General features: G+C 72.4%; 45 protein-coding genes (2 of these 45 only partly in view). 33 read left to right on the top strand and 12 right to left on the bottom strand.

The features are described 5' to 3' along the window. Positions 1-640 carry the 5' portion of a Bax inhibitor-1/YccA family protein gene (locus GJR97_RS10945; protein ID WP_154346506.1) on the bottom strand. The gene continues 170 nt to the left of window position 1, outside the view, so only the first 640 of its 810 coding nucleotides appear in the window; the start codon lies at positions 638-640; its stop codon lies beyond the left edge, outside the window. A 162-nt stretch (positions 641-802) separates the two neighbouring features. Here GJR97_RS10945 and GJR97_RS10940 point away from each other — a divergent pair, with 162 nt between their 5' ends. The 7 genes from GJR97_RS10940 (at position 803) to GJR97_RS10910 (ending at position 9,537) form a co-directional block, all read left to right on the top strand. Continuing rightward, positions 803-1,897: a glycerophosphodiester phosphodiesterase family protein gene (locus GJR97_RS10940; RefSeq protein WP_154346505.1), complete on the top strand. Its 1,095-nt coding sequence runs from the start codon at positions 803-805 to the stop codon at positions 1,895-1,897. 115 nt (positions 1,898-2,012) lie between these two features. After that, positions 2,013-3,542 carry a PI-PLC domain-containing protein gene (locus tag GJR97_RS10935; protein WP_154346504.1) on the top strand — a complete coding sequence of 510 codons (1,530 nt, stop codon included), beginning with the start codon at positions 2,013-2,015 and terminating at the stop codon, positions 3,540-3,542. Positions 3,543-3,621: 79 nt separating this feature from the next. After that, positions 3,622-6,135 (top strand): ATP-dependent helicase, encoded by a 2,514-nt coding sequence (locus GJR97_RS10930; RefSeq protein WP_154346503.1) that lies wholly within the window; start codon positions 3,622-3,624, stop codon positions 6,133-6,135. Continuing rightward, positions 6,132-6,698: an NUDIX hydrolase gene (locus GJR97_RS10925; protein WP_324613407.1), complete on the top strand. Its 567-nt coding sequence runs from the start codon at positions 6,132-6,134 to the stop codon at positions 6,696-6,698. Before GJR97_RS10930 ends, GJR97_RS10925 begins: the two co-directional genes overlap by 4 nt. A gap of 66 nt (positions 6,699-6,764) precedes the next feature. After that, positions 6,765-8,186 carry a ferredoxin reductase family protein gene (locus GJR97_RS10920; RefSeq protein ID WP_154346502.1) on the top strand — a complete coding sequence of 474 codons (1,422 nt, stop codon included), beginning with the start codon at positions 6,765-6,767 and terminating at the stop codon, positions 8,184-8,186. Continuing rightward, complete coding sequence (locus tag GJR97_RS10915; protein WP_324613406.1) at positions 8,183-8,731, top strand: FMN-binding protein; 549 nt, start codon at positions 8,183-8,185, stop codon at positions 8,729-8,731. The genes GJR97_RS10920 and GJR97_RS10915 overlap by 4 nt, the downstream gene beginning before the upstream one ends. Further along, positions 8,731-9,537 carry an FAD:protein FMN transferase gene (locus GJR97_RS10910; RefSeq protein WP_229276221.1) on the top strand — a complete coding sequence of 269 codons (807 nt, stop codon included), beginning with the start codon at positions 8,731-8,733 and terminating at the stop codon, positions 9,535-9,537. The genes GJR97_RS10915 and GJR97_RS10910 overlap by 1 nt, the downstream gene beginning before the upstream one ends. A gap of 182 nt (positions 9,538-9,719) precedes the next feature. On the opposite strand, the gene GJR97_RS10905 is transcribed toward GJR97_RS10910, so the two are convergent. Continuing rightward, positions 9,720-10,442, bottom strand: a complete 723-nt coding sequence (locus GJR97_RS10905) for a VIT1/CCC1 transporter family protein (RefSeq protein ID WP_154346500.1) — start codon at positions 10,440-10,442, stop codon at positions 9,720-9,722. A 262-nt stretch (positions 10,443-10,704) separates the two neighbouring features. Here GJR97_RS10905 and sucC point away from each other — a divergent pair, with 262 nt between their 5' ends. Next, positions 10,705-11,871, top strand: a complete 1,167-nt coding sequence (gene sucC, locus GJR97_RS10900) for an ADP-forming succinate--CoA ligase subunit beta (RefSeq protein WP_324613405.1) — start codon at positions 10,705-10,707, stop codon at positions 11,869-11,871. Between the two features lie 24 nt (positions 11,872-11,895). Further along, positions 11,896-12,804, top strand: a complete 909-nt coding sequence (sucD, locus tag GJR97_RS10895) for a succinate--CoA ligase subunit alpha (protein ID WP_154346498.1) — start codon at positions 11,896-11,898, stop codon at positions 12,802-12,804. A 104-nt stretch (positions 12,805-12,908) separates the two neighbouring features. Here sucD and GJR97_RS10890 read toward each other — a convergent pair whose 3' ends face one another. Both GJR97_RS10890 and GJR97_RS10885 read right to left on the bottom strand, forming a co-directional pair. Beyond that, positions 12,909-14,285 (bottom strand): prealbumin-like fold domain-containing protein, encoded by a 1,377-nt coding sequence (locus GJR97_RS10890; RefSeq protein WP_154346497.1) that lies wholly within the window; start codon positions 14,283-14,285, stop codon positions 12,909-12,911. A 295-nt stretch (positions 14,286-14,580) separates the two neighbouring features. After that, the gene (locus GJR97_RS10885) at positions 14,581-17,265 is read right to left on the bottom strand and encodes a prealbumin-like fold domain-containing protein (RefSeq protein WP_154346496.1); all 2,685 of its coding nucleotides are present in this window, start codon (positions 17,263-17,265) and stop codon (positions 14,581-14,583) included. Between the two features lie 241 nt (positions 17,266-17,506). Here GJR97_RS10885 and GJR97_RS10880 point away from each other — a divergent pair, with 241 nt between their 5' ends. The 9 genes from GJR97_RS10880 to GJR97_RS10840 all read left to right on the top strand — a co-directional run bounded on the left by GJR97_RS10880 (position 17,507) and on the right by GJR97_RS10840 (position 30,023). Beyond that, a complete protein-coding gene (locus GJR97_RS10880) occupies positions 17,507-18,061 on the top strand; it encodes a hypothetical protein (protein WP_195760675.1) in 555 nt (184 codons plus the stop codon). 102 nt (positions 18,062-18,163) lie between these two features. Continuing rightward, positions 18,164-19,561, top strand: a complete 1,398-nt coding sequence (locus GJR97_RS10875) for a hypothetical protein (RefSeq protein WP_154346495.1) — start codon at positions 18,164-18,166, stop codon at positions 19,559-19,561. A 98-nt stretch (positions 19,562-19,659) separates the two neighbouring features. After that, the gene (locus GJR97_RS10870) at positions 19,660-20,997 is read left to right on the top strand and encodes a cell division protein PerM (protein ID WP_154346494.1); all 1,338 of its coding nucleotides are present in this window, start codon (positions 19,660-19,662) and stop codon (positions 20,995-20,997) included. 89 nt (positions 20,998-21,086) lie between these two features. Beyond that, complete coding sequence (gene purN, locus GJR97_RS10865; protein WP_324613404.1) at positions 21,087-21,680, top strand: phosphoribosylglycinamide formyltransferase; 594 nt, start codon at positions 21,087-21,089, stop codon at positions 21,678-21,680. Beyond that, positions 21,677-23,287 carry a bifunctional phosphoribosylaminoimidazolecarboxamide formyltransferase/IMP cyclohydrolase gene (gene purH / locus GJR97_RS10860; RefSeq protein WP_154346492.1) on the top strand — a complete coding sequence of 537 codons (1,611 nt, stop codon included), beginning with the start codon at positions 21,677-21,679 and terminating at the stop codon, positions 23,285-23,287. The genes purN and purH overlap by 4 nt, the downstream gene beginning before the upstream one ends. 121 nt (positions 23,288-23,408) lie before the next feature. Beyond that, entirely contained in the window at positions 23,409-24,506 is a 1,098-nt protein-coding gene (locus GJR97_RS10855) for a Glu/Leu/Phe/Val dehydrogenase dimerization domain-containing protein (RefSeq protein ID WP_154346491.1), read from the top strand. Between the two features lie 154 nt (positions 24,507-24,660). After that, positions 24,661-25,917: a dimethylargininase gene (gene ddaH / locus GJR97_RS18790; protein ID WP_154346490.1), complete on the top strand. Its 1,257-nt coding sequence runs from the start codon at positions 24,661-24,663 to the stop codon at positions 25,915-25,917. 342 nt (positions 25,918-26,259) lie between these two features. Continuing rightward, a complete protein-coding gene (locus tag GJR97_RS10845; protein ID WP_154346489.1) occupies positions 26,260-28,218 on the top strand; it encodes an ABC transporter ATP-binding protein in 1,959 nt (652 codons plus the stop codon). Continuing rightward, positions 28,215-30,023 carry an ABC transporter ATP-binding protein gene (locus tag GJR97_RS10840; RefSeq protein WP_154346488.1) on the top strand — a complete coding sequence of 603 codons (1,809 nt, stop codon included), beginning with the start codon at positions 28,215-28,217 and terminating at the stop codon, positions 30,021-30,023. The genes GJR97_RS10845 and GJR97_RS10840 overlap by 4 nt, the downstream gene beginning before the upstream one ends. Positions 30,024-30,167: 144 nt before the next feature. Here GJR97_RS10840 and GJR97_RS10835 read toward each other — a convergent pair whose 3' ends face one another. Beyond that, positions 30,168-33,815 carry a DUF3376 domain-containing protein gene (locus tag GJR97_RS10835; protein ID WP_195760674.1) on the bottom strand — a complete coding sequence of 1,216 codons (3,648 nt, stop codon included), beginning with the start codon at positions 33,813-33,815 and terminating at the stop codon, positions 30,168-30,170. A gap of 218 nt (positions 33,816-34,033) precedes the next feature. Here GJR97_RS10835 and GJR97_RS10830 point away from each other — a divergent pair, with 218 nt between their 5' ends. Both GJR97_RS10830 and GJR97_RS18785 read left to right on the top strand, forming a co-directional pair. Continuing rightward, positions 34,034-34,705 (top strand): response regulator transcription factor, encoded by a 672-nt coding sequence (locus GJR97_RS10830; protein WP_154346486.1) that lies wholly within the window; start codon positions 34,034-34,036, stop codon positions 34,703-34,705. Positions 34,706-34,757: 52 nt separating this feature from the next. Continuing rightward, positions 34,758-36,629, top strand: a complete 1,872-nt coding sequence (locus GJR97_RS18785) for a sensor histidine kinase (RefSeq protein ID WP_154346485.1) — start codon at positions 34,758-34,760, stop codon at positions 36,627-36,629. Between the two features lie 68 nt (positions 36,630-36,697). Here GJR97_RS18785 and GJR97_RS10820 read toward each other — a convergent pair whose 3' ends face one another. Beyond that, a complete protein-coding gene (locus tag GJR97_RS10820) occupies positions 36,698-37,012 on the bottom strand; it encodes an MGMT family protein (protein WP_154346484.1) in 315 nt (104 codons plus the stop codon). 34 nt (positions 37,013-37,046) lie between these two features. Then, on the bottom strand, positions 37,047-37,505 hold the full coding sequence (locus GJR97_RS10815; RefSeq protein WP_154346483.1) for a GNAT family N-acetyltransferase: 459 nt from the start codon (positions 37,503-37,505) through the stop codon (positions 37,047-37,049). A gap of 250 nt (positions 37,506-37,755) precedes the next feature. Between GJR97_RS10815 and GJR97_RS10810 the strand changes: the two genes are divergently transcribed. Next, positions 37,756-38,973: an NADP-dependent isocitrate dehydrogenase gene (locus tag GJR97_RS10810; RefSeq protein ID WP_154346482.1), complete on the top strand. Its 1,218-nt coding sequence runs from the start codon at positions 37,756-37,758 to the stop codon at positions 38,971-38,973. 194 nt (positions 38,974-39,167) lie between these two features. Continuing rightward, positions 39,168-41,069 carry a heavy metal translocating P-type ATPase gene (locus tag GJR97_RS10805; protein ID WP_154346481.1) on the top strand — a complete coding sequence of 634 codons (1,902 nt, stop codon included), beginning with the start codon at positions 39,168-39,170 and terminating at the stop codon, positions 41,067-41,069. Between the two features lie 50 nt (positions 41,070-41,119). On the opposite strand, the gene GJR97_RS10800 is transcribed toward GJR97_RS10805, so the two are convergent. Continuing rightward, on the bottom strand, positions 41,120-41,764 hold the full coding sequence (locus GJR97_RS10800) for a response regulator transcription factor (RefSeq protein WP_324613403.1): 645 nt from the start codon (positions 41,762-41,764) through the stop codon (positions 41,120-41,122). Beyond that, complete coding sequence (locus tag GJR97_RS10795) at positions 41,761-43,506, bottom strand: sensor histidine kinase (protein WP_154346480.1); 1,746 nt, start codon at positions 43,504-43,506, stop codon at positions 41,761-41,763. The genes GJR97_RS10800 and GJR97_RS10795 overlap by 4 nt, the downstream gene beginning before the upstream one ends. Positions 43,507-43,707: 201 nt before the next feature. Here GJR97_RS10795 and GJR97_RS10790 point away from each other — a divergent pair, with 201 nt between their 5' ends. The 8 genes from GJR97_RS10790 (at position 43,708) to nagB (ending at position 52,411) form a co-directional block, all read left to right on the top strand. After that, positions 43,708-44,316 carry a hypothetical protein gene (locus GJR97_RS10790; protein ID WP_154346479.1) on the top strand — a complete coding sequence of 203 codons (609 nt, stop codon included), beginning with the start codon at positions 43,708-43,710 and terminating at the stop codon, positions 44,314-44,316. Between the two features lie 233 nt (positions 44,317-44,549). Continuing rightward, positions 44,550-45,743: an ROK family transcriptional regulator gene (locus GJR97_RS10785; RefSeq protein ID WP_407643598.1), complete on the top strand. Its 1,194-nt coding sequence runs from the start codon at positions 44,550-44,552 to the stop codon at positions 45,741-45,743. 70 nt (positions 45,744-45,813) lie between these two features. Then, a complete protein-coding gene (locus GJR97_RS10780) occupies positions 45,814-47,079 on the top strand; it encodes an extracellular solute-binding protein (protein ID WP_154346478.1) in 1,266 nt (421 codons plus the stop codon). 161 nt (positions 47,080-47,240) lie between these two features. Next, positions 47,241-48,239, top strand: coding sequence for a carbohydrate ABC transporter permease (locus GJR97_RS10775; RefSeq protein ID WP_154346477.1), 999 nt, complete (start codon positions 47,241-47,243; stop codon positions 48,237-48,239). Further along, positions 48,236-49,153, top strand: a complete 918-nt coding sequence (locus tag GJR97_RS10770; protein ID WP_324613402.1) for a carbohydrate ABC transporter permease — start codon at positions 48,236-48,238, stop codon at positions 49,151-49,153. Before GJR97_RS10775 ends, GJR97_RS10770 begins: the two co-directional genes overlap by 4 nt. Then, the gene (locus tag GJR97_RS10765; protein WP_154346476.1) at positions 49,150-50,706 is read left to right on the top strand and encodes a glycoside hydrolase family 3 protein; all 1,557 of its coding nucleotides are present in this window, start codon (positions 49,150-49,152) and stop codon (positions 50,704-50,706) included. Before GJR97_RS10770 ends, GJR97_RS10765 begins: the two co-directional genes overlap by 4 nt. Beyond that, positions 50,703-51,641 carry an ROK family protein gene (locus GJR97_RS10760; protein ID WP_195760706.1) on the top strand — a complete coding sequence of 313 codons (939 nt, stop codon included), beginning with the start codon at positions 50,703-50,705 and terminating at the stop codon, positions 51,639-51,641. Before GJR97_RS10765 ends, GJR97_RS10760 begins: the two co-directional genes overlap by 4 nt. Beyond that, on the top strand, positions 51,626-52,411 hold the full coding sequence (nagB, locus tag GJR97_RS10755; protein WP_154346475.1) for a glucosamine-6-phosphate deaminase: 786 nt from the start codon (positions 51,626-51,628) through the stop codon (positions 52,409-52,411). The genes GJR97_RS10760 and nagB overlap by 16 nt, the downstream gene beginning before the upstream one ends. Positions 52,412-52,439: 28 nt before the next feature. Here nagB and GJR97_RS10750 read toward each other — a convergent pair whose 3' ends face one another. Further along, positions 52,440-53,033 carry a TetR/AcrR family transcriptional regulator gene (locus tag GJR97_RS10750; RefSeq protein ID WP_154346474.1) on the bottom strand — a complete coding sequence of 198 codons (594 nt, stop codon included), beginning with the start codon at positions 53,031-53,033 and terminating at the stop codon, positions 52,440-52,442. Between the two features lie 84 nt (positions 53,034-53,117). Between GJR97_RS10750 and GJR97_RS10745 the strand changes: the two genes are divergently transcribed. Together GJR97_RS10745 and GJR97_RS18255 are read left to right on the top strand one after the other, a co-directional pair. Beyond that, a complete protein-coding gene (locus GJR97_RS10745; RefSeq protein ID WP_154346473.1) occupies positions 53,118-54,350 on the top strand; it encodes a hypothetical protein in 1,233 nt (410 codons plus the stop codon). A gap of 94 nt (positions 54,351-54,444) precedes the next feature. Further along, positions 54,445-54,810, top strand: coding sequence for a YrdB family protein (locus GJR97_RS18255; protein ID WP_324613401.1), 366 nt, complete (start codon positions 54,445-54,447; stop codon positions 54,808-54,810). A 51-nt stretch (positions 54,811-54,861) separates the two neighbouring features. On the opposite strand, the gene purU is transcribed toward GJR97_RS18255, so the two are convergent. Continuing rightward, on the bottom strand, positions 54,862-55,740 hold the full coding sequence (gene purU, locus GJR97_RS10735) for a formyltetrahydrofolate deformylase (protein ID WP_129235836.1): 879 nt from the start codon (positions 55,738-55,740) through the stop codon (positions 54,862-54,864). Between the two features lie 143 nt (positions 55,741-55,883). Here purU and GJR97_RS10730 point away from each other — a divergent pair, with 143 nt between their 5' ends. Further along, positions 55,884-57,149 carry an MFS transporter gene (locus tag GJR97_RS10730; RefSeq protein WP_229276220.1) on the top strand — a complete coding sequence of 422 codons (1,266 nt, stop codon included), beginning with the start codon at positions 55,884-55,886 and terminating at the stop codon, positions 57,147-57,149. 22 nt (positions 57,150-57,171) lie between these two features. Here the strand turns inward: GJR97_RS10730 and GJR97_RS10725 are convergent, their stop codons facing one another. Continuing rightward, a protein-coding gene (locus tag GJR97_RS10725; RefSeq protein ID WP_195760673.1) for a sigma-70 family RNA polymerase sigma factor crosses the window boundary here: on the bottom strand, positions 57,172-57,671 show its 3' portion. 997 nt of this gene lie beyond the right edge of the window; only the last 500 of its 1,497 coding nucleotides appear in the window; its start codon lies off the right edge, out of view; the stop codon is at positions 57,172-57,174.

Here is a 57,671-nt window from a genome sequence, read left to right as displayed (position 1 = left end):
CCAGCACGCCGATGATGAGACCGAGGGGGATGCCGGCGATCTCCATGCCGCGGACGCCCCACGGGTCGTCCGTCACGCCGAAGAGGATCAGCCCCATGTTCACGAGCGAGAACACGAGGTAGCCGACCATCGCGACGAGGAAGATCTTCGTCGCGCGCTTCGACGCCCGGATCTTGCCCGAGGCGAACAGCGCGAGCGTGACGCCGACGACCACGAGGGTCGCGATCACGGCCTGGGCGACGATGCCGCCGCCGTAGGCGAGCTCGTACCACGCGGAGATGCCTCCGACGAAGACGCCCTGGACGCCCGCGTACGCGAGGATCAGCGCGGGCGAGGGCTCCTTCTTGAAGATGTTGACGAGCGCGAGCACGAAGCCGATGATCCCGGCGCCGATCCAGAGGAACGGCACGGACTGCACCGTGAGCCAGCCGATCGCGGCGCCGACGAGCAGCACGCCGAAGGAGGCGGCCGACTTGGCGATCGAGTCCTCGATGGTCATGACGTCGCGGTCGGGGAGCGTCGCGGGCGTGTTGTACATGTCCTGCAGCTGCTGGGCGGACATGTCCTGTGCGACAGCCACCGCCCCCTGGCCGGAGGAGAACGCCTCATTGCGTGAGAAGGCGGGGTTGTTGAGAGCCATTGCTGTGGTTCCTCTGCTTTCGGCTTTCCGTCGTGTGGAGGGGAATCGTGCGGGACCGTCCGGTTCCGCTCTCCAAACCTACCGGTTCGAGCAGTGACAACGCCGTGAAATCCCCCGGCATTCCGGGGCGGATGGCCCTTCGGCCCTCGCTACGCTTGCCACATGCTGCGCGATCTCGCCGAGCGTCCGTTCGTGATCGGGCATCGCGGCGCGTCCGGGTACCGCCCGGAGCACACCGAGGCGGCGTACCTGATGGCGTTCGCGCTCGGCGCCGATGCGATCGAGCCCGACCTCGTGGCCACGCGCGACGGCGTGCTCGTGCTGCGTCATGAGAACGAGATCTCCGGAACGACCGATGTCGCCTCCCGCAGCGAGTTCGCGTCGCGTCGCACGACGCGCGAGGTGGACGGACGGGCCCTCACCGGATGGTTCACCGAGGACTTCACGTGGGCCGAGCTGGCGACGCTCCGTGCGACGGAGCGGCTCGGCGGCGTCCGGCCGCACAGCGCGAGCTTCGACGGGCGCTACCCGATCCTGCGCTTCCGCGACCTCCTGGGGCTGCTGGATGCCGCGACCGACGAGTCGCGGCGGATCATCAGGCTCGTGGCCGAGTTCAAGCACGCGACCCACTTCGCCGCCCTCGGCCTGCCGGTCGAGGAACTGTTCGCCGCGGAGCTGTCGGCGGCCGGCTGGGGGCGCGGCGACGATCGGCTCGTCTCGGAGTCGTTCGAACCCGGTCTGCTCGACCGGCTCGTCCTGGCGGGCGTGCGCGGCACCCGCGTGCTCCTCGTCGAGGACCGGGGCGCGCCGTTCGACCTGGTCGCGTCCGACGGATCGGCGGCGAAGCGCTACGACGCGTTCGTGAGCGAGCGCGGACTCCTCGAACTCGGCGGGATCGTGCACGGCGTCAGCGTCGGCAAGGGGCGCCTCGTGGGCGACCGGCCCGACCGGGCGAGCGCCACGGCGACGGATGCCGCGCCCGCGCGACGCGCGCGCCCGGACGCCGCACTGCGCGGGTCCGACCTCGTCGACGCCGCGCATGCGGCCGGGCTCGCGGTCTACACGTGGACCCTGCGTCCCGAGAACCGCTTCCTCGCGCCGGAATTCCGGCGGGGTGCGTCGCGCAGCGCGTGGGGCGACTGGCTCGGCGAGTTCACCCGGATCATGGACACGGGTGTCGACGGCGTCTTCGTCGACCACCCCGACCTCGGCCTCGAGGCGCGTCGCGCGTACTTCGAGTCCGAGTACCTTCCCTGACGCGCGCCTGCGGCGCGGTGAGGCTCGGGCCACCCGGACGGGGACCTTGCCGCGACCCCGGCCGGGTGGGAGCGTTGGGGTCGGATGCACCCACGAGCCGGTCCGAGGGGGTCCGATGACGGGGAACTCGAGACGGAGGACATCCGTCCTCGCCGCCGCCGCGATCGTCGTGGCGGTCGCGGCGATCACGCCGGCACCGGCCTACGCCTACGAGACGTCGGCGTACTCGCACGATGCGCACCCGAAGGCCCTCTCCGAGGACTGGATGGCGGACCTGCCGGACGACCTCCGGCTCTCCCAGCTCTCGATCCCCGGCACGCACGACTCCGGCGCCTCCAGGTTCGGCGGCGACATCACGTTCACGCAGAGCATGGGCTTCAGCGACCAGCTCGCCGCCGGCATCCGCGCCCTCGACATCCGCGTCGGCGAGAACGGCGTCTGCCCCCTCGACATCTTCCACGGCATCGACTGCCAGTTCACGCCCTACGGCGAGGTCATCGCCGACCTCGTGGAGTTCCTCGACGAGCATCCGAGCGAGACCATCGTGACCCGGGTCAAGAAGGAGCACGGGAACCCGTCGTTCGCCGACGTGAAGGCGCTCCTCGAGGGGCACTACTACGACGGCACCGACACCGACCCGGAACTCGGCGACCTGCGCGGGAAGATCGTGGTCTACGTCGAGGACTTCGACCCGATCGGCCCGTTCTCGTGGTCGGACGCGAACCTCGACATCGAGGACCACTACGAGCTGGCGACGGAGCGCGACCTCGGCGTGAAGTGGACCGACTACGTGGCGCCGCACCTGATCGAAGCCGATCGGGTCGCCGACGATCCGGCCGGCCGGATCTTCATCACCTTCACATCGGCCGCGGACGGCGGGTTCCCGTACTTCTACGCCAGCGGACACTCGTCGCCCGCGACGGGCGCAGACCAGCTGCTGACCGGCTGGACGCGAGGGCACATCGACTCGTGCAAGCACGATTCGAAGTGCCTGCGCGAGTACCCGAGCGTGAACTGCTTCCTCGGCACGTGCTCGGTCGAATTCGTCGGGCTGAACCAGCTGACGATGGACTTCGTGCGGACGACGATCCGCGAGCGGTCGGGCATCGTCTACAGCGACTTCCCGGGGCCGGGTCTCATCGAGGCGGTCATCTCACTGAACACGCCGGGCCGGAGCCTCCCGGCCGAGGGGTCGCCGCACGACGTCGTTCACGTGCTGCGGTCGGCGCTCGAACGAGACGAGCTCACGCCCCGCCAGGCGCGGCTCGCGGAGCGCGTCATCGCCGACCTCTGGGGTGCGGGGCACGGCAGCGGGGGATGGCAGGACCTCGCCGCGAAGTCCGCGGTGCTCCCGGCGCTGACGAGGCTGGCCGATGGGGTCGACGCCCTCGTCGCGCTCGATGCGGACGGAGTCGAGACGACGGCGTTGCAGGGCTGGCTCGCGGACGCCGCGGCCGACCTCGCGGTGCCGGCCGTCGCCGATGCCGGGTCGATGCTGACCGGGGCATCCGCAGCCCGGCGGATCGATGCGGCCGAGGCGCTGCTCGCGGAGGGCGACGCAGCGCGGGCATCCGGCCGGCCGGAGGCCGCCGTCGACGCGTACCTCGCTGCCGTCCGTGCCGTCGGGCCGACGACGCGGCGCTGAGCCGCGTCGATCGCCTCGGTCCGCACGGTCCCGGCGGCAGTGCCGGGCTGTCGGATGCCGCGCCTAGACTTGACGGGACATGACGCTGATCCTCGACCCCGACGACCCCACCGGCTGGCGCGAGGCGCCCGGCGCGGCCGACCGCGAGCGTGCCGACGAGCCGCGGAGCGCCGGCCACGCGGCATCCGATCGCCTGACCGCCGGGCTCAACCCGCAGCAGCGCGAAGCGGTCGAGTACCGCGGGCCGGCGCTGCTCATCGTCGCAGGTGCAGGGTCGGGCAAGACGCGCGTGCTGACCCACCGCATCGCCAGCCTCATCGACGGGCGCGAGGCGTGGCCGAGCCAGATCCTCGCGATCACGTTCACCAACAAGGCCGCGGCCGAGATGCGCGAGCGCGTCGAGGCGCTGCTCGGCGAGGCCGCGGGCGGCATGTGGATCTCGACGTTCCACTCGGCGTGCGTGCGGATCCTGCGGCGCGAGGCCGAGGCGATCGGGCTGAGCTCGACGTTCACGATCTACGACTCGGCCGACCAGCGCACCATCCTGAAGCGCATCATCAAGGAGCTCGACGCCGACACCCTCGGCTTCACGCCGGCGAGCGCGCAGGCGAAGATCTCCAAGCTCAAGAACGAGCTGAGCGACGTCGAGACGTACGCGCGGAACGTCAACACGAACGATCCGAACGACGTGATGTTCCTCGAGATCTTCCGCCAGTACACGCGGCGTCTGCGCGACGCGAGCGCGCTCGACTTCGACGACCTCATCAGCGAGACGGTCTACCTGTTCCGCGCCTTCCCGAAGGTCGCGGCGCTCTACCAGCGGCGCTTCCGCCACATCCTCGTCGACGAGTACCAGGACACGAACCACGCGCAGTACGCGCTGATCCGCGAGCTCACGAGGGCCGTCGAACCCGACGTCGTCGCCGAGCTCGACGAGCACGGCGTGCTGGTGCGGGGCCTGACGGATGCCACGGGCGCGATCCCCGGCGCATCCCTCACCGTCGTCGGCGACTCCGACCAGTCGATCTACGCCTTCCGCGGCGCCGACATCCGCAACATCGTCGAGTTCGAACGCGACTTCCCGGGCGCGAAGGTCGTGCTGCTCGAGCAGAACTACCGGTCGACGCAGAACATCCTGTCGGCTGCGAACGCCGTCATCTCGAACAACTTCGACCGCAAGGACAAGAAGCTCTGGACGGCCGACGGCGACGGCGAGAGGATCACCGGCTACACGGGGTACTCGGCGCACGACGAGGCGCAGTTCGTCGCCGACGAGATCGAGGCGCTGCACGGCGCCGGCGTCGCGTACCGCGACATCGCCGTGTTCTACCGGACCAACGCGCAGACGCGCGCGCTGGAGGAGATCTTCGTGCGCTCGGCGCTGCCGTACCGCGTCGTCGGCGGCACGAAGTTCTACGAGCGCGCCGAGATCAAGGACGCGATGGCCTACCTGATCGCCGTCGCGAACCCGCTCGACGAGCTCGCCATCCGTCGCATCCTGAACACGCCGAAGCGCGGGATCGGTCCCGCGACCGAGACCGCGATCGCGAGCTTCGCCGAGCAGAACGACCTGTCGTTCCGTCAGGCGATGCGCGCGGCGGACGGCCTGGGGCTGGGGCCGAAGGTCACGAAGGCGATCATCGACCTCGCGAAGCTGCTCGACGCGGCCGCTGCGATGCTGGTCCCCTCGCAGAAGGGCATCGACGAGGGCACGAACGAGGGCGCGTCGAAGGTGTCCGACGTGCTCGCGTTCCTCATCGAGGGATCGAAGCTCGTCGAGACGCTCCGGACGAGCCGCGATCCGCAGGACGAGACGCGGGCCGAGAACGTCGAGGAGCTGCTCGCGCAGACGAAGGACTTCGATCGCGAGAACCCCGGTGCGAGCCTCGTCGACTTCCTGACCCAGGTCTCGCTCGTCGCCGCCGCCGACGAGCTCGACGACGCGTCGGGCACCGTCTCGCTCATGACCCTGCACACCGCGAAGGGACTCGAGTACCACGCGGTCTTCCTCACGGGCATCGAGGAGGGGCTGCTGCCGCACCAGATGTCGGCCTCCGAGCCCGGCGGTCCTGCGGAGGAGCGGCGACTGTTCTACGTCGGCATCACCCGGGCGCGCAAGCGCCTGTACCTCTCGCTCGCGATGAGCCGCGCGCAGTTCGGCGAGGTCTCCGTCGCGATGCCGAGCCGCTACCTGCAGGAGATCCCCGACGAGCTCATCGACTGGAAGCAGTCGCCCGGCATGGCGACGAGTCGCGGCGGCACGCAGCCGCGGGCCCTGAACGCCCGTCGCGGCGGCTACGGCGGCGGTGCGGGCGGCGGTGCGTGGGGCACGCGCGACCGCGACCTCGAGCGGTTCAGCGTCACGAAGTCGGCCGCGCCCAAGACCGAGTGGGCGAACCGGGTGACCGGCACGGTGCGCGACAACGGCGACCTCACGCTCGAAGCGGGCGACCGCATCCGCCACACCGACTTCGGCGAGGGCACCGTCCGGCAGGTCACCGGCGAGGGCACCAAGCGCATCGCGCACGTCGCGTTCGACTCGGCCGGGCAGAAGAAGCTCCTCATCAAGATCGCACCGATCGAGAAGCTGTGACCTGGCCGATCCGCGCACAGCGCACCGTCTACGAGAACCCGTGGATCCGCGTCGTCGAGGACGACGTGCTTCGCCCCGACGGCAGCGAGGGCATCTACGGCGTGGTCGAGATGCGCAACGCCGCCGTGTTCGTCGTCGCGATGACCGACGCCGACGAGGTCCTGCTCGTGACCGTCGACCGGCATACCGTGGGTCGTTCGATCGAGGTGCCCGCGGGTGGGTCCGACGGGGAGGACCCGCTCGTCGCGGCGCGGCGCGAGCTGGCCGAGGAGACCGGGTTCGAGGCCGACGACTGGCGGGAGATCGGCGCGATGAACGCACTCAACGGCATCTGCCGGGCCCCCGAGTCCGTCTGGCTCGCGACCGGCCTGCGCCCCGCCGCCGCGCGAGCACACGGCGACCCGCACGGCCACGCGCACGGCCAGGTCGAGGAGGGCATCCACGAGGTGCGCGCGGTCCCGTGGGCCGAGGTCATGCGGATGGTCAGCGACGGTGAGATCGGCGACGGCGAGAGCGTCGCGGCGCTCATGTACGCCGCCCTCACGCTCGGTCGCGTGGCCTGACACGTTCCCAGCAAGCGCATAGGCACCCCATCGGCGGTCGATAGACCCCGGGCGCACCATCGGGACATGGCATTCCTCGTCCACGACGCTCGACACCTCGAGCGACCCGCGCGCCCGTTCGGCGGCGGTTCCGAGCGTTCACGTGCCGGGCGGCGGCTCTGGCGCGTCGACCTCCTGCAGGCGGCGGCCGTGGCATCCGTCGCCGTCGCGATCGCACTGTTCCTCGCCGAGGGCGGCATCACGCGCTTCGCCGACCCGGGTTCGGCGCTGACCTCGCTCGGCATCATCGCCGGGCTCGCCGCGACCGACCTCGTGCTCGTCATGCTCCTGCTCGCCGCCCGCGTGCCCCTCATCGAGCGCGCCGTCGGGCACGACGCCGCGATGGCGCTCCACAACAGGCTCGGCAAGCCGGTCCTCTCCCTGCTCCTCGCCCACGGGGTGCTGCTCCTCGCGGGGTACGCGATCGCCGACGGGGTCGACCTCGTCGCCGAGGCCGTCGCGATCTGGAACCTCCCCGACCTGCCGCTCGCGATCCTCGGATTCGGGCTGTTCCTCGCGGTGGTGGTGAGCTCGCTCGTCGCCGTGCGCCGGAAGCTCCGGTACGAGGTGTGGCACGTCATCCACCTGCTCGTCTACGTCGCGGTCCTCGCCGCACTGCCGCACCAGTTCAGCGTCGGCGGCCTGTTCGCCGTGGGCACCTGGCAGTGGGCGTACTGGCTCGTGATCACGTTCGGCACGTTCGCGGCCGTCGTCGGCTATCGAGTCGTCGCGCCGGTCGTCGCTTCGCTCAGGCACGGCCTCGTGGTCGAGCGCATCGACCCCGTCGGCGACCAGCGCGACGGCGTCGTGTCGGTCACCATGCGGGGCCGGCGGCTCGCCGCGCTCCGCGCGACCGGCGGCCAGTTCTTCATCTGGCGCTTCCTCGCCGCCGGCCAGTGGTGGCAGGCGCACCCGTACTCGCTCTCCGCGGCGCCGCGCGGCGACCGGCTCCGGATCACCGTGCGGGCGCTCGGCGACGGGTCGGCGAGCCTCGCCGGCATCCGCCCGGGCACGCGCGTCGCGCTCGAGGGGCCGTACGGCATCTTCAGCGAGGCATCCCGCAGCCGGCGTCGACTGACGCTCGTCGCCGCAGGCATCGGCGTGACGCCGATCCGGTCGCTGCTCGAGTCGGCGACGTTCCGGCCGGGCGAGGCGACCGTGGTGCTCCGCACGCAGGGGCCCGCCGAGGGCTGGCTCCTCGACGAGGTCCGCGACCTGTGCCATCGGCGCGGCGCGACGCTGATCACGGTGCCCGGAGGCCGCGGCCGTGGCTGGCTGACGCCGTCGGCGGAGCGCCAGGGGCTCGACCTGCCCGCGCTCGTGCCCGCGGTCGCCGACAGCGACCTCTACGTCTGCGGCCCGCGCGGATGGGCCGAGGGCGTCATCTCCGAGGCCCGCGCCGCGGGCCTGACCGACGAGCAGATCCATCACGAGAGGTTCGACTGGTGAGAACACGTGCACTCCTCCTCGCGTCGGCGGCGTCCGCCGCGGCGATCATCGGCGGCTGGCAGCTCGGCACCGCGGCGACCGACAGCCTGACGACCGCGGGCGGATCGACGACGACCGACGGATCCGCGGCGACCGACGGATCGACCGGCTCGTCGGCGACCGGGTCCACCGGGGACTCGGGGACATCCGGCTCGGATGCCTCGGCCGGGTCGTCCGCGACGGATGCCGCGGCATCCTCCGGCGCGGCGACCTCGACCTCGGGCGCGACCGACGGAACCTACGCGGGAACGACCGTCTCGACCCGCTTCGGCGACGCGCAGGTGCAGGTCACGATCTCGGGTGGCGCGATCACCGACGTGACGGCGCTGCAACTGCCCGACCACGACGGACGCTCGGTCCAGATCAGCAACCGCGCCGCGAGCGTCCTGCAGTCCGAGGTGCTGCAGGCGCAGTCGTCGTCGGTGTCGATGGTGAGCGGTGCGACGTACACGAGTTCGGCGTATCTGCAGTCGTTGCAGGCCGCGCTCGACGCGGCGGGGTTCTGATGTCGCGGGCGACGTCGCGCACCGCCGGCGCCGTGCTGCCGCCGGGGGTGTTCGAGGCGATGGGCACGGTGGTCAGCGTGCGCACGGGGTCCTCCGGTGCGCACGCGGATGCCGCGGCGGCCGCCGCCGCGGCGGTGTTCGCCCGGTGGGAGGCGCGGTGCAGCCTGTTCGACGCCGGGTCGGAGCTCAGCCGGGTCGGCCGCGGCGAGCTCGCCCTCGTCGACGCGAGCGCCGACGTCCGCGACGCCTACGCGCTCGCGCTGCGCTGGCGTGACGCGACCGACGGTGCGTTCACGCCGCATCGCGGCGACGGGCTGATCGACCTGAACGGCGTCGTCAAGGCGCTCGCCGTCGAGGAGGCGGGGGAGGCCCTCGACCACGCCGGGTTCGCGGGCTGGTCGATCGGCGCAGGCGGCGACGTCCTCGTCTCGACGACCTCGCCCGGCCCGGACGGGCCAGGCCGCCCCGTCGGCATCGTCGACCCGACCGACCGGTCCACCCTGCTCGCGCGCATCGACCTCGAGCCGCCGCACCGCCGAGCCGTCGCGACCTCCGGCAGCGTCGAGCGGGGCGACCACATCTGGACCATGCCCGGCGCGGGGCCGTCGCCCTTCCTGCAGGTGAGCGTCGCCGCGGCCGACCTGGTCACCGCCGACGTGCTCGCGACCGCGATCGTCGCGGGCGGGCGCGCCTCGCTCGACGACCTCGCGGACCGGCACGACGTCGACGTGCTCGCGGTGGCCCGTGACGGCGCACTCCTCGCCACCCCCGGCTGGCCGCGGCGCGCGACTCCCGCCGGAGCGTGACTCGGTCCGCGAGGTCGGCGGGCGTCGCGCCCATGCCGCCCAGCGGTCGAGGAGCCTCGTCGTAGCCGGAGGCGTGGAGCTCCTGCTCGCCGTGCAGCCGCGCATGCGCGAAGTCGGCGGTGTCGCAGCCGGGATAGCGCCAGCCCGGGATGCCGACCCGGGCCTCGGCCACGGTCGGCCGCCTAGACCGCCCCGCCCAGCAGGGCGCCGATCGCCCAGGTCACCGCGAGCGCGAGCGCGCCGCCGACGACGACCCGCGTGATCGCGCGCATGCGCGGCGCACCGCCGATCCACGCTGCCAGCCAGCCGGTGATCGCGAGCGCGATGACGACCGCGACGAAGGTCGTCGCGATGCGCCACTCCGGGGGCGGGAGCAGGATGGCGAGCATCGGGAGCACCGCGCCGATGAGGAACGACGCCGCGGACGCCCAGGCGGCGTGCCACGGGTTCACGACGTCGACCTCGGAGATGTGCAGCTCGGCCTCCAAGTGCGCCGCGAGCGCGTCGTGCTCGGTCAGCTCGCGGGCGACGAGGTCGGCCGTCTCGGCCGTCAGCCCCTTGGCGCGGTAGATCTCCGCGAGCTCGGCGAGCTCCTGCTCCGGCATGGTGGCGAGCTCGTCCTTCTCCTTCGCGATGAGCGCATGCTCGGTGTCGCGCTGGCTGGAGACCGACACGTACTCGCCGAGTCCCATCGAGATCGCGCCGGCGATCACCGAGGCGACGCCGGCGATGAGGATGGCGGCGACATCCGTCGTCGCGGCGGCGACGCCGACCACGAGCGCGGCGACCGAGACGATGCCGTCGTTCGCGCCGAGCACCCCCGCGCGCAGCCAGTTGAGCTTCTCGTGGACCTTCCCGTCGTGGGGATCGGTGCGGTGCACCGGTTCGGCCGTGGCATCCGTCATGCGGGCAGTCTCGCAAAGCGGAGAGTCGCTCGCCAGCATGGTGAGGCTCACCTGAGCCGCCGTGGCGCGGCAGTCGACGACACGGAACGCCGCAAGCGACGGCCGGGGACCGCGCGTTCGGCGGCCCGTCGCCGACGGAGTAGCATGGTCGCGGCTCGACTTATCTCGACATCGAGGTATCTTGACGTCGAGACTCTCACAGCCGGGCCTCTCACCCACCCATCCCTGCGCGCCATCCGCGCGGAACGATAGGAAGCAGAGCGTGGATCTTTACGAGTACCAGGCCAGAGACCTCTTCGAGAAGTACGGAGTGCCGGTGCTCCCGGGCATCGTCGCCGACACCCCCGAAGACGTGCGCGCCGCAGCGGAGAAGCTCGGCGGCGTCGTCGTCGTCAAGGCCCAGGTGAAGACCGGCGGCCGCGGCAAGGCGGGCGGCGTCAAGGTCGCCAAGAACGCCGACGAGGCCGAGGAGGCCGCGAAGGCGATCCTCGGACTCGACATCAAGGGCCACGTCGTCAAGCGGGTCATGGTCGCCGGCGGTGCGCGCATCGCGCAGGAGTTCTACTTCTCGGTGCTCCTCGACCGCGCCAACCGCTCCTACCTCTCGCTCACGAGCGTCGAGGGCGGCATGGAGATCGAGCAGCTCGCCGTCGAGAAGCCCGAGGCCCTCGCCCGCATCGAGGTCGACCCCGGCACCGGCATCAGCCCCGAGAAGGCCCGCGAGATCGCGATCGCCGCGAACTTCCCGGCCGAACTGGTCGACAAGGTCGCCGACGTCTTCGTCAAGCTCTACGACGTCTACACGGGTGAGGACGCGACGCTCGTCGAGGTCAACCCGCTCATCCTGTCGGAGGACGGCGACGTCATCGCCCTCGACGGCAAGGTCACGCTCGACGAGAACGCGGAGTTCCGCCACGCGGGCCACGCCCTCCTCGAGGACAAAGCCGCGGCAGACCCGCTCGAGGCCAAGGCGAAGGAGCTCGACCTCAACTACGTCAAGCTCGACGGCGAGGTCGGCATCATCGGCAACGGCGCGGGCCTGGTCATGTCGACGCTCGACGTCGTCGCGTACGCCGGCGAGAACCACGGCGGCGTGAAGCCCGCGAACTTCCTCGACATCGGCGGGGGCGCCTCGGCCGAGGTCATGGCCAACGGCCTCTCGATCATCCTCGGCGACGAGCAGGTGAAGTCGGTGTTCGTGAACGTCTTCGGCGGCATCACCGCCTGCGACCAGGTCGCCAAGGGCATCGTCGGTGCGCTCGCCGAGCTCGGCCACGAGGCGAACAAGCCGCTCGTCGTTCGACTCGACGGCAACAACGTGGCCGAGGGCCGTCGCATCCTCGAGGAGGCGGCGCACCCGCTCGTCACCCTCGCCGACAACATGGACCAGGGCGCCGACAAGGCCGCCGAGCTGGCGAACGCCGCGTAAGCGCAGAAGGACAGGATCACTGCAATGACGATCTTCCTGAACAAGGACAACAAGGTCATCGTCCAGGGCATCACCGGCGGCGAGGGCTCGAAGCACACCGCGCGCATGCTCGCGGCGGGCACCCAGGTGGTCGGCGGCGTGAACGCCCGCAAGGCCGGCACCACCGTGCTGCACAAGGACAAGGACGGCAACGACGTCGAGCTGCCCGTCTTCGCGTCGGTCACCGAGGCGATCGAGGCCACCGGTGCCGACGTCTCCATCGCGTTCGTGCCGCCGGCCTTCACGAAGGACGCGGTCGTCGAGGCCATCGACGCCGAGATCCCGCTCCTCGTCATCATCACCGAGGGCGTGCCGGTGCAGGACTCGGCCGAGTTCTGGGCCTACGCCAAGGACCAGGGCGGCAAGACCCGCATCATCGGGCCGAACTGCCCCGGCATCATCAGCCCCGGCGAGTCGCTCGTCGGCATCACCCCGGCGAACATCACCGGCAAGGGCCCGATCGGCCTGGTGTCGAAGTCGGGCACCCTGACCTACCAGATGATGTACGAGCTGCGCGACCTCGGCTTCTCGACCGCCATCGGCATCGGCGGCGACCCGATCATCGGCACGACGCACATCGACGCGCTCGCCGCGTTCGAGGCCGACCCCGAGACCAAGGCCATCGTCATGATCGGCGAGATCGGCGGCGACGCCGAGGAGCGCGCTGCCGACTTCATCAAGGCGAACGTGACGAAGCCGGTCGTCGGCTACGTCGCCGGCTTCACCGCCCCCGAGGGCAAGACGATGGGCCACGCGGGCGCCATCGTCTCTGGCTCGGCCGGCACCGCGCAGGCGAAGAAGGAGGCCCTCGAGGCCGCCGGCGTGAAGGTCGGCAAGACGCCGTCCGAGACCGCCCGCCTGCTGCGCGAGGTCTACGAGGCGCTGAGCGCGTAACCGTGCGGATACCGCGGCCGGGCGCTCGACGCCCGGCCGCGTTCCACGGGAGGGGCCCCGCCGGCGATGCCGGCGGGGCCCTTCGCGTCAGTCGCCTCCTCGGCTCACGGGTCGATCACGATGGTGCAGACGACCGTCCGCGGCTCGAGGTCGTTGATCGTGATGCTCGGGTCGTCCATCATGTCGCCCAGCGACACGGTGTCGGAGCCGGCCACGTCGCACGAGATGCTCGAGAACGTGCCGCCGTCCACCTGGGAGTCGACGCTCACGGTGAGGTTCGTGAGCGGGACGTTGGTGAACGTGACGGTCGGGTCGTCGTTGCAGTCGGTGTCCTGGACGACGGTGGCGGTCTGCGGGTTCGAGCTCGTCACCGCGTAGCCGCTCGGCACCGTCTCGGTGACCTCGTAGTCGCCCGAGTCGATCGCGGCGATGCAGGCGCGTCCGTTGTCGTCGGTGGTCACGACCTGGCCGCCCGCCGGCAGCGAGCCGCCGGTCACGGTGAAGTCCACGCCGGCCTGCGGGTGGTCGCCGGGACCGTCGGCCGCGTGCTTCGTCGTCTTCTCGATCACGAGCGCACCGCAGTTGTTGATGCCGGTGGGCACGGGCGCGATGTAGTCCTTCATCGCGGCAGTGAACGAGTCGGACGACCGGCTCTTCAGGTACGCGCTGCCGAACGCCACGCAGTCGTCGCCGACGATCGCGGAGAAGTTCACCGTGGCCTCGCCGAAGGTGCGCGCCGAGATGTCGCCCAGGCCGTCGGCCTCGGCGGCCGGGATCGGGCTGGTGTTGATCGATCCGGTCGCGTCGCCGGCTGCGGTCAGGCTCTCACGGACGCCCCAGCACGGGGTGCTGTTCGCCGCCTCGCAGAGCGACTTGTTCCCGGACGCGACCCACGTCGAGAGGAACAGTTCCGGGTTGGTGCCGCCGTTGGCGAGGTCGTACTGGATGAGCAGGTCGCCCGCGGTCCGCTGCGGCGTCACGCCGTTGCCGGAGTCGACTTCGGACTGGTTGAACTCGAAGTCCATGTTCGTGGTGCCGGTCGGGTCCTGAACTCGGTGCCAGAACAGGTGCAGGAAGTCGTCGCCCGCCGTCTCCTCGAGGTAGAGCCCGAAGTTCTTCAGGTCGGACTTGTTCGGCGGGATACTGCCCGTGACCGGCGACGGTACTGCCGTGTCCTCCTTGGAGCCCTGGCCGAACGAGTCGTCGCCGGTGCCGGATTCGGCATCCGCCTTGATGACGTAGCTCACCGACGCCCAGTCGTCCCATCCGCCGTTGTCGACCTTCAGGTTGGCGTCGGAGTCGATCTCGAAGTTGCTCCCGTCGAGGCTGATGATGCCCGCGGGGTTGACCGCCTGGGCGGGCCCGCCGATCATCACGGCGCCGACGAGGGCGAGGAAGCCGGCCCCTGCGGCGCCGCGCAGACACCGCCGCCGGAACGCGGCACGTTCTTCGGGCGTTCGGATTCGGGTTGTGTGGGGCATGATCGCCTCCGGTGTCGCAGTTTCGTCCGGTCCGGGCGGGCCGGACGGTCCTCTGCGGGCGGTGGGCGGACTCGGGTGATCCGCAACGGCGCGTCCGGCGTGGTGGGTAGGTGCTTCACCGGGCGTGCATCGCGCCGTAGGGGTCTCTCACGCCATTCCGCACGTTACTCGCGAGCGCGCGTGCCCGGAACCAGAAATGAGGAATACTCACTACCCCAGATCGGGGGTCGTGGCGAGGGTCCCGCCGGCGCTGCCGACGGGACCCTCGGGATCAGGTTCGAGCTGCCTCCTCAGCTCACGGGTCGATCACGATGGTGCACACGACCGTCCTCGGTTCGAGGTTGTTGATCGTGATGCTCGGGTCGTCGATCGCGTCCGCGATCGAGACCGAGTCGGAGCCGGCCACGTCGCACTCGATGCTCGAGTACGTGCCGCCGGGCACCTGCGAGTCCACGCTCACGGTGATGTTCGTGAGCGGGATGTTGGTGAACTGCTTCACCGCGCCCGCGTTGGTGTCGGAGCAGTCGTCGGCCGACGCCTCAGCGACGTTCGCCGTCTGCGTTCCCGGAACCGCCATCACGTAACCGCCGGGGATGGACTCCTCGACCGTGTAGTTGCCGACCAGGCCGCTCACGACGAGGCCGGTGTAGCAGGCCACGCCGTTCGCGTCGGTCGTGACGACCACGCCCCCGGCCGGGAGTTCGCCACCGGTGATGGTGAAGTCCACGCCCTCATGCGGGTGGTTCGCGCCGAGGCCGTCGGCCGCGTGCTTGCGGTCCTTGACGATCTTGATCGAGCCGAGCTCGCGGTCGTCGTGGAACGTGCAGGTCACGGTCTCGCCCGGGCTCAGCCCGATCGAGCTCACGTCCGACCCGTCGTCGCACGTCGCGCTGACCAGGTTCCAGAAGTCCGGAATCGTCTCAGCGACGTCGTACGTGCCGGGGTCGAGGTTGCCGAAGGTCTGCGAGTCCTTGCCCGCATCACCGGGTCCGGTCGTCGTGAGCGTGAAGGCCGACGGGGTCAGGGTGCCCGACGTGAAGTCGAACGCGCCGTTGCTGGTGTCGGTGATCTTCTCGATCACGATGGAGCCGAAGGCCCGGTTGGTGTAGGTGCACTCGAGCACGTCATCGGCGTCGTCGATGGCGAACGTGACCTCTGCCCCTGCGATCGACGGCACGACGCCGACGCTCGCGGTGCAGTCGAGGTCGAGCAACTCCCAGCCGCTCGGCAGCGAGTCCTCGGTGACCGTCAGGCCCGTGCCGAACAGCACGTTGAGGTACGTCGCCGTCTCACCGTTCTTCAGCGAGAAGGACGGGTCGACCGTGCCGTCGAGCGTCGAGAACGACGACGAGTAGCCGAACGAGGCATCCGAGGGATCCGGATCCGGCTGCGTGACCTTGTGGATGATCACGGTGCCGCCGGTCTGGTTGCCGTAGGTGCAGTCGAGCACGTCGCTGGCATCGTCGATGTCGAACGTCACCGTCGCGCCGACGATGTTCGGCGTGACACCCGAACTCGCGGAGCAGTCCAGGCTCTCGAACGACCATCCGGGCGGCAGCGAGTCCTCGGTGATCGTGTACCCGGTTCCGAGCAGCACGTCATCGTAGGTCTGGCTCTCGCCGTTGCCGAGGCTGAAGGACGGGTTCGATGCACCGCTCAGCGTCTCCAGGACCGTCGAGTACCCGAAGCTCGCATTGCTCGGATCCGGATCCGGATCCGTCACCTTCCGCACGATCACGGTTCCACCGGTCTCGTTGTAGTAGGTGCAGTCGAGGACGTCGGAGTTCGCGTCCAGGTCGAACGTGATCGTGCCCGTCGAGACATCGATCAGCGGAGTCACGCCCTCGCTCGCGTCGCAGTTGATCGAGTCGAGCTTCCAGCCCGCGGGCAGTGCCGCGAGGTCCTCGGTCACGGTGAGGCCGTTGCCGATGAACACCTGGCTGTAGTCCTGCGACTCGCCGTTCTTCAGGCTGAACGACGGGTTCGTCTCGGTGGGCGTCTCGAAGTTGCCCGTGGTGTACGAGAACGACGAGTCGCTCGGGTCCGGACTCGGGTCCGTCACCTTGCGGATGATCACCTGCGCGCAGCTGTCGATGCCCGTGTCGAGGGGCGCGATGAAGTCCTTCATCGCGGCCGTGAACGAGTCGGACGAGCGGCTCTTCAGGTAAGCGCTGCCGAACGTCACGCAGCCGTCGCCCACGATGGCCGAGAAGTCGACCGAGGCCTCACCGAAGGTGCGAGCGGAGATGTCGCCGAGCCCGTCGGTGTCAGCTGCTGGGATCGCGGAGGTGTTGATCGAGCCGGTCGCATCACCCGCGGCCGACAGGTTCACGCGCGTGCCCCAGCACGGGGTGCTGTTGGCGGCCTCGCACTGCGACTTCGGTCCGCTGGCGACCCACCGGGAAAGGAAGAGCTCGGGGTTGGTGCCGCCGTTGGCGAGGTCGTACTGGATGAGCAGGTCGCCGTCGGTGCGGACCGGGGTGACGCCGTTGGCCGAGATCACGTCGGACTGGTTGAACTCGAAGTCCATGTTCGTCGTGCCGGTCGGGTCCTGGACGCGGTGCCAGAACATGTGCAGGAAGTCCCCGCCGGGCGTCTCCTCCAGGTACGTGCCGAACGTCTTCAAGTCGGACTTGTTCGGCGGGATGCTGCCGGTGACCGGCGAGGGCACCTCGGTGTCCTCCTTGGACCCCTGGCCGAACGAGTCGTCGCCGGTGCCGCTCTCGGCGTCGGCCTGGCGGGCCTCGACCACGTTGTCCCAGTCGAGGCCGGGCACGTCGTCGACCACCAGGTTCGCATCGGTGTCGATCTCGAACTCGCTGCCAACCAGGCTCACCTCGGGGTGCGCCGCCTGCGCGGGTCCAGCGATGAGGGCCGTGCTCGTCAGGGCGACGAAGCCGACGCCCGCGGCGATTCGAAGACATCGCCGCCGGAACGTGATCCGCTCCTCGGGCGTTCGGATTCGGGTTGTGTGGGGCATCATCGCCTCCGGTGTCGCAGGCTTCATCCGGTCCGGGCGGGCCGGACGTCTCCGCTGCGGGCGGTGGGCGGACTCGGGCGTCCGTCTTCGGCGCGTCCGGCAAGGTGGGTAGGTGCTTCGCCGGGCGTGCATCGCGCCGTAGGGGTCTCTCACGCCATTCCGCACGTTACTCCGATCGATGAGGAAATCTCAGGTCCCCACTTGGGGGGTAACTTCGCCGACCGCGTGCGACGATGTCGGGATGAGCGAGACGTCCCGATCGGCGGACTCCGAGGCCTCCGGGCCCCGGGCCGCCACGAAGGCCACCCCGGCCCACATCCTCCGCACGAGCTTCGTCACCGAGGAGTCGGTCTACGGCGTCATCCTCGTGTCGGGCATGATCGTCGTCGCGGGCGGGCACGGTGAGACCTCGTGGCAGGTGTTCTGGACCGTCGTCGTCACGGTCCTCGTCTTCTGGGCCGCCCACGTCTACGCCGGGACCGTCGCCCACCACGGATTCGACGACCACCGGATGGTCGGCCTCGGGGAGGCGTTCCGCGGAGCACTCCGCCGATCGTTCGGCATGCTCGTCGCCGCACTCATCCCGTCGTCGATCCTCCTGCTCGGCGCGGCGCGCGTCGTCCCCGACCTCCTGGCCATCTGGACCGCGCTCTGGGTCGGCGTGCTCGTCCTCGCCGTCCTCGGTCTCATCGCGTTCCGGCGGCGCGGGGCGAGCCCCGTGATGCAGGTCGTGGGCGCGCTCGGCACGGCCGCGTTCGGCATCGCGATGATCCTGTTGAAGGCCGTCATCCACTGAGGCGGATGCCCCGGGGCAGCGTGTCACGGGACCATCGTCTTCCCCCGGACTCCGGCGGTCGATATCGTCGGCAGCGTGGCCGACCGGGGGAGTGGTGCCCAGATGACCGATTCGACGAGTCCCGATGACGACCTGCGCGCCAGGATCGCCGAACTCGAGGCCGAGAACGCGCGACTGCGCGCCGACGTCGCCGAGACCCGCGACCTGTCGGCCGACGTCGCCGCTGCGGCATCCGCCGGGCCCGAGCGTCCGAAGCGCCGCCGCGGACGGACCGTGGCCGCCGTCGTCCTCGTCGTGGTCGGCCTCCTGCTCGCGCCGATCGCCGTGATCACGGCCTGGGCGCGCGCCGAGCTCGTCGACACCGATCGGTTCGTCGCGACCTTCGGCCCGCTCGCCGAGGACCCCGCCGTGCAGGCGTTCCTCGCCGACGAGGTCACGCAGGCGATCGAGGAGCAGGTCGACATCCGGCAGCTCACCTCGGACGTCTTCGACGGCATCCGCGCCCTCGACCTGCCGCCCCGAGCCGAGGACGCGCTGTCGCTCCTCGAGGCGCCCGCGGCGCAGGGCCTCAGCTCGTTGCTGTCGTCGACGGTGGACCGCGTGATCCAGTCGGAGGCGTTCGCGAACGTCTGGGACGCTGCGCTCCGGGCGAGCCACACGCAGTTCACGGCGGCCCTCCAGGGCGACCCGGAGGCGATGCTCGAGATCGGGGGCGACGGCACGCTCTCGGTGCAGCTCGGTCCGATCATCGAAGCCGTGAAGGAGCGGCTCGGCGAGCAGGGGGTCGGCTTCGCCTCGGCCATCCCCGTCGTGGACCGCAGCGTGCAGGTCGCCCAGGCCGACTCGCTCGTGCTCGTGCAGACCATCTACACGCTCGCCGTGGCGGTGGGCACGTGGCTGCCGTTGGTCACGCTCCTCCTGCTCGCCGCCGGCGTCGTGGTCGCGAAGCGCCGGAGCGTCGCGCTCGCCTGGACCGCGGGCGGACTGGCGCTCGTCATGCTCATGACGCTCGCGGGGTTCGGCACCGGCAGGCTCTTCTTCGTCGGCACGGTGAGCCCGTCGATCATGCCGAAGGCCGCCGCCGAGTCGGTCTTCGGGGGACTGACCGAGCTCATGGTCTCGACGCTGACGGCGTTCACCGTGCTGGCGCTCGCCGTCGCGATCATCGCCTGGCTCTCGGGGCCGTGGGGGCCGGCGCGGCGCGTCCGCGGCTTCTCCGACGACGCGTTCGGCGCCGTGCGCGGCAGTGCCGAGGCGCACGGCATCACGACCGGGCGGTTCGGCGCCGGGCTGCACCGCTGGCGGGTCGTCGCCTACGCCGCGATCGCCGTGGTCGCCGCGTCGGTGCTGTGGCTCTCGAGGCCGCTGTCGTCGTCGACGGTCGTGTGGACGGTCGTGGTCGCCCTGCTCGCCGTGCTCGTGGTCGAACTCCTGCGCCGGCCCGAGCCCATCCCCGAGGTCGAGCCGCAACCGGAGCCGGAGCCGCTGGCGACCCCGTGACGTCGGCGTCGGCCTGACGCGCGGGCGGGTCATCCGCTCGCCGTCGGACCGCAGGTCGTGAGCGCCGCCGGGCGGCGCTCGCGTTAGGCTCGCGTGCGATGAGACGCACGACGATCGCCCTCCTGGCCGCGCTCGAGGCCACGGTGGCCGTGCTGGTCGGCGTCGGCCTGGCGCTCGTGCCGCTGATGCTGCTCTGGGCGGTCCACTTCGGCCTCGCGGCCCCCGTCGACGCGTTCTTCCGCGCCGCGGCCGACGCGTGGCTCATCGGCCACGGCGTCGACGTCGTCGTGCACCTCGACGCCGCGACGGCCGCCGTGGTCGGCGTCGCCGGCGCGGACGCGCCGTTCACGATCGGCATCGCGCTGCTCGGCTTCGCCCTGCTGACGTTCCTCTTCGGCCTGCGCATCGGCCGCCGGGCGACCGCGACCGGGACGCCGATCGTCGGAGCGGTCTCGGCGGTGCTCGTGACGGGCCTGCTCGGCGCGGCGCTCGCCGTGCTCGCCACGGCGCCGGTGGCGCAACCGGTGGTCTGGCAGGCGGCGGTGCTGCCCGGGGCCGTGATGGGCGGCGGCGTGCTCGCGGGCGTCATGGTGGCCTTCGGCCGGTCCGGTTGGGCGACGGATGCCGCGACCAGCGCGGTGCGCGATCGACTCGACTCCCTCCCGTTCGTCGCCTGGGCGGGCATCCGCTCGGCGATCCGGATCGGCGTGGGCTCGGCGGTCGGCGTGGTCGGGGTCGCCGCGGCGCTCCTCGCGGTTCGCATCGTCATCGACCATCCGACGATCATCGGCCTGTACCAGGCGCTCGGCGCGGGCGTGGACGGCGGCATCGCCATCACGCTCATCGAGCTCGCCCTCATGCCCAACCTGATCGTCTGGGCCGCGTCGTGGATGCTCGGACCGGGCTTCGCGCTCGGCGCGGGCACGATCGTGTCGCCGAGCGTGACGCTCATCGGGCCGGTCCCCGGCCTGCCGATCCTCGGTGCGCTGCCTGCCGAGGGAGCGCCGCTCGGCGTGCTCTGGCTCGCGCTGCCCGTGCTCCTCGGCTTCGGCGGGGCGGTGCTCGTCGGCCGCGGCAAGCGCGAACGCGATCACGAGCCGTGGTGGGCGACGTTGTCCGTCGGTGCGGGAGCGGGTGTCGTCGCGGGGCTCGTCATGGGAGCGCTCGCGTGGGGCGCCGGCGGCGCCGCCGGGCCGGGGAACCTGGCGGAGGTCGGTCCCCACGCGCTCCTCGTCGGCGGCGTGACCGCGGCGAGCGTGGGCGTCGGGGCGATCGCGGGGGCGTTCGCAGCTCGCGCCCGCTCACGGGAGGGCGGCGACGAGGACGAGCCCGGCGATCCCCGTCGGCCCGATCCGACGGCCGACGAGCGCGCATCGTCGGATGGCGTCGAGACGGTCGAGATCGAGGGCCTGACACGTGGGAGCCGTGGTCGCTGAGCGCGATTCCACCGTCCGGCGGGTCGATGCGCACGTGCGCGGCCGGGCCCGTGTCATCCGCTCGTCTGCGCGACGGGTACCCTCGTAGGGTGCTGAAGCTCGTCGTGCTGATCTCGGGCACGGGATCGAACCTCCGCGCGCTCCTCGAGGCGTCGGAGGACGCCGAGTTCCCCGCGAGGGTCGTCGCCATCGGCGCCGACCGCGACTGCGAGGGACTGGCGCTCGGCGAGGAGTTCGGGATCCCGGCCTTCACCGTCCCCTTCACCGCCTACGATTCGCGTGACGAGTGGGGCGATGCGCTCATCGAGCAGGTGCGCGCCTGGGGCGCCGACCTCGTGATCCTCTCGGGGCTCATGCGGCTCGTGCCGCCCGCCGTCGTCGACGCGTTCAGCCCCGACCTGATCAACACCCACCCCGCGTACCTGCCGGAGTTCCCGGGCGCGCACGGCGTGCGCGACGCGCTCGCCGCGGGCGCGACCGAGACCGGCGCGAGCCTCATCGTCGTCGACAACTCCGTCGACGGCGGCCCGATCATCGCCCAGGAGCGCGTGCCGATCCTGCCGGGCGACACCGAGTCGACGCTCCACGACCGCATCAAGCCCGTCGAGCGGCGCCTGCTCATCCAGGCCGTCATCGACATCGCCAACTCGCACCTCGACCTGAAGGAGCTCGCCGCATCATGAGCGGAGCACGCATCGACCCGAGCCTGTACCGCGAGCGGGACGTCGTCCCCGTCAAGCGCGCGCTCATCGCCGTGAGCGACAAGTCCGGGCTCGTCGACCTCGCCTCGGCGCTCGTCGAGGCGGGCGTCGAGATCGTGTCGACCGGCGGCACGTCGAAGGCGATCGCCGACGCCGGGCTCCCCGTGACGCAGGTCGCCGACGTGACCGGCTACCCCGAGCACCTCGACGGGCGCGTGCGCACCCTGCACCCGGCCGTGCACTCGGGGCTGCTCGCCGACCTCCGGCTCGAGCACCACGAGCGCGAGCTCGCGCAGCTCGCGATCTCGCCCTACGAGCTCGTCGTCGTCAACCTCTACCCGTTCGTCGAGACCGTCGCATCCGGCGCGGAAGCCGACGAGATCGTCGAGCAGATCGACATCGGCGGCCCCGCGATGGTCCGCGCCTCCGCGAAGAACCACGCCAACGTCGCCGTCGTCGTCTCGCCCGACCGCTACGACGAGGTCGTCTCGGCCGTGCGCGCGGGCGGCACCACGCTCGTGCAGCGTCGCGCGCTCGCGCGCGAGGCGTTCCGCCACACCGCGACCTACGACATCGCCGTGGCGTCGTGGATCGGCGGCGTCGTCGCGCCCGACCAGGCCGCCGAGGAGTCGCCCTTCCCCGCATGGGTGGGCGCGGCGTGGACCAAGGACGCCGACCTCCGCTACGGCGAGAACTCGCACCAGAGGGCCGCACGCTACTCGGCCGTCGGCGGCCGCCCGGGCGTCGCCCAGGCGCGCCAGCTGCACGGCAAGGAGATGTCGTACAACAACTACGTCGACGCGGATGCCGCGGTGCGGGCCGCATACGACTTCGCCGCCCCGGCCGTGGCGATCATCAAGCACGCCAACCCGTGCGGCATCGCGGTGGCCGCCGACGGCGCGGCCGACCCGATCGCCGACGCCCACCGCCGGGCCCACGAGTGCGACCCGGTGTCCGCGTTCGGCGGCGTCATCGCGGCGAACCGCGTCATCACGCGCGCGATGGCCGAGACCGTCTCCGGCATCTTCACCGAGGTGCTCGTGGCGCCGGGCTTCGAACCCGAGGCGGTCGAGATCCTCACGCAGAAGAAGAACATCCGCCTGCTCGAGCTGCCCGATGGATTCGAGCCGCCCGTCACGGAGATCCGGCAGGTCTCCGGCGGGCTGCTGCTCCAGCAGGCCGACCGTGCGTTCGCGCCGGCCTCGGAGTGGACGCTCGCCGCGGGCGAGCCGGCCGACGAGGCGACGCTCGCCGACCTCGAGTTCGCGTGGCGGGCCTGTCGCGCGGTGAAGTCGAACGCGATCCTGCTCGCCGCCGACGGCGCCTCGGTCGGCGTCGGAATGGGCCAGGTCAACCGCGTCGACTCGTGCAGGCTTGCCGTCGAGCGCGCCGGCGACCGTGCGGCGGGCTCGGTCGCGGCATCCGACGCGTTCTTCCCGTTCGCCGACGGGCTGCAGATCCTCCTCGACGCCGGCGTGACCGCGGTCGTGCAGCCGGGCGGGTCGGTGCGCGACGAGGAGGTCGTCGCGGCGGCGAAGGCCGCAGGGGTGACCATGTACTTCACCGGGGAGCGGCACTTCTTCCACTGAGCGCCGCCGCACCCGGCCCCGGGCCGTCGGGGCCCCGCCGCGGCGGTACCCTTGAGGTGAGGCGCCCACGAAGCGCCCGCACAGCCGCGCCCACAAGGCGATGAACACAAGGAGCCGATCGATGTCGATCACCCACGCCCCCGCGCCGTCCCCGTCCAACGGGGTCCACGCCGCACTGCCCGCCGACGCACCCGACCACGAGCGCGTGCTCATCACGCGGGGTCCCCGCTCCGGGCTCACCATCATCGTCGCCGTCCACTCCACCGCCCTCGGCCAGGCACTCGGCGGCGCCCGGGTCTGGCACTACGAGCACTGGACCGACGCCCTCGCCGACGCCCTGCGGCTCTCGCAGGCCATGACCCTGAAGAACGCCGCGGCCGGCCTCGCGCGCGGCGGCGGGAAGTCGGTCGTCTGCATCCCCGCGGGCGAGGCGCTCGACGAGGCGCGTCGCCACGACGCGATGCTCGACCTCGGCGACGCCGTCGAGTCGCTCGGCGGCGCCTACATGACCGCGGAGGACGTCGGGACGAGCGCAGAGCTCATGTCGGTCGTGCACGAGCGCACCGAGTACGTCTGCGGCCTGCCCGCCGACGAGGGCGGCGTGGGCGAGCCGGCTGATGCCACCGCGGCCGGCGTGCACGCGGGAATCCTCGCGACCCTCGACCACGTCTTCGGGACCCGCGAGGTCGCAGGTCGCCACTTCGTCATCGCCGGCCTCGGCCAGGTCGGCGGGCGTCTCGCCCGGGCGCTCGCCGCAGGCGGCGCGCGCCTCACCGTCACCGACGTGCACGAGGGAAAGCGGGCCCTCGCCGACGAGCTCGGCGCCGAATGGGTCTCCCCGGCCGACGCCCACCGCGTCGAGGCCGACCTGTTCGTGCCGTGCGGGCTCGGCGGCGTGCTGACCCCCGAGGTCGTCCAGGAGCTGCGGGTCCGCGCCGTCGTGGGCGCCGCGAACAACCAGCTCGCCGAGCGCGACGTCGCGCGGATGCTCCGGGGCCGCGGCATCGCCTGGGCGCCCGACTTCGTCGTGAACGCCGGCGGGGTCGTCTACCTCGACCTGGCGTCGGCGCCCGGGATCGGCCAGGACGAACTGGACCGCCGGATCGCAGGCATCGGCGACGTCGTCGGCGCGGTGCACCGGGACGCCGACGCGGCCGGGATCACCACGCTCGAGGCCGCCGAGCGGCTCGCCGCGGCCCGGCTCGAAGCGGCTCGCTGACCGCCCTCCGCCGCGGGGCGACGCTCGCCCGTCGCCCCGCACCCGCGTCCCCGCGGCGCTGCAGGCGGTGCTCGCCCGGGTCGCGCCACGCGCGCCCGGAGCCGCCCGCGCAACCGTGCGCGACGCCTTCCGCCCGGCCGATAGGCTCGACCGCATGACGCCCCCCGCGACCCAGCCTCCGGCCGTGCCCGCCCTCGATCCCGCGCAGGCGAGCATCGCCCGCCGCTCGATCGCGGCGCTCGCCTCGGCCGGTTCCGTCGCGCTCATCGCCTTCGGGGCAGGCGTCCTCGCCAACCTCGTCTCGCGCGAGCAGAACCCGGTCGTGCTCGCCCAGGTCGTGCCGTACTTCTCGCTCGCGGCGATCGTGCTCTGGGGCCTGCTCTGCATCGGCAACGCGGTCGGCGCGCTCCGCGCCTGGTTCCTGGCGCTGCCGGTCGCCCTCACCTCGGCGGTCCTCGCGACGCTCCTCGCCGCGAGCGCGAACGTGCTCTCGAGCGGCGTCCAGGTGTCGGCTCAGGTCTTCTCGCTCGTGCTCTCGAGCCTGCTCGGGCTCAACCTCCTGTTCATCGTCGCCGCCGTGGTCGCCGAGGTGTTCGTCGCCCCGCGCGTGGCCGCGTGGGTGCTCGCGCACCGTCCTCGCCGCGCCGCCCGACGCGTCGCGCTCGTGCGCATCCCCGCCTCGAACCTCGACGAGGCCGAACTGACGCACCTCGAGCGCCGCCCCGTCGACCAGGCGCTCGCCGACGAGCAGTGGGACGACTACTGCGCCGCACTGGTGGCCGAGGGGTGGGAGACCGTCGAGGTCGACGCCGCACCCGACCTGCCCGACTCCGTGTTCATCGAGGATGCCGTGGTCTTCTTCGACGGTCTCGCCGTGCTCGCCAATCCCGGCGCCGACTCGCGCAAGCCCGAGGTGGACGCCGTCGAGCGCGCCGTGCGCGCCTTCCCGGGCGTCTCGGTCGCCCGCATCACCGCCCCGGGCACGCTCGACGGCGGCGACGTCCTCAAGATCGGCTCGACCGTCTACGTCGGCGCGTCCTCGCGGACGAACGCCGAGGGCGTCCGCCAGCTCCGCGGCATCCTCTCACCGCTCGGCTACACGGTCGTCGCGGTGCCGATCACGAAGGCGCTCCACCTGAAGAGCGCCGTGACGGCGCTGCCCGACGGCACCGTCATCGGCTTCCCCGACCTCATCGAGTCGACCTCCCTGTTCCCGCGCTTCCTCGCGGTTCCCGAGCCCGAGGGCGTCGCGGTCGTGATCCTGTCGGACGAGACGCTCCTGATGTCGGCCTCGGCGCCTCGGACCGCTGAGCTCCTGTCGGGCCTCGGCTACCGCGTGGTCACCGTCGACATCAGCGAGTTCGAGAAGCTCGAGGGCTGCGTCACCTGCCTGTCGGTGCGGGTTCGCTGACCCCGGTCGGCGCCACGAGGCCGGGTCGGGCACGCCGCGAAATCCGATCTTGCGTCCCTCGGTCGCTGAGGCATATCCTGTAGGGCTGCCCGCTCGGGGAACCATCCGGCGGGCGATGGGTTCGTGACCACGACGCAGGAGGACGACATGAAGTACACCGGCATTCCCGCCCGCACGGTCGCGGCGTTCGGTGCGCTCGTCCCGACGCTCGCCTCCTCCGCCACGGTCGACCTGGGCTAGCGCCCCGAGACCGTCCAGCCGGCGGGACGCCGGCCGATCCACGCGGGGCCCCGCCCCGCCTCCGCCTGCGCGCGATCGAGCGCGCGGCATCCACGTCTCCCCATGACGGGTCCGCGTCCGCGCGACCCGTCGCGCTTCCCGGAAGGAACCGGCGTGACCGCCACCGAATCCACCCTCCACCCTCCCCGCGCCGAGCGCACCGGGACGGTGCGCGCGCTCCTGCGACTGCGCCGGTACGTCGGCCCCGCCATGCCCGCGATCTACGGGAGCATGGCCGCCTACCTCGTGGCGCAGCTCATCGCCCTCGCGATCCCGCAGGTGCTCGAGGCGATCGTCGACGGACCGCTCGCCGACGGCGACCGCGCCGCGATCGTGCCGTTCGCGCTGCTCGTGCTCGCACTCGGCGCCGGCGAAGCCGCGATGTTCGCGCTGCGGCGCTGGCTCGTGATCGGTCCGACCACGCGGGTCGAGGCTCGGATGCGCGACGCGCTCTACGCGAAGCTGCAGGACCTGCCCGTCAGCTTCCACGACCGCTGGCCGAGCGGCCAGCTCCTCTCGCGCGCCGTCAGCGACCTCGGCCTCATCCGCCGGTGGCTCGCCTTCGGCCTCGTGCTGCTGGTGATGAACCTGGTCGTCATCGTCGTCGGCGCCGTCGTGCTGATCTCCATGAGCTGGATGCTCGGACTCGTCTTCCTCGCCTGCTCGATCCCGCTGTGGATCGTCGGCTACCGGTTCGAGGGCCGCTACTCCGAGGTGTCGCGTCGCAGCCAGGACCAGTCGGGCGACCTCGCGACCGCGGTCGAGGAGTCCGTCCACGGCATCCGCGTCCTCAAGGCGTTCGGCCGCGGCAAGCACGCGCTGACCTCGTTCCGCGCGCAGGCCGAGCGGCTGCGCTCGACCGAGATCGAGAAGGCGCGCCTCGACGCGAACATCTGGGTGTGGATCCTCGTCGTGCCCGCGGTGGCGCTCGCGATCTGCCTCGTGCTCGGCGTGTGGCTCGCGGCGCAGGGCCAGCTCTCGGTGGGCCAGCTCGTGGCGTTCTTCGCCACGGCGGCGGTGCTCGCCTGGCCGATCGAGTCGATCGGGTTCCTGCTGGCGTTCTCGCTGGATGCGCGGACGGCCACTGACCGGTACTTCGACGTCATGGACAGCGAGAACGCCGTCCGCGACCCGGAACGGCCCGCCGAGCTCGGGTCGCCGCGCGGCGAACTCGCGTTCTCCGACGTCCGCTTCCGCTACCAGGACTCGCCCGAGCGGTTCGGCGACCTGCTCGACGGCGTCGACCTCGTGCTCCGGCCCGGCGAGACGATGGCGCTCGTCGGCCTCACCGGCTGCGGCAAGACGACCATGACGGCGCTCGCCACCCGCCTGTACGACGTCACCGGCGGGTCGGTGACGCTCGACGGCGTCGACGTGCGCGCCTTCCGACGCGAGGAGTTGCGCAGGCACATCGCGATGGCGTTCGAGGACGCCACGCTGTTCTCCGCGTCGGTGCGCGAGAACGTCCTGCTCGGCCGGCCCGAGCTCGCAGGCGACGCCGCTGCCGACGCGGCGGTCGCGGCCGAGGCGGAGCGCGTGCTCGACGAGGCGCTGCGCGTCGCGCAGGCCGGATTCGCGTACGGCCTGCCCGACGGCGTCGACACCAAGGTCGGCGAAGAGGGGATGAGCCTCTCCGGCGGGCAGCGTCAGCGGCTCGCCCTCGCGCGCGCGGTGGCCGCGAAGCCCGCGGTGCTGGTGCTCGACGACCCCCTGTCGGCGCTCGACGTGGCCACCGAGGCGCGCGTCGAGGCCGAGTTGCGGACGGTGCTCGCCTCGACGACCGCGCTGATCGTGGCGCACCGTCCGTCGACCGTGATGCTCGCCGACCGGGTCGCCCTCCTCGAGGGCGGCCGGATCACCGCGGTCGGCACCCACTCCGAGCTCCTGCGGGAGTCGGAGCACTACCGCTTCGTCATCTCGAGTCTCGAGGACGAGGAACGTCGCGCGCAGGCGGAGGCATCCGACCTGATCGACGGGCAGGACCTGGCCGAACCGGCCGAACCGAAGGAGGCGATCCGATGAGCACCGTGACCGGGGTGCAGGGCGAGGAGCGCGACGAGTACACGAAGGCCGAGTCCCGCTGGATCCGCAGGCGGAGCCTGCGGCTGCTCGGGTCCCTGCTGCAGCCGCTGCGCGCGCAGCTCTGGGTGACGATGGCGGTCATCGTCGTCTCGACGGCCGCCCAGGTCGCCGGGCCGGCGATCATCGCCTACGGCATCGACCGCGGGCTGCCGGCGCTCATGGCGCAGGACTGGCTGCCGGTCGGGCTCGCGGGGCTCGCCTACCTCGTCACCGGCGCGGTGGGGGCGTTCCTCATCGCCTGGTACATCCGCATGGCCGCGCGGATCAGCCAGTCCGTGCTCATCGACCTGCGCACGCGGGTGTTCCTGCACACGCAGAAGCTCTCGCTCGAGTTCCACGAGTCGTACACGTCGGGCCGGATCATCTCGCGCCAGACGAGCGACCTCGACGCGATCCGCGAGCTCATGGACGAGGGCATCAACCAGCTCGTGCGGGGCCTGCTCTACATGCTCTTCACGGCGATCGCGCTCGTCTGGCTGGACTGGCTCTCCGGGCTCGTCCTGCTCGCGACGCTGCTCCCGCTGGTCGCGCTCACGCGCTGGTTCCAGGTGCGCTCGCAGCGGCTGTTCCGGCGCTCGCGCGTCGCGAGCGCGAAGCTCATCGTGCAGTTCGTCGAGACCATGACCGGCATCCGCGCGGTGCAGGCGTTCCGTTCGGAGCGACGCAACGAGCGCGTGTTCGGCGACCTCGTCGAGGACTACCGCGACGTCAACGCCCGGGCGCTCGGGCTGTTCGCCGTGTACAACCCGGCGCTCAACCTCATGGGCTACGTCGCGGTCGCGGGCGTGCTGCTCGTCGGCGGGTTCCGCGTGGCGGACGGGGCACTCGAAATCGGCGTGCTGCTCGCGGCGGTGCTGTACACCAAGCGCTTCTTCGACCCGATGGAGGAGTTGGCGATGTTCTACAACTCCTACCAATCGGCCGCGTCGGCGCTCGAGAAGATCTCGGGCGTCCTCGAGGAGCAGCCGAGCGTGCCCGACCCCGCCGAGCCGGTCGACCTCTGGACCGCCGACGGCCGGGTGCGGTTCGAGTCGGTCGAGTTCGCGTACACGCCCGACCGCGTGGTGCTGCCGAGGTTCGACCTCGACGTGCCCGCAGGCCAGACGATCGCGCTCGTCGGGTCGACCGGCGCCGGGAAGTCGACGCTCGCCAAGCTGATCTCGCGGTTCTACGACCCGAGCGACGGCGTGGTCGAGCTCGATGGGGTCGACCTCCGGCGCATGCACCCGAAGGACCTGCGGCGCGCGATCGTCATGGTCACGCAGGAGGCGTACCTGTTCTCCGGGTCGGTGGCCGACAACATCGCGCTCGGCAAGCCCGAGGCGACCTTCGACGAGATCGTCGCGGCCGCGAAGGCGGTGGGCGCTCACGAGTTCATCGAGGGGCTGCCGAACGGCTACGACACCGACGTGAACAAGCGCGGCGGGCGCGTCTCGGCGGGCCAGCGCCAGCTGATCTCGTTCGCACGCGCGTTCCTCGCCGACCCCGCGGTCCTGATCCTCGACGAGGCGACGAGCTCGCTCGACATCCCGAGCGAGCGGCTCGTGCAGGAGGGCCTGCAGACGCTGCTCGCCGACCGCACGGCCGTCATCATCGCGCACCGCCTCTCGACGGTCGCGATCGCCGACCGGGTGCTCGTCATGGAGCACGGCCGCATCGTCGAGGACGGCTCGCCCGCCGACCTGATCGGCGGTACGGGCCGGTTCGCGGCGCTGCACGCGGCCTGGCGCGACTCGCTCGTGTAGCGGTGCGGCGGGCGGATGCCTCGGGCGCGAGCCCGAGGCATCCGCGATCACGCGCGAGACGAGCATCATCGCGGGGGTCGCGACGAGGCGGCCGGGCTCGGCGCGTCCCGGGCGTCACCGAAGGGCGCGCGATGACCGCGGACGTCAGTCCATCGGCGCGCGCTCGACGCGGTCCTCGATGCGGGGCAGTCGGCGGATGCCGTCGGGCATCCACCACACGACGTTCGCCCAGGCGACGATGAACGCCGTCGCCGCGATCGTGTCGGCGAGGAGCGAGGCGATGCCGACCGTGAGGAACTTCGCGATCGCGTAGGCGGTCAGGCCGGCGAGCACCGAGACGATCGTCACCGAGCACCAGTTGACGAGGTTGATCCAGTTGACGCGGCCGCCGCCCTCGCTCTCCTCGTCCTCGTCGACGACCGGCGGCCGGTACCGGATCCGGAGCCAGTCCCACGTGAGCGCGATCGTGACGGCCGCCGCGCCGATGGCGAGGGCGACCCAGTTGAGTTCCTGCGGCACCTCGAGCGCCGCGGGAGTGCGGTCGCGTGTGAGGTACTCCGTCGCCAGCTGGACGAACGGCAGGACGCCGCCCAGCAGGGCGAAGATCGAGATCATCACGATCGTGCGCACGTCCCGGCCCGGGATCCGGGCGCGCGTCGCCGAGCCGGCAGCGCGCACCGCGATCGCCGTCAGCACGACCGTGACGCCGAGGCAGAGCAGCATCAGCAGGAAATTGCTGCCGATGATCGCGATCATGAACGGGAGGACGCTCGCCATCGCAACGCCCGCGATGGACCAGGCGGGGCGCAGCGCGCGGCGCCGCGCCTCGCGGGCCGCGGTGCCGAGGTCTCCGTCGAGGGCGTCGGCGACCGCCGACCAGTGGCGGAGACGCGAAGCCACCGATCCGGCGATGACGGCGATGGCGACGAGGCCCGCCACGAGCGCGACGCCGAGCCACCAGATCGAATCGCGCTCGATGTCGTCCCACGTGAGCAGCCAGGCGACCGCGGCGGCGAAGCCCGAGACGAGCGCCAGCCGGGGAGGGTCGAAGACCGTCGGGAGCGGGACGAGCACGGGACGCATCAGGAACAGCGCCGCCCCCGCGAGCCAGCGCGTGCCGGTCCGCACGGGCTGGACGACGACCCGGTCGAACAGGCGCACTGCGCGCGACGCGATCGCGAACCGGTACGACGGGTCCAGGTTGAAGATGGTGTCCGTCCCCGCACGCAATCGTGCGCGTCGAGTCGTGCCCGCCGCCTCGGCGGTCTCCGCGCCCGTTCCCCCGATGCCGCCGTCGGCGGTGGGTGAGGGCGACGCCGGCTCGAGCGGCGACAGGTCGCGACCGACGACCTCGGGCTCGTCCGCCTCGGCCAGCACCGCATCCTGCAGCACGCGCACGGTGTGCTCCGTGCGGATGCCGTCGGGCGCGAGCGTCGTCAGGAACCTGGCGATGCCGGCGGCGCCGTCGAGCCGACCCCACCACCAGTCGTTGACCCGCCAATCCCGGGCCAGGAACCCGAGGAAGTTGCCGACCCCGTAGCCGGCGAGCTTCGAGCCCCGGTCGAGCGTCACCTCAGACGACGCCGCCGTGATGGCCGCGGCGGCCTCGGTCGGCTTCAGGTCGCCCCTGCGAAGGACCCTGCCGAGCATCGCGTACCACTGGTCCGCCACGAGTGCGCGGAACTCCTGCGGATCGGCGGGCGGCTCGTCGACGCCGATCGCCCAGTAGCGCACGCTCGAGAGCGCCGGCGGGATGCCGGCCGAGTGGTAGAGGGGAGGCAGGTCGACGGCCGACAGAATGGGGCTCGACCCCAGCGGACGCCACGGCGACGCGGCCCATTCCGACGTGAGTTCGCGGGCGCCGCCGGCCAGCTCGCGCTCGACGTTCACCGTCGCGATCCGCAGCAGCGCGACGGCCGTGTCGAGGCCGTCCCACAGCTCCCGCTCCCGGTGGCGGCGGCTCTCGGCGAGCCAGACGTCGATCCACCCGCGGAGGTCGTCGACGGTCGGGTCGTCACCGCCCTCCGCGAACGCGGCCGTCGTCTCGAGCACGCGGACGGTGATCCGATCCCGCCATTCGATGGCCGCCGTGAGTGCGGCATAGGCGGACCCCCGGACCTCGCCGAAGGCGAATCCGTGCCGAGATCCCGATGCCGCAGGCAGCGCCTCGAGCGCGCGAGACCAGCCGAGCACGCAGTTCGCGGCGTCCGCAAGCGCGAGCGGCGACCGCGCGAACGCATCGCGCTGCGTCGGCGAGAGCGCGGCGACCCGCTCGGTCGCGACATCCGCCAGTGCGGTCAGCTTCACGAGCGGGATCGGACGGTACCGCCGTCGATGCTCGAGCGAGGAGTGCAGCTGCCAGAGGCTCGGGGCGGCGATCGTCTCGGCGAGATGGTCGGCGAGGTCCACCGAGAGCGCCCTGAGGTACGCGGGTCGGCGCGCGGCCACGCCCGACGGGTCGGCGAGCGCACTCGCCACGAGCGGGGCCGCGCTCTCGAAGCGCGCCCTCGCGACCTGCTGCGCGGTGTTGAACCGCTCGAGCTCCGCCACTTCGCGGGCGACGGACTCGCGTCGGAGCTGGCGGTCGAACATCGCCTTGATCGCACGGAAGAACCGGGACGCGTTCGGGTCCCAGTCGACCCGCCCGCCGAGCGGCGGGTCGGGCTCCGGGTCGAGGAAGATCATCGCCCGATCCGCGCGCCGGTCGGACACGCGCGACCGTGCGGCCCGCAGCGCGCGCTCGATCGGGACGTTGTCGAACACGGCTCCGTCGACCACGCGGTACGGCGTGCTCGCCTCGGACCGGTGACCGGCGAACGCGAAGCGCATCCCCGGCCCGCCGTCGATGCCCGCCTCGTCTCCCGCGCCCGCGTCGCCCTGGAACGAGTCGATCGCCGCGGGCTCGAACCCGCCGGGAAGCGACGAGGTCGATCGCGCGGCCAGCGCCAGCCTCGAGAGGTTCGTCAGGTCGTCGTCGCGCACGGTCGGATCGACCGCCTCGAGCTCGCGACCCCGGGTGGGGATGCGGTTGTCGAGCCGGTGCGCGTCATCGCCGACGAACCGGAAGTGCCCGCGGCCCTCGTTCGCGTCCTCCTCGTACTCGTCGCTCGCGTCGATCACGGTCACGGACAGGTCGACGGCGGTGTACTCGGACACGAGGTCGGGGTGCCGGTCGTCGGTGTCGTAGATCTCCACGAGGGCCCGGCCCGTCTCGGCCCGGAAGTAGTTCTCGCCCTGCATGAGCGCGAGGATGCCGCGGGCGCCGGGAGGGTGCAGCAGCCCCCAGAAGCCGCCGACCGAGCCCCACGTGCTGAGCAGCCGGTCGAGTCCGGTGCCGGCGCGCTGGGCGACCGCGTAGACGACCGCGTTCAGGCCGCCCGCGCTCGCGCCCGCGAGGAGGTCGAACTCGACGCGGTCGTACCCCGCGGCATCCAGCATCTCGGCGTAGGCCTGCAGCCGGGTGAGCACGGGATCGGTCAGCGGCCGCTCGGCGGTCTCGGGCACCAGCGCGAGCGTCTCGTCGCCGACATCGAAGAGGCGGATGCGGCGCAGCAGGTCGAGCTCGGCGACCGTGCCGCCGATCCAGACGGCGAGGCTCACGCCTCCGCGCATCGCGAGCGCGACCCTGAGGGTGCGGTTGAAGGACGGCGTGGCACCGGGGTGGCGTCCGAGCACCTGGTCGACGCGCTCCTCCGGGCGGACCACGACGAGTCGGACCGGACGCCCGGACGTGGCGGCGCGCGCCGTCGACGCGGCTGGGGCGGACGCCGGCGACGAACCGGATCGGACCATGACGCTCCTCGGATGGACGGCGCGGGCCGGCGCCTCGGGGTCCGCGCGGCAGGCAGGGTGCGCGACCTGCTCCCAGCGTGGCACGGCCATGCACCCCCGCGCACGGGACTGTCCCCACAACGGGGTCCACCAGAGGGCCCGGCTCGGCGCGTATGGTCGGGAGTGGGCGGCGCATGGACGTCGGGGGCTCACGCACGCCTTCGATCGGAGGTGCCTGGATGGTTGAGCGCACGGAGGAACGGCCCCTGAGGGTCGCCATCGCGGACGACGCGCTGCTGCTTCGCGAGGGGATCGCGAAGGTGCTCGAGGGCGGTGGCATCGACGTCGTCGGCTCCTACGGCACGGGGGACGAGCTGCTCGCCGCGATCGACGACCTCGACCTCGACGCCGCCGTGCTCGACATCCGCATGCCCCCGACCCACCGCGACGAGGGGATCGTCGCGCTGGAGCGCATCCGGCAGGACGGCAGCGAGATCGGCATCCTCCTGCTCTCGATGTACGCGACGCCCGAGTACGCGCTCCGCGTGATGGGCGCGGGCAGCGGCACCGGCTACCTGCTGAAGGAGCGCGTGTCCGAACCGCAGACGCTGGTGCGCGCCGTGCAGACCGTGGCATCCGGCGGGTCGGTCGTCGACCCCGAGGTGGTCGAGCAGCTGGTCCAGCGCACGCGCGCCGACGACCCGCTCGCGCGCCTCACCGAGCGCGAGCGCTCGGTGCTCGAGCTCATGGCGCAGGGCTACTCCAACGGCGGCATCGCGCAGACCCTGTTCCTCGGCCTGAAGACCGTCGAGACGCACGTCCGCAGCATCCTGCAGAAGCTCGACCTGGAGGAGTCCCCCGAGCACCACCGCCGCGTGCTCGCGGTGCTGACGCTCCTCGGCCAGAGGTGATGCCCTTGTGATGGCACCCGGCCGCCGCGGGCGAATCGCACGACGGACCGCCGTGATCGCGACCGTCGTCGCGATCAGCCTGTTCATGGAGGTCTCGGGCTACCTCGCCACCCCCGAGGCGCTGCGGCCGGAGCTGTCCTGGACGACGGTGCACGCGATCGTCCCGCTCGTCTTCGCGGCGTGCGCCGGCGTCGCGTGGGCGATCGGGCCGAACCCGGTGCCCGCGCGGCTCATGATCGTGTTCGTCCTGTTCTGGATCCCGCAGGCCTTCTACCCGGTGATCGAATCGCTCGGATGGCTCTGGCCGATCCTCCGCGGCGTCGACCTCGGCTGGGCGGTGGTCGCCGGCATCCTCGTCCTCGTGTACCCGCGCGGCGGCCTCGGTGATCGCTTCGACCGCGTCATCGCGACGACGGCGCTCGTGGCGACCGTCGTGAACTTCTTCACCGTCCTCGCGCTCGCCGGGCCCGACTCGGTGCCGTGCGAGTGCGTGCCCAACCCGTACCGCGTCGCCGAGGCTCCGGCCGTGTTCGCGATCGTCGACATCGGGTACCGCATCGTCGGGGTGGCGCTCGCGATCGCGATCGCGCTCCGACTGCTCCTGCGCTGGGTCCGCGGGAGCGTGCCGGCGCGCACGGTCGCGTTCCTCATGCCGGTCGCGCTCCTGTCGTGGGTGAGCACGCTCGCCGCGCAGATGGTCCGGTACGCCACCGGTGCCCCGCCCAACCTCGCGCTCGAGACCGTGTCGCTCATCGCGATGGCCTCGGTGCCGGTGTGCTTCGTGGCGGGCATCGCGCACGCGCGCAACATGCGGGCACGCGTCGCCGACCTCATGCGCATCACGCGCGAGGGCGCCGATCGCGGGCTGTGGGCGGAATCGCTCGCGCGCACCCTTCGGGACGACTCGGTGCGGGTCTTCTGGTGGGACGAGGAGCGCGGGCGGTACGTGGATGCCGCGGGCCACCCGATCGACTCCGCCGAGGAGGGCCGCGGGCACAGCATCCTGCCGGTCGCATCGCCGAGCGGCCTGCCGATCGCCCTGATCCGGCACGATCGCGTGCTGACCGACAACATGCGACTGCTCGACGGCGTCTCGAGCGCACTCCGGCTGTCGGTCGACAACGGCCGGCTCAGGTCGGAGATCGAGCGGACGCTCGAGCAGGTGCGCCAGTCGCGCCAGCGGATCGTCGAGGCGGGCGACGAGGCGCGGCGACGGATCGAACGGGACCTCCACGACGGGGCGCAGCAGCACCTCGTCGCCGTGGGGATGCAGCTCCGCATCGCTGCGAACACGGCTCGCGCCTCCGACGACGACGCGCTCGCGAACGAGTTGGAGGAGTCGATCGCGACACTGAACGAGGGCCTCAAGGAGCTGCGGGAACTCGCGCACGGCATCCACCCGAGCCTGCTGTCGCAGGGCGGCCTGGCGCTCGCGCTGCCCGAGCTCGCCGGGCGGTGCCCGGTCCCCGTCGACATCGCGGTCCAGCCCGAGGGCCGGCTCGCCGAGCTCGTGGAGTCCACGGCGTACTTCGCCGTCGCCGAGGCGCTCGCCAACATCGCGAAGCACTCCCAGGCGACGCGCGCCTGGGTCCGGGCCTACGTCGAGGGCGACGAGCTCGTGCTGATGATCCGCGACAACGGCGTCGGGGGTGCGTCGCTCGACAAGGGCACCGGGATGCTCGGCATCGTGGACCGCATCGACGCGGTCGGCGGTTCGATCGAGCTCGACTCCCCGCGCGGCGCGGGGACCACGGTCACGGTGCGCATGCCGGCGCACCTCGAGGCCTCGGACGAACTCCCCGGCACCGGGGCGGGGCTCCTCGTCGCGGCCGAGTCCGGCGCGGAGCCGCCGGATGCCGCTGCGGCGCCGGACCCTGCGAAGTCCGTCGCACCCGGCGTCGTCTCCTCGCCTGCCGACCTCTGACCTCGCACGCGGGGCACGGGCGGGGCGCGCGACGGCCGTGCCGGTCCGGGCGCGGGAACGCTGACGGCTCAGCCGCGCCAGCGGCAGGCCGCGAGGTCGACCCGGTAGCCGTCCTCGTCGTCGACCGCGCGGATCGGGACGCCCTCGGCGACGTAGTGCTCGCGCGCGGCGACCGCGTGTCCGGCCGGCGGGCGGCCGCCCGCACGGATGACGCGCCACCAGGGCACGTCGCCGCCGTAGCGCGCCATGACCTGGCCGACGGCGCGCGCTCCGCGCGAGCCGAGCGTCGCCGCGACGTCGCCGTACGTCATCACCATGCCGGGAGGGATGTCGGACACCACGGCCAGCACGGCGTCGACGAAGCCCTCGCCGTGCCGTGGCATCCGTCGCCCCTCGACCGGGTCGTGGAGGGTCGGCTCAGCCGGCGAGCTCGAGCGCGCCGATGACGTCGCCGTACTGGGTCTCGCCGACGTCGCGGAAGCCGATGCGGTGGAAGAACTCGCCCGGTCCGCCCTCGCCCGGCTCCCACAGCACGGTGATGCGGTCGAACCCGCGGCGCTTCGCCTCTTCGGCGAGTGCGTGCGCGAGGAACCGGCCGACGCCCTTGCCCTGCGCCTCGGCGTCGACGTTGATGCGCCAGATGCAGGCCCGGAACTCCTCGTGCTCGTTCTCGGGGTCGAAGTTTCCGTGGATGAAGCCGACGACCCTGTCGTCGTTGAGCGCGACACGCTGCCATGCGGTCGCGGGGTTCACGACGGAGGACTCGGCGGCGTAGGTGACCGGCGCGATGAACTGCTCCTGGCCCGGCTTCAGCGACAGGGTGTTCGCGGCGACGATGTTCGTCGCGTTCAGTTCTTCGAGTCGCAGATCAGCCATGCATCGCAGCCTAACCGCATGAGGTGGCGCGCCGGTAACCCTCATGCGACCGGATGGAACGACGGCGGCACGCGCCGCCTCGGCCGAATGCCGGCGGCCGGCCTCGCCGCCGTGGTCGCGCTGCGGATGCTCGATCTCTCGATGTCGAGATATTCCGCCGACGCGGTAAGCTGGACGACGGCGTGTCCGGACACCCCCGAGACTTCCTCGCTTCCCAAGCAATCCCACGAGATCCCAAGGAGACCGCCCCTTGTCGAAGATCAAGGTCGAAGGTACCGTCGTCGAACTCGACGGCGACGAGATGACCCGCATCATCTGGCAGGCCATCAAGGACCAGCTCATCCACCCGTACCTCGACGTCAACCTCGAGTACTACGACCTCTCCATCCAGAAGCGCGACGAGACCGACGACCAGATCACGGTCGACGCGGCGAACGCCATCAAGCAGCACGGCGTCGGCGTGAAGTGCGCGACGATCACGCCCGACGAGGCGCGCGTCGAGGAGTTCGGCCTGAAGAAGATGTGGCGGTCGCCCAACGGCACCATCCGCAACATCCTCGGCGGCGTGATCTTCCGCGAGCCGATCATCATCTCGAACATCCCGCGGCTGGTGCCCGGCTGGAACAAGCCGATCATCGTCGGCCGCCACGCGTTCGGCGACCAGTACCGCGCCACCGACTTCAAGTTCGAGGGCGCCGGCACGCTCACGATGACCTTCACCCCGCAGGACGGCTCCGAGCCGCAGCAGTTCGAGGTCTTCCAGGCGCCCGGCTCGGGCATCGCCATGGGCATGTACAACCTCGACGCGTCGATCCGCGACTTCGCGCGCGCCTCGCTGAACTACGGCCTCGACCGCAACTACCCGGTCTACCTGTCGACGAAGAACACCATCCTGAAGGCCTACGACGGCCGCTTCAAGGACATCTTCCAGGAGGTGTTCGACAGCGAGTTCAAGGACAAGTTCGAGGCCGCCGGCATCACCTACGAGCACCGCCTCATCGACGACATGGTCGCGGCCTCGCTCAAGTGGGAGGGCGGCTACGTCTGGGCCTGCAAGAACTACGACGGCGACGTCCAGTCCGACACCGTCGCGCAGGGCTTCGGGTCGCTCGGCCTCATGACCTCCGTGCTCACCACGCCCGACGGCGGCATCGTCGAGGCCGAGGCGGCGCACGGCACGGTCACGCGCCACTACCGCCAGCACCAGCAGGGCAAGCCCACCTCGACCAACCCGATCGCCTCGATCTTCGCCTGGACGCGCGGGCTCGCGCACCGCGGCAAGCTCGACGGCAACCAGGAGCTGATCGACTTCTCGCACACCCTCGAGGACGTCGTCATCAAGACGGTCGAGTCCGGTGCCATGACGAAGGACCTCGCGCTCCTCGTCGGCCCCGAGCAGGAGTTCCAGACCACGGAGCAGTTCCTCAACACGATCGACGCGAACCTCAAGGCGCGCCTCGGCGCCTGAGCCGCCCCGCTCGAGCGGTCCGAAGGGCCGGATGCCGCGTGCATCCGGCCCTTCGCCGTGTCCCGCGACGCCTCGTTCGCCCTCGCGCGCATCCGAGTGCCGTTTCTGCGGTGGAGTACGGGATCAACCTGCACTCCACCGCAGAAACGGACCTTCGTCGCGGCCGGGTCGGGGGAGTGGGCGAGGATGGAGGCATGGCCCGTGGCATCCGTCTCGTCCGTCGCTACCCGGTCGTCTCGCTCACGCTCGCGATCGGCCTCGTCGGCATCGTGCTGGCGCTCTCCGGGCAGGGCCGGTTCGTCGCGTGGATCTTCAGCGGGTACGCGCTCGCGATCGCCGCGTGGCAGGCCGTCGGCATGGTGCGCGACATCCTGCGCGGGCACTGGGGGCTCGACATCCTGGCGGTCACCGCCATCGTCGCGACGGTCGTGGTGGGGGAGTACGTCGCCGCCCTCATCGTCGTCCTCATGCTCACCGGCGGTGAGGCCCTCGAGGACTACGCGAACCGCCGTGCCAAGCGCGAGCTCGACGCGCTGCTGACGCGCGCGCCGCAGCGCGCGCACCGCGTCGTCGACGACCACTTCGTGGACGTGCCCGTCGACGAGGTACGCCCGGGTGAGGTCCTGCTCGTGCGACCGAGCGAGATCGTGCCCGTCGACGGCACGCTGCGCTCCGACGAGGCGACGGTCGACGAGTCGTCGATCACGGGGGAGAGCATCCCCGTCGAGAAGCACGCCGGCGACGAGCTGCTCTCCGGGTCGGTGAACGGCCAGGCCGCCATCGAGATCGTCGCGACCGCCCGCGCCGCCGACAGCCAGTACCAGCAGATCGTGGCGCTCGTCGCCGAGGCCGCGGCCAGCAAGGCGCCCGTCGTGCGGCTGGCCGACCGCTACGCCGTGCCGTTCACGGCCTTCTCGCTGCTGCTCGCCGGTGCCGCGTGGTGGATCTCGGGCGACCCGGTGCGCTTCGCCGAGGTGCTCGTGCTGGCGACGCCCTGCCCGCTGCTCATCGCGGCGCCCGTCGCCTTCATCGGAGGCATGAGCCGGGCCGCGCGCAACGGCGTGATCGTGAAGGGCGGCGGCGTGCTCGAGCAGCTCGCCCGCGTCCGTACGGCGGTCTTCGACAAGACCGGGACGCTGACGCACGGCTCGCCCGAGCTCGTCGCCGTCAGGCCCGAACCGCCGTACGGCGAGGACGAGCTGCTGGGGCTCGTCGCGTCGGCGGAGCAGTACTCGTCGCACGTCCTCGCCGCGTCGATGATCGACGCCGCGACCGAACGCGGGATCCAGCTCGCCGAGGCGGCGACCGCGCGCGAGGCGGCGACGAACGGCGTGGTCGCCCGCATCGACGGGCACGAGGTCGTCGTCGGCAAGTTCGCGTTCGTCGCCGAGCACGCCCCGTCGGCTCGGCGCACCGACATCGCCCCCGGCGAGCTGGCGGTCTACGTGGCGGTCGACGGTCGGCACGCCGGGGCGCTCCTCGCCCGCGATCGGCTGCGCGGCGACGCGGCCGCGACGCTCGCCCGACTGGACGAGCTCGGCGTGCACCACACCATGATGCTCACGGGCGATGCCCAGGCGACCGCCGACCACATCGCGGCCGAGCTCGGCATCGAGCGCGTGCGCGCGGAGTGCCTGCCCGCCGACAAGGTCCACGAGGTCGCCGGGATCGCCGAGCGCCCGGTGATCATGGTCGGCGACGGCGTCAACGACGCGCCCGTGCTCGCGGCCGCCGACGTCGGCATCGCGATGGGCGCCCGCGGCGCGACGGCGGCGAGCGAGTCCGCGGGTGCCGTGATCCTCGTCGACGACATCTCCCGCACCGCGAAGGCCGTCGAGATCGGCCGCGACACCGTCCGGATCGCCCTGCAGTCGATCTGGCTCGGCATCGTCGTGAGCGTCGCGCTCATGCTGGTCGCCGCGTTCGGTCTCATCCCGGCGACCGCGGGCGCGCTGCTGCAGGAGCTCGTGGACCTCGCGACGATCCTGGCCGCGCTGCGCGCGATCGGCGGCCGCCGCGACGCCCGGGCCGCGGTGGACCCCGGCCGCGCCGAGGTCGCGTCCGGGTCGGCGCGGCCCGACACCGCCCGGCGCTGACCCCCGCGACGCGGCCGGCGTCCGAGCGCCCGGCTCCGACGGCCCGGCCTTCAGTCCGCGAGCCCCGAGGTGTGCGCCACGACCACGGCCTGCACTCGGTCGCGCACCCCGAGCTTCAGGAGCACGCGCGCGACGTGCGTCTTCACCGTCGTCTCCGCGAGGAAGAGCTCGGCGCCGATCTCGGCGTTCGAGAGCCCGCGCGCCATGGCGCGGAGCACCTCGCGCTCGCGCGGCGTCAGCTCGGCGGCTCCGGCCGGGGCGGCCTCCGCCGTCGGGCGCTCCACGTAGCTCTGCACGAGCCGGGCCATGACGCTCGGCCCGAAGGTCGACTCGCCGGCGGCGCAGGCCTTCACCGCGGCGATCAGCTCGCGCGGCGGCGTGGTCTTGATGAGGAACCCCGACGCGCCGGCCCGCAGGGCACCCGCGACGTAGTCGTCGAGGTCGAACATCGTCAGCACCATCACCCGTGCGGACGGGGCCGCGGTGAGGACGGGTGCGATCGCCGTGATGCCGTCGCCTCCGGGCATCTCGACGTCCATGAGCACGAGGTCCGGCTGGAGGCGGGCGGCCTCGGCCACGGTCGTCGGACCGTCGTCGCAGACGGCGACCACCTCGAGGTCGGGGTCGCTCTCGAGGATCGAGACGAGCCCGCTCCGGAGCAGCTCGTGGTCGTCGGCGAGGATCAGGCGGGTCACCCGGGCGCTCCGTCCACGTGCACGAGCGGCAGCCGCGCCATCACCCGGAACCCCCGGTCGTCTCGCGGACCGGCGGCGAACTCGCCGCCGACCTCGGCCACGCGCTCCGCGAGCCCGGTGAGCCCGTAGCCGCCGCGCGATCGCGGTGCGGCTCGCGCGCCGTCGTCGACCACCGAGACCTCCACCGCGTCGCCCACGACGGCGAGGCACAGAGCGATGCGGGACCCCGGCGCATGGCGTGCGGCGTTCGCGACGCCCTCTTGGGCGATCCGATATGCGGTCGCGGCGAGGTCGCGGGGGAGGTCGGGCGGCGGATCCTGCAGCGTCGCGTCGACGTGCACGCCGGCGTGCCGCATCCGCTCGACCAGCGACGGCAGGTCGGCCGGGCCGCGGTCGGCCGAGCCGCCGAGCGTCGCGCCCGCGAGCCGCGGCATGAGGTCGTCGAGCTCGTCGACGGCCTGGTCGGCCGCCGCGACGACCACGCCGATCGCCCGGATCGCCGCGGGTCGGTCGGAGGCCCACCGGAGCTCCGCCGCGCCGGCCTGCATGACGATGACGCCGATGGTCGCGGAGACCGCGTCGTGGAGTTCCCGCGCGGTCGCGATCCGGTCGCGCTGCACCGCCGCGCCGGCCTCGCGATCGAGGATCGCCTCGTGCCGGGCGGCGCTGGCGGCACTGCGGCGACGGCGGGCATCGAGCACCCGGCTCGCGGACCCCGTGAGCGCGGCCGCGGCGAGGATGACCACGAGGATGCCGACGTTGTCGGGTGACCACACCACCTGCGACCAGACGCCGACGGCGGTCAGGGCGACCGGACCGACGATCGCGAGCGGTCCACGGCGGGGGTGCGCGACGGCCGCCCACATCAGGAGGCCGAACGCGAGCACGGTCCACGTGCCGAACCGGACGGGCGTTCCCAGGGTTGTGCCGACCGCCACCGCCGCCGCCTGGACGGCGAGCGCGGCCCCGGGATCCACCCGCCAGGCCAGGGTCGCTGCAGCGGCGACGACGCCCAGGAGGACGGCGACGACCGACGGGCCGGGGAGGTCGAGTGCCGGACCGGCCAGGGACTCGACCAGGCACACCGCGACCGCGACCGCGGCGAGGACGAGGTCGAGCGCTCCCGGACGCGGGCGCGGCGATGCGATGGGTTCGGCCTCCGCGGGCACGGGGCCGCCGTCGCCGCCGGGCGCCCGAAGGAGCTCGAGCAGGCGTCGGAGCTCGGCCGTCGCGGCGCGGCCGTCGTGCTGGATCGCGCGGAGGACGGCGGGCACGTCGGCAGGGGAGGCGGGGGTCGTCGCGCCGGCGGTCGCGGGTTCGCCCGGGGCGGCTGCGGCGAGGTCGTGCCGTGGGTCCGTGGCGTCGTCGTCCTCCGAGCCCGCGGCCGGGGGCCGGAGCGCCGACGGAAGGGCGGCGGCGTGCGCCCGGACGGCGAGCACCGCGCGACGCACGACCGCCTCGATGTCCGCGGACATCCTCGCCCGTTCCTCGTCGACCGCGGCCCGGGCGGCCTCCTCCGGCGAGCGACCGATCGTCGTCGCCGCGACCGAGGCGGCTCGGTGCGCGGACCGCCACGCGTGGACCGCCGCGCGCAGTCCGAGGCCGAGGAACGCGAAGAGGATCGACACGAACACGACGTCGAGCGGCGGCAGCGCGCCACGGTTCAGGGCGGCGACGGCGGCGACCGCCGCGGTGATCGCGACGACCGCCACGACGGCGAACGACCGGATGCGCGGGCCCATGCGACGAACGCTAGTGCGCCGCCGAGGCCGTGCGCATCCTCCGTGGGAACGACGTCGATGACGTGCCCGCGGAGGATGGCGATCGGTCCCGACCGAGGACGGCCGCGGTCCCCCTCGGCGGATGCGGCCGCGCACATGCGACGGGAGCCTGCTCCCGGTGGTCGTCGACCATCGCATCCAGTCGAACCGGAGGAACCAGCCATGTCCCGCATCCGCCTCGCCGCACTCATCTGCGCGATCGCCACGTCCGCGATCGCCCTCTCGGATGCGCTCACGCGCATCGTCACCGGCTCCGACTCGGTCTTCGCCGACGGGAGCCCGCTGCCGTTCGTCTCCGCGGTGGGTGGCGCCGTCCACGTCGCCTGCTATGCGCTGATCGTGGTCGTGCTGTTCACGGTCGCGGCGCCGGTGTTCCGGGGACGCCCGTGGCGTTCGGTCGTGCGGTGGGCCCTCGCGGCCGTGTACGGCACGATGGCGATCGGGCTGACGGTGCACCTGTTCGGCATCGAGCCCGAGGGCGTGCTCGGCATCGCCGTCAACGTCGGGTTCTTCGGAATGCTGCTCCTGCCCGCGGTGCTCGGCATCACGATGCTCGTGCAGGGCGACCGCTCGCCGTCGGCCTGGCTCCTGATGCTGACGCTGCCCGCGACGGCGCTCCTCTTCGTCCTGCCCGAGTCCGCCGCGCACCCGGGGTACGCGGAGACCCTCGCGAACCTGGGCCTCGTCCTGCTCGGCGTCGGCGTCGCGACCACGCGTGCCACGCGTCCGGCGGCGGGCCGGGTGCGTCCCGTCGGGTCGGTCGCGGCCTGAGGCCGCGGATCCGACCACGGCGCGCGACCCCGGTGCCGGAACGGCGCTCCGCCCGCCCGTTCCGGCACCGGCCCGCGCCGCGGGTCGTGCCGTCCGTCCCCGAATCGGCAGGTCACGGGTTTGTAAAGAACCTGAACGAATTTCGTCCGAAGGGTTGCGCGGAGGTTTGTTCGTAAGGTGTACTAACAAACGTGACGGCAACGGAAGCAGCACCCGGGCAGGCGCCCGCAGGCATCGCACTCGGCAGCGAGCGCGCGGCAGGGCCCTCGACCCCGACGGCCGCCGCGGGCCAGCTCTTCGCGGGCCGCGCGCTGCGCACCTCGGGCAAGGTGCTCCCCGAGCACGCCCGCAGCCACAACCGCTCGCTGGTCCTGCAGACGCTCTACACCCTGGGCGCGCAGAGCCGGGCGGATGTCGCCCGCGAGACCGGCCTCACTCGCGTCACCGTGTCCGACCTCGTCGCCGAGCTCATCGGCGAGGGCCTCGTCGTCGAGCTCGGCCAGCGCGAGGACGCGCGCCCCGGCAAGCCGGCGACGCTCATCGACATCGACCGCACCGGCCACCACGTCGTCGCACTCGACCTCTCCGAGCACACGCGCTTCCGCGGGGCCGTCCTCGACCTCGACGGCGCCACCGTCGCCCGCGCCGAGGTCGCCCTCGACGGCGCGACGGGGGAGCGGGCCGTCGAACTCGTCACCGAGCTCCTCGACGGCCTGCTCGCCCTCACGACCTCCCCGGTGCTCGGCATCGGCGTCGGCTCGCCGGGCGTCGTGGGTCCCGACGGCGTCGTCCGCTCCGCCCCGAACCTCGGCTGGACCGACCTCCCGCTCCAGGAGCGGCTGCAGGCCGCCTTCCACCTGCCCGTGCACGTCGCGAACGACGCGAATGTCGCCGTGCTCGCCGAGCACGCCGGCGCGCCCGGCGACCTGGTGCTCGTCAAGGTCGGCCACGGCGTCGGCGCGGGCCTGATCATCGGCGGCCGACCCGTGCTCGGAGCCGGCAGCGCCGCAGGCGAGATCGGCCACGTCGTGGTCGGCACCGACGGCGGCCCGCGCTGCGCGTGCGGGAAGCACGGCTGCCTCGAGGCCTGGCTCGCCGTGCCCCGACTCACCGCCGAGCTCGAACGACTCGGCGCCGCGGACGCCGCGGCATCCGCTCGCGAAGAGACCCTGCGGGAGGCAGGCCGACGCCTCGGCATCGTGCTCGCCCCCGTCGTCGGTGCGCTGAACCTCTCCGAGGTCGTGCTCAGCGGACCGGCGGAACTGCTTGACGGCCCGCTGCTCGAGGCGGCCGTCGAGACGGTCCGGAACCGGACGATGACGGAACACCACCGGGAACTGAGGCTCCGGATGACCGCGCACGGGCAGGACATCGTCCTGCGCGGGGCGGCCGTCATGGTCCTCTCCGGCCAACTCGGGGTCTCCTAGGCCCCACCCCCTGCACCACGGGTGGCAGCACCCCCGCTCCCACCTTCCCCCTACGAAAGGAAACCACGCAATGAGGAACCTCGGCATCGTGGCGCTCGGCGCCGCGGCTGCGCTGACCCTCGCCGGGTGCGCCACCACCGGAGGCGACGCAGCCTCCGAGGAGGGCGCGGAGATCCGCGTCTGGCTCGTCGGCACCGACACCCCCGACGCGGCGCGCGAGCTGCTCGTCGAGACCTTCGAGGAGGAGCACCCCGGCTCCACGCTCGTGATCGAGGAGCAGTCGTGGGACGGCCTCGTCGACCGCCTGACGACGAGCCTCTCGGGCTCCGACAGCCCCGACGTCGTCGAGGTGGGCAACACGCAGGCCCCGGCCTTCACCTCGGCGGGTGCCTTCATGGACCTGACCGACCACTACGACGAGCTCGGCGGCGACGACCTGCTCCCCGGCTTCGTCGAGGTGGGCTCGTACGACGAGAAGTTCTACGCGGCGCCGCTGTACTCCGGCTCGTCGCTCGTCTTCTACAAGAAGGACGCCTTCGCGGCGTCGGGCATCGAGGTCCCGACCTCGCTCGACCAGTACGTCGACCAGGCCATCCAGCTCGCGAACGACAACCCCGGCAAGTCGGGCGTCTGGTGGCCCGGCCAGAACTGGTACGCCGCGCTGCCCTACATCTGGGAGGCCGGCGGCGAGGTCGCGGTCCCGGACGGCGAGGAGTGGGACGCCCAGCTCAGCTCCGCGGCGTCGATCGAGGGCCTCGAGATGGTCCAGAAGGTCATGACCGAGGCGTCGAAGGCGCCGAAGGACGCCAACGAGTCGAACCCGCAGGTCGGGTTCTGCGACGGCACGTCGCTGCAGCTCGCGGCTCCGGCCTGGGTGAAGTGGTCGATCCTCGCCCCCGAGGACGCCGAGACCCCCGGCTGCCCCGACCAGGAGGAGAACCTCGGCGTCTACGCGCTCCCGGGCGCTGACGGCGACGCCGCCCAGGTCTTCGCCGGCGGCTCGAACATCGGCATCTCGGCCAACACGAAGCACCCGGAGCTCGCGCTCGACGCGCTGAAGATCATCCTCTCGGACGAGTTCCAGACGATCTACGGCGAGAACGGCCTCGTGCCGGCGAAGCTCTCGCTCGGCGACACGGTCGGCACCGACGAGGTCGCCCAGGCGATCTCGGCCGCGGCCGGCAACGCCAAGCTCACGCCGGCCTCGCCGAAGTGGGCCGACGTCGAGGCGGCGGGCATCCTGCAGGACCTCTTCGTGAACATCGCGCAGGGCGGCGACGTCGCCCAGCTCGCCGAGGAGGCCGACCAGCAGATCGAGGACATCCTCAACGGCTAGTCCCTCCCCCCGGTGCGGCCGCGCCCCACACGCGACGCGCGGCCGCACCGACTCCCACGGGCCCCGGGCCGGCAGTGCCCCACACACGCTGCCGGCCCGGCACCATGAGCGGGCACCGCCCGCGGCATCCACACCCTCGCCGTCAGACGCAGGAGCCCCACATGACCACCACCGACACCGGCGTCCCCCCGGCCGTGAGCGCGGTCGACGGCGAACGCATCGTCGCGCCGCAGCCGGACGAGCCGCCGAAGCGCCGTCGCTTCAGCCGCCGTGCCGGGGGCCTCACCCCCTACGCCCTCCTCGTTCCCGCCTCGATCGTGCTCGCCGCGATCGTCGGCTGGCCCCTCATCCAGCTGCTCATCACCTCGATGCAGGAGTTCGGCCGCGCCCAGGTCTTCGGCGCTCCGCCCAGCTGGGTCTGGTTCGAGAACTACGTCGACGTCCTCACCGACTCCACCTTCTACGAGGTCCTCGGACGCAGCCTCGTCTTCGCGGCCGTGTGCGTCGTGTCCACGATGGTCCTCGGCACGCTCATGGCGCTGCTGCTGCAGCGCCTGCCCAAGGGCTTCCGGCTCCTGCTCTCGATCGGCATGCTGCTGGCGTGGGCGATGCCGCCGCTGTCGGCGACCATCGTCTGGGGCTGGATGTTCGACACCGACTACGGCATCATCAACTCGGTCCTCGTGAACGGCTTCGGCCTCGAGGAGTTCCGCCAGCACTCCTGGCTCATCGATCCGCTCAGCTTCTTCCTCGTCGCGGGCATCATCATCATCTGGGGCGCCGTGCCGTTCGTCGCCTTCACGCTCTACGCGGGCCTCACCCAGGTGCCCGAGGAGGTGCTCGAGGCGGCCCAGCTCGACGGCGCCGGCGCGTTCAAGCGCTTCCGGCTGATCACGTTCCCGTACCTCAAGCCGATCTTCCTCATCACGACCATCCTGCAGATCATCTGGGACCTCAAGGTGTTCACGCAGATCTTCGCGCTGCAGGACATCGGGGGCATCCGAGCCCTGACCAATACGCTCGGCGTGTACATCTACCAGGTCTCGATCGCGGGCGGCGACTTCGGAACCGGCGGCGCGATCGCGGTGATCACGGCGATCATCCTGATGACCGTCTCCCTCTACTACGTCCGACAGACCATCAAGGAGGAGGAGCTGTGAGCGCCACCACCGCCACCGCACCGCGCGCCGCGCGCGCGGGTGCCTCCCGCGACCTCGCCCCCCGCCGTCGCGGGGCCCGCAACCGACTCTCGACCGCGCTCTGGAGCGCGCTGTCGGTCGTGCTGTTCGCACTGTTCGCGTTCCCGGTCTACTGGATGGTGAACACCTCGTTCCAGCCGAACAACGAGGTCCGCGGCTCCGAGATCCACTTCTGGCCCGACAACTTCACGCTCCGCAACTACGCCACAGTGCTGTTCGATCCGGGCCGTACTCCGTTCGCACCCGCTGCGGTGAACTCGCTCGTCGTGACGCTCACCACGGTGCTCGTCGCGCTGATCTTCGCCTTCCTGGCGGCGATCGCGGTGACGCGGTTCCGGTTCAAGAGCCGGCGCGGCTTCATCGTGATGATCCTCGTGATCCAGATGATCCCGGGCGAGGCGATGATCGTCTCGATCTTCCGGGTGATCGACGGATGGCACCTGCTGAACACGCTGATCGGCCTGACCATCGTGTACGTCGCCACCGTGCTGCCGTTCACGATCTGGACCCTCCGCGGCTTCGTCAACGGCGTGCCGGCCGACCTCGAGGAGGCGGCCATGATCGACGGATGCTCCAGGGCCGGCGCCTTCTGGCGGGTCACGTTCCCGCTGCTCGCCCCCGGGCTCGTCGCGACCGGCGTCTTCGGGTTCATCCAGGCGTGGAACGAGTTCGTGATCGCGCTCGTCCTGAACGCCCGACCCGAGATGATGACGCTGCCCGTGTGGCTGCGCACCTTCCTCGTGGCCAACGGCACGACGAACTGGGCGGCCATCATGGCCGGTTCGACGCTCATGGCGATCCCGGTCGTCGTCTTCTTCCTCATCGTCCAGGGTCGGATGACGAGCGGACTCGTGAGCGGAGCGGTCAAGGGATGAACGACGTGATCCAGGGCGGCGACGGGCAGGACCTGCGCCGCGACATCCTCACGACCCTGCTGCCCGGGTTCGCCGGGCCCGAGGCGCCCGGCTGGCTGCTCGACCTGCTGGCCGAAGGCCTCGGCGGGGTGTGCGTCTTCGGCTCGAACGTGGTGTCGCCCGCGCAACTGGCCGGCCTCACGGCCGAGCTCCGCGCGGCGAACCCGCTCGCGGTCGTGGCGATCGACGAGGAGGGCGGCGACGTCACGCGCCTGTTCTCCGACCGCGGCGCGCCGTATCCCGGCAACGCGGTGCTCGGTCGCATCGACGACCTCGAGCTGACCCGCGCGGTGGGTCGTGCGGTGGGCGACGCGCTCGTCGCCGTCGGGTGCACCATGACCTTCGCGCCCGATGCCGACATCAACTCGAACGCCCAGAACCCGGTCATCGGCGTGCGCAGCTTCGGCGCCGAACCCGGCCTCGTCGCCCGGCACACGGCGGCCTGGGTCGAGGGCGTGCAGTCCGCGGGCATCGACGCGAGCGCGAAGCACTTCCCCGGGCATGGCGACACCGCGACCGACTCGCACCTCGCGCTCCCGGTCGTCGACCTGCCGCTCGATGCGCTCCAGGAGCGCGAGCTCGCACCGTTCCGCGCCGCGATCGCCGTCGGGACGCGCTCGATCATGACCTCCCACATCCTGCTCCCGCAGCTCGACGCGGAGCACCCCGCCACCCTGTCTCCCCGCATCCTGCACGGCCTGCTCCGCGGGGAGCTGGGGTACGAGGGCGTCATCGTGTCCGACGCCCTCGACATGGCCGGGGCGAGCGGCGGGCGCGGCATCCCCGAGGCTGCCGTGCTCGCGCTCGCCGCCGGCTGCGACCTGCTCTGCATCGGCACCGACAACACGGGCGAGCAGATGGAGGAGATCGCCGGCGCGATCGCGGACGCGGTCGCCGCGGGCCGGCTGGCCGCTGCGCGCGTGGCGGATGCCGCGGCGCGCGTGCGCGGGCTCGCGGCCGTCGCACGTCCGACCGGTGGGGCGGCGGCATCCGCTGCAGGCGTGGCCGGGCTGCCGCTCGGGCTGCCCGTGGGCCTCGCCGACCGTGTCGCCGCGTCCTTCCACGTCGCTCCCGGTGCGCTCGACCGGCTCTGCGCGACCGGTTCGGTCGGCACGATCGTGCGCATCGAGACCGTCGCGAACATCGCCGTCGGCACGGTTCCGTGGGGACCCTTCGCGCTCGCCGCCGCGCCGGACCCGGAGCGCCCGGCACCGGCCTGGCTGACGGATGCCGCGGAGCTCGTGCTCGACGCCGCGACGCCGCTGCCCGACCCGGCCGCGCTCGCCGGACCCGTCGTCGTCATCGGCAAGGACCTGCACCGGCACGCCTTCGCGGTCGACGCGATCGACCGCCTGCGCGCGGTGCGCGCCGACGTGGTGACGGTCGACATGGGCTGGCCGAGCGAGGATCTCGCGTACGCCGACGTCGCGACGTTCGGCGCGTCGCGCGGCGTCGCCGAGACGTTCGCCGAGCTCGTCCAGGATGCGCTGACGGCCACGGCGGAGGTGTCGTGAGGCTCGGGATCGACATCGGCGGGACCAAGACCGCGGCCGTCGCCATCGGCGAGGACGGAGAGCTCAGCGACCAGGTCCGCATGCCGACGGGGTTCGGGGCCGAGGCGGTCGTCGCGACGGCGCTGCGCACGGTCGAGCGGATGTCGGAGCTCGCCGGCGTCGACGCGCACGCGTTCCAGTCGATCGGCATCGGCATCCCCGGCTCGGTCGACTCGGCGACGGGCCGCGTGACCCATGCGGTGAACCTCGGCCTCGAGGGGCTCGACCTCGGCCCGCGACTCGCGGACCGGCTCGGCGTCGCGGTCCGGATCGAGAACGACGTGAAGGCGGCGGCGCTCGGCGCGCACCACCTGCTCGGCGTGGCCGACGGCATCCGTGCGCACTCCATGGCGTACCTGAACCTCGGCACCGGGCTCGCGGCGGGCATCGTCCTCGACGGGCACCTGCTGCGCGGCGGCAGGGGGGTCGCGGGCGAGATCGGGCACATCCCGGTCGACCCGGCGGGGGAGCAGTGCGCCTGCGGGCAGCGCGGCTGCCTCGAGACGCTGGCATCGGGCTCGGCGCTCGCCTCGCTGTGGCCGGGCGGCCACCGGTATCCGGCGATCGACCTGTTCGACCGGGCGGATGCCGGTCAGTCCGACGCCGTCGCGGTGCGCGAGCGGTTCCTCGTCGGCGTCGCCTCGGCGGTGCGCCTGCTCGCGCTCACGACCGACGTCGACGACATCGTGATCGGCGGCGGCCTCGCGGCGCTCGGCGATCGCCTGCTGAGCGGCACGCGCGGCGTGCTCGCGGCCTGGGCCGAGGATTCGGCGTTCCTGGCATCGCTCGACCTGCCCCGCCGGGTGCAGGTCATCCCGCGCGGATTCCCGGCGGCCGCCGTCGGCGCCGCCCTGATCGGAGAGGAAGCGGAGGCGCCGGCATGGCAGAGGTCGTGATCGTCCGCGACGAGGAGGAGGCCGGCGAGCTCGCGGCATCCGCCATCGCCGACCTGCTGCGTGCGAGGGCAGACGCCGTGCTCGGCCTGGCGACGGGCTCGACGCCGCTCAGCACGTACCGTGCGCTCGCGCGCCGCATCGATGCCGAGGGCATCTCGGTCGCGGGTGTGCGGGGGTTCGCGCTCGACGAGTACGTCGGGCTGCCCGCGGGGCACCCGGAGGGATACCGCCAGGTGATCACCCGCGAGGTCGTGGAGCCGCTCGGCCTGACGCCGGAGCTCATCCGCGTGCCGAACGGCGACCCGGCGACGATCCGCACCGCGGCGGAGGACTACGAGGCGGCGATCGACGCCGCGGGCGGCGTCGACCTGCAGGTCCTCGGCATCGGCCGGACCGGGCACATCGGATTCAACGAGCCGGGGTCCTCGCTCGCCTCCCGCACGCGCGTGAAGACGCTCACCGAGCGGACCCGGGTCGACAACGCGCGGTTCTTCGACTCGATCGAGGACGTCCCGATGCACTGCATCACGCAGGGGATCGGCACGATCCTCCGCGCGCGCCACCTCGTGCTGCTCGCCTTCGGCGACGCCAAGGCCGAGGCGATCGCGGCCGCGGTCGAGGGGCCGGTGTCCGCGAGCCAGCCCGGCTCGGCGATCCAGCTGCACCCGCACGCGACCGTGATCGTCGACGAGGCCGCCGCGGCGCGCCTCGAGCACGCGGGATACTACCGCCACGCCTGGGCGAACAAGCCCGACTGGCAGGGGATCTGACCCGCGCCGACGGACGCGCCGGCATCCGTCAGCGCGGGACGAGCCGTCGAACGGTCTCGAGGTAGGCGTCCTCGTCGAAGTCGGTCAGGATCGACCGCTGCACCATGAAGCCGGGCGCGAGCCCCATCAGCACGGGAACGGTCCGCGCCGCGTATGCCGCCGGGTCGTCACCGGCGAGCTCGGGGTGGGCGGCGGCCCATTCCGTGACGAGCCCGCCCAGGAGCTTCCGCACGGGGCGCAGGAACGAGACCACCATCTCGCGGACGGCCGGGTCGATCGCGGCCTCCGACCAGACCTGCAGGAACAGGTTGGGCGAGATGAGCTCGTGCCTCATGCCGTCGATGATCGCCGCCATGATGGCGCCGGGGGCGAGCGGCCCCTCGGCCGCGCGGAGGTCGACGAGCTCGACGGTCCGCGCGCCGAGGATCTTCTGCGCCACCGCGGCGAACAGTTCCTCCTTGCTCGCGAAGTGACCGTAGATGGCGCCGGCGGAGAGCCCCGACTCGCTGATGATGTCGGCCATCGACGTGCCCCGGTAGCCCGTCGCAGCGAACCGTCGCAGCGCGGCGGCGGCGATCTCGTCGCGGCGCGCTGCGCGGTACTCGTCGCTCACCTTGGGCATCGGCACTCCTCCCGTCGCTTGACGATCCTACGTCGCGGGTCCATTATAAAGAACGAGCATTCGTTTTGCATGAAGGAGCCGCTCATGTCCTCCCACACCACGCACCGGACGCCGATGGGCCGCGCCGCCGGCATCGGCGCCGCCCTCTCACTCGTCGTCGGCGTCATCCTGCTCGCGTTCGCCTGGCCCTCGGTCACGGCAGAACCCAAGGACCTGCCCGTCGGCGTCGCCGGCCCCGACGCGGCGGTGGCGCAGGTCGAGGAGCGGGTCGCCGACGAGGCCGAGGGCGCGATCGCGCTCGAGCGGTACGACGACCGCGACGCGGCCGTCGCCGCGATCGAGGCCCGTGAGACCTATGGCGCGATCGTCCTGGGCGATGCCCCGACCGACGCGCCCGAGGTGCTCGTCGCCACCGCTGCGAGCCCCGCCGTCGCGCAGAACCTCCGTGGTCTCGCCGCCGAGCTCCAGGCCGGCATCGACGAGCAGGTCCGCGCCGCGCTCCCCGAGCAGCTGCAGCAGGTGCTCTCCGACGCCGTGCAGGCCGCCATCGCGCAGGCCACGGGACAGGGCGGCGGCACCCCGCCCGTCGCGCCGTCCGCGCCCGAGCTCCCCACGATCACGGTGACGGTCACCGACGTCGTCCCGCTCGCCGACAGCGATCCGACCGGCTCGGGGCTCGCCGTGGCGATGTTCCCGCTGGTGCTCGGCGGGATGCTCGGTGGAATCGCGATCTCGCTCGCCGTGATCGGCGCCATGCGCCGGGTCGTCGCGGTCACCGTCTACGCCGTCGCCGGCGGTCTCGTGCTGGCCGGCATCCTGCAGGGCTGGTTCGGCGCGCTTCAGGGCGACTACTGGCTGAACGCCGCGGCGATCGCACTCGCGCTGGCCGCGATCGCCGCGCCCATCACCGGGCTCGTCGCCCTCATGGGTCGCGCGGGCATCGGCGTCGGCGCCGTGCTCTTCGTGCTCGTCGCGAACCCGATCTCGGCGGCCGCCGTGCCCGTACAGTTCCTCGCGGAGCCGTGGGGCGCGATCGGCCAGTGGTTCCCGCCGGGCGCGGCGGCCACCCTGCTCCGCGACCTCAGCTACTTCCCGGACGCACCGACGGCGTTCCCGTGGCTCGTGCTCGCGACCTGGGCGGTCGGCGGCATCGTGCTCTCGCTCATCGGCCACTTCCGCACCGCCGGCGGCGCCGAGCCCGATGCCGAGGCGGCGCACGCCGACGAGGAGCTCTCCGAGGCCGAGCGGCAGCCCGGCGCCGCGATCGACGCCGAGCCCGACGTCCCCGCCGGACGGGACGCTGCGCCGGTGGGCTGACCCCCGACGCCTCCCGAACGGCCGGCGCGCCGCGGCATCCCCAGGGGGATGCCGCGGCGTCGGCGTCCGTCCGGCCCGATTAGGCTTGAACCTCGTGAACGATGCCACCCCCGAGCCGACCCCGAAGGTCGGCGTGAACGACCTGCTGCGCTTCCTGCTCGAGATCTTCGCCATCGTGACGCTCGGCATCTTCGGGTTCACCGCGTTCGCGCTGCCGTGGCCGGGCGTGTTCCTCGGCATCGGCCTGCCGCTGCTCGCGATCCTGCTCTGGGGCCTGTTCCGCTCGCCGAAGGCGGTCTTCGACGTCGACCCGTTCGTCAAGGCGCTCGTCGAGATCGCCGTGTTCTCCACCGCGGCCATCGCCTGGTGGCTCATGGGCCAGCCGGTCGTGGCCATCGTGTTCGCCGTCGTCGCCGCGGTCAGCGGCGTGGTGAACGGGCGACGCGAGTTCCGCGACTGACGGGGCACCCGCCCGCCGGCGCCCAGCGCACGGGCCGAGCCGCCGGGCGGCTCAGCGGAAGATGACCGTGCGCTGCCCGTCGAGCAGCACGCGCCGCTCGGCGAACCACTTCACGGCCTGCGAGAGGGTACGGCTCTCCTCGTCCTGGCCGATCGCGACGAGCTCGGCGACCGAGCGCGAGTGCTCCACGCGCACGACGTTCTGCTCGATGATCGGGCCCTCGTCGAGGTCGCTCGTCACGAAGTGCGCCGTGGCGCCGATGAGCTTCACGCCGCGCGCGTGCGCCTGACGGTACGGGTTCGCGCCCTTGAAGCCCGGCAGGAACGAGTGGTGGATGTTGATGCATCGCCCGGCGAGCGCGTCGCACAGCTCGGGCGAGAGGATCTGCATGTAGCGCGCGAGCACGACGAGCTCGATGTCGTGCTCGTCGACCGCCTCGAGGATGCGCCGCTCGAACTCGGCCTTGGTCTCGGGCGAGGTGACGGGCGCCGACTCGAACGGCACGCCGTAGAAGTCGACGAGGTCGCGGAGCGTGCCGTGGTTGGAGAGCACGAGGGGGATCTCGACCGGCAGCTGCCCGCCGCGCTGGCGGAACAGCAGGTCGTTGACGCAGTGGCCCGCGGTCGAGGCGAGCACGAGCGTGCGCAGCGGACGGCCGACCTCGTCGAGGTGCAGCTCCATGCTCCACCGCTCGATGACCGGCGCGAGCGCGGCCTCGAACTCGGTGCGGTCGGCCGGCGACTCGACCTGCACGCGCATGAAGAACCGCCCCGTGTCGTGGCTCGCGAACTGCTGGCTCTCGGTGATGTTGCCGCGCGCGGCGACGATCGCGCCGCTCACCGCATGCACGATCCCCGGACCGTCGGTGCAGCTCAGCGTGACGACCCAGTGGGACAGGTGCGGGCTGTGCGGCTCGGCCTCCGTGCTCATCGGGCCAGCGTACCGCCCGGCGAATACGCAGGTCGCGCCCGCTACACTGGACGCGGTCGTGCGGACACCGTCGGCCCCGGGCGCGCACGTGAGCGCGTAGTCGACCCGCCGCTGGCCGTGCCGCGAGCGGGGAACGCCGTCGGATGACCTTCCTCATGCCGATCACCTCGTCGCCGCGCGCCGGCGCCACCGGAGCCATGCCCTGGCGTGCGCTCCTCGCGCTCGCCGCGGCCGTCTTCCTGTCCATCACCATCGAGATGCTGCCCACCGGGCTGCTCCCCGAGATGAGCGCCGACCTGGGTGTCGGCGCGCCCCTGGTGGGCCTGCTCGTCTCGGTCTTCGCCTTCACGGTCGTCGTGACCTCGACGCCGCTCACGGCACTGCTCAAGCGGATGCCCCGGCGCACGCTGATCACGATCGTCCTCGTCGTGCTCGGGCTCTCCACCGCGGCCTCGGCGCTCGTTCCGGAGTACGGCCAGCTCGTCGCGTTCCGCATCGTCGGCGGCGTCGCGCACGGCCTGTTCTGGGCACTCGTCGGCGCCTATCCCGCCCGGCTCGTCGCCGAACGGCACCTGGGCCGTGCGGTGTCCGTCGTGCTCGGCGGCGGAACCCTCGCGCTCATCGCGGGCGTGCCGCTCGCCACCGCACTCGGCCAGGCCGTGGGCTGGCGGTGGGCGTTCGGCGTCGTCGCCGCCCTCACGCTCGCGGGCGCCGTGGTCGTGCGGGCGGTGCTCCCGGCGGATGCCTCGACCGCGGCGTCGGGGGAGGTCGCGGAGCGCGGGACCGACACGACCGCCACGGCGACCGCCGCGACCGCGATCCTCGCCGGCCGCCGCGGCATGCGCGGGGTCGTCGCCGTCAGCGTCGTCACCGCCGTCGTGATGATCGGCCAGTACGCGGCGCTCACCTACGTCGCCCCGCTGCTCACCGACGTCGTCGGCGCCTCCTCCGCCGCGGTCGCCCCCCTGCTCTTCGCATCGGGCCTCGCGGGTGCCGTTGGCCTGCTCGTCGCCGGAAGTCCGATCGCGCGCGACAGCGTCCGCGCGCTCGTCGGCGCCATGCTGCTGCTCGCCGTCGCGCTCCTCGTGATCGCGGCCGAGCCGGGCCTCTGGCCCGCGATCATCGCGTACACCGTGTGGGGCTTCGCCTTCGGCGCCGTCCCTCCGCTGCTGCAGACGCGGCTGCTGCAGGCCGCGCCGCCCGAGCGACGGGACGCCGCGAGCGCGCTCTACACGACCGCCTTCAACGTCGGCATCGGCGGCGGCGCGCTCGTCGGCGCGGTGCTCTTCGAGGCCGTCGGCGTCGGCGCGGTGCCGGTCGCGTACGCGGTGCTGCTCGTGGTCGCGATGCTCGTCATGGTGCGCACCTCGCGCGCCGAGCGCGCCCGCACGCGGGTCGTCGAGGCGTAGTGACGCCACGGCGCGCGGCGGTTCAGGCGTAGCGCGCCGTCGCGGTCCACCTGTGGTTCGCGGGCGCGAGGAACTCGACGACGGCGAGGCCCGACGCGTCGAGCATCACCGTCGCGAAGGGCATGCCGTCGGCGAGCAGTTCCACCGTCGCGCCCGGCTCGCCCGCGAGCGAGAACGTGAGGCTCGAGCCGTGCGCGTCGACGACGACTCCCAGCTCGGCGATCGGTTGCGGCTCGCGCTCGGGCTCGACGGGCGGCTCCGGGGACGGCTCGGGGACCAGTTCCGACTCGGCGACGACCGCGGCCGCGGGCTCGGGCTCGACCGCGGGCGACGGCTCGGCGGGCGGGGAGACCGGTTCGGGCGTCACCTCGTCCTCGGGCGGCGCCGGCGCGGCGTCCGGCTCCGACTCGATCGACGCGGGCTCCGGATCGACGGGCGCGTCGACGGCGATCGCCGTCGATTCCCGGCCCGTCGCGGCATCCGTCGGGGCGACCTGCGGCAGCACGAGCAGCGCGACCGCGG

Origin of the sequence: Agromyces kandeliae, assembly GCF_009674665.1 — a bacterium.
Lineage (GTDB): Bacteria > Actinomycetota > Actinomycetes > Actinomycetales > Microbacteriaceae > Agromyces > Agromyces kandeliae.
This window is presented reverse-complemented; position numbering and strand designations above follow the sequence as displayed.

Coding starts and splice junctions, on each gene's coding strand:
- ddaH (WP_154346490.1), top strand. CDS start 24,661: ATGACGCCCCCCGCGACCCAGCCTCCGGCCGTGCCCGCCCTCGATCCC.
- GJR97_RS10745 (WP_154346473.1), top strand. CDS start 53,118: ATGTCCTCCCACACCACGCACCGGACGCCGATGGGCCGCGCCGCCGGC.
- GJR97_RS10880 (WP_195760675.1), top strand. CDS start 17,507: ATGAGCGAGACGTCCCGATCGGCGGACTCCGAGGCCTCCGGGCCCCGG.
- GJR97_RS10840 (WP_154346488.1), top strand. CDS start 28,215: ATGAGCACCGTGACCGGGGTGCAGGGCGAGGAGCGCGACGAGTACACG.
- purH (WP_154346492.1), top strand. CDS start 21,677: ATGAGCGGAGCACGCATCGACCCGAGCCTGTACCGCGAGCGGGACGTC.
- GJR97_RS10795 (WP_154346480.1), bottom strand. CDS start 43,506: ATGGGCCCGCGCATCCGGTCGTTCGCCGTCGTGGCGGTCGTCGCGATC.
- GJR97_RS10835 (WP_195760674.1), bottom strand. CDS start 33,815: ATGGTCCGATCCGGTTCGTCGCCGGCGTCCGCCCCAGCCGCGTCGACG.
- GJR97_RS10780 (WP_154346478.1), top strand. CDS start 45,814: ATGAGGAACCTCGGCATCGTGGCGCTCGGCGCCGCGGCTGCGCTGACC.
- GJR97_RS10885 (WP_154346496.1), bottom strand. CDS start 17,265: ATGCCCCACACAACCCGAATCCGAACGCCCGAGGAGCGGATCACGTTC.
- GJR97_RS10855 (WP_154346491.1), top strand. CDS start 23,409: ATGTCGATCACCCACGCCCCCGCGCCGTCCCCGTCCAACGGGGTCCAC.
- GJR97_RS10940 (WP_154346505.1), top strand. CDS start 803: ATGCTGCGCGATCTCGCCGAGCGTCCGTTCGTGATCGGGCATCGCGGC.
- GJR97_RS10875 (WP_154346495.1), top strand. CDS start 18,164: ATGACCGATTCGACGAGTCCCGATGACGACCTGCGCGCCAGGATCGCC.
- GJR97_RS10765 (WP_154346476.1), top strand. CDS start 49,150: ATGAACGACGTGATCCAGGGCGGCGACGGGCAGGACCTGCGCCGCGAC.
- GJR97_RS10910 (WP_229276221.1), top strand. CDS start 8,731: ATGTCGCGGGCGACGTCGCGCACCGCCGGCGCCGTGCTGCCGCCGGGG.
- GJR97_RS10815 (WP_154346483.1), bottom strand. CDS start 37,505: ATGGCTGATCTGCGACTCGAAGAACTGAACGCGACGAACATCGTCGCC.
- GJR97_RS10920 (WP_154346502.1), top strand. CDS start 6,765: ATGGCATTCCTCGTCCACGACGCTCGACACCTCGAGCGACCCGCGCGC.
- purU (WP_129235836.1), bottom strand. CDS start 55,740: ATGAGCACGGAGGCCGAGCCGCACAGCCCGCACCTGTCCCACTGGGTC.
- GJR97_RS10930 (WP_154346503.1), top strand. CDS start 3,622: ATGACGCTGATCCTCGACCCCGACGACCCCACCGGCTGGCGCGAGGCG.
- GJR97_RS10905 (WP_154346500.1), bottom strand. CDS start 10,442: ATGACGGATGCCACGGCCGAACCGGTGCACCGCACCGATCCCCACGAC.
- GJR97_RS10790 (WP_154346479.1), top strand. CDS start 43,708: ATGTCCCGCATCCGCCTCGCCGCACTCATCTGCGCGATCGCCACGTCC.
- GJR97_RS10830 (WP_154346486.1), top strand. CDS start 34,034: ATGGTTGAGCGCACGGAGGAACGGCCCCTGAGGGTCGCCATCGCGGAC.
- GJR97_RS10845 (WP_154346489.1), top strand. CDS start 26,260: ATGACGGGTCCGCGTCCGCGCGACCCGTCGCGCTTCCCGGAAGGAACC.
- sucD (WP_154346498.1), top strand. CDS start 11,896: ATGACGATCTTCCTGAACAAGGACAACAAGGTCATCGTCCAGGGCATC.
- GJR97_RS10820 (WP_154346484.1), bottom strand. CDS start 37,012: ATGCCACGGCACGGCGAGGGCTTCGTCGACGCCGTGCTGGCCGTGGTG.
- nagB (WP_154346475.1), top strand. CDS start 51,626: ATGGCAGAGGTCGTGATCGTCCGCGACGAGGAGGAGGCCGGCGAGCTC.
- GJR97_RS10890 (WP_154346497.1), bottom strand. CDS start 14,285: ATGCCCCACACAACCCGAATCCGAACGCCCGAAGAACGTGCCGCGTTC.
- GJR97_RS10870 (WP_154346494.1), top strand. CDS start 19,660: ATGAGACGCACGACGATCGCCCTCCTGGCCGCGCTCGAGGCCACGGTG.
- GJR97_RS10935 (WP_154346504.1), top strand. CDS start 2,013: ATGACGGGGAACTCGAGACGGAGGACATCCGTCCTCGCCGCCGCCGCG.
- GJR97_RS10805 (WP_154346481.1), top strand. CDS start 39,168: ATGGCCCGTGGCATCCGTCTCGTCCGTCGCTACCCGGTCGTCTCGCTC.
- GJR97_RS10750 (WP_154346474.1), bottom strand. CDS start 53,033: ATGCCCAAGGTGAGCGACGAGTACCGCGCAGCGCGCCGCGACGAGATC.
- GJR97_RS10775 (WP_154346477.1), top strand. CDS start 47,241: ATGACCACCACCGACACCGGCGTCCCCCCGGCCGTGAGCGCGGTCGAC.
- GJR97_RS10730 (WP_229276220.1), top strand. CDS start 55,884: ATGACCTTCCTCATGCCGATCACCTCGTCGCCGCGCGCCGGCGCCACC.